The sequence below is a fragment of the Ulvibacter antarcticus genome, assembly GCF_003688405.1.
GTDB lineage: Bacteria > Bacteroidota > Bacteroidia > Flavobacteriales > Flavobacteriaceae > Ulvibacter > Ulvibacter antarcticus.
Genome location: NZ_REFC01000014.1, coordinates 1 through 57,671, shown reverse-complemented (window position 1 = coordinate 57,671; position 57,671 = coordinate 1). Strand labels below are relative to the sequence as shown.

At 37.4% G+C, this 57,671-nt stretch carries 54 protein-coding genes (1 of these 54 running past the window's edge); 23 read left to right on the top strand and 31 right to left on the bottom strand.

What is annotated here, in order from left to right; all coding sequences use genetic code 11:
* The 12 genes from pcaF to BXY75_RS11965 form a co-directional block, all read right to left on the bottom strand.
* Positions 1-827, bottom strand: partial view of a 3-oxoadipyl-CoA thiolase gene (gene pcaF, locus BXY75_RS12020; RefSeq protein ID WP_121908013.1) — the 5' portion only. 388 nt of this gene lie to the left of the window's left edge; 827 of the gene's 1,215 nt are visible here — the first part of the coding sequence; it begins with the start codon at positions 825-827; its stop codon lies off the left edge, out of view.
* A 101-nt stretch (positions 828-928) separates the two neighbouring features.
* A complete protein-coding gene (gene ypfJ, locus BXY75_RS12015) occupies positions 929-1,789 on the bottom strand; it encodes a KPN_02809 family neutral zinc metallopeptidase (RefSeq protein ID WP_121908012.1) in 861 nt (286 codons plus the stop codon).
* 88 nt (positions 1,790-1,877) lie between these two features.
* Positions 1,878-2,282 carry a PaaI family thioesterase gene (locus tag BXY75_RS12010; RefSeq protein ID WP_121908011.1) on the bottom strand — a complete coding sequence of 135 codons (405 nt, stop codon included), beginning with the start codon at positions 2,280-2,282 and terminating at the stop codon, positions 1,878-1,880.
* Positions 2,283-2,304: 22 nt separating this feature from the next.
* On the bottom strand, positions 2,305-2,682 hold the full coding sequence (locus BXY75_RS12005; protein ID WP_121908010.1) for a four helix bundle protein: 378 nt from the start codon (positions 2,680-2,682) through the stop codon (positions 2,305-2,307).
* 20 nt (positions 2,683-2,702) lie between these two features.
* Entirely contained in the window at positions 2,703-3,884 is a 1,182-nt protein-coding gene (locus BXY75_RS12000) for a 3-hydroxyacyl-CoA dehydrogenase NAD-binding domain-containing protein (RefSeq protein WP_121908009.1), read from the bottom strand.
* A 45-nt stretch (positions 3,885-3,929) separates the two neighbouring features.
* Positions 3,930-4,712 carry an enoyl-CoA hydratase-related protein gene (locus tag BXY75_RS11995; protein ID WP_121908008.1) on the bottom strand — a complete coding sequence of 261 codons (783 nt, stop codon included), beginning with the start codon at positions 4,710-4,712 and terminating at the stop codon, positions 3,930-3,932.
* A 151-nt stretch (positions 4,713-4,863) separates the two neighbouring features.
* The gene (gene paaD / locus BXY75_RS11990) at positions 4,864-5,364 is read right to left on the bottom strand and encodes a 1,2-phenylacetyl-CoA epoxidase subunit PaaD (protein ID WP_170152888.1); all 501 of its coding nucleotides are present in this window, start codon (positions 5,362-5,364) and stop codon (positions 4,864-4,866) included.
* Positions 5,365-5,409: 45 nt separating this feature from the next.
* On the bottom strand, positions 5,410-6,174 hold the full coding sequence (paaC, locus tag BXY75_RS11985) for a 1,2-phenylacetyl-CoA epoxidase subunit PaaC (protein WP_121908424.1): 765 nt from the start codon (positions 6,172-6,174) through the stop codon (positions 5,410-5,412).
* A gap of 140 nt (positions 6,175-6,314) precedes the next feature.
* The gene (gene paaB, locus BXY75_RS11980) at positions 6,315-6,599 is read right to left on the bottom strand and encodes a 1,2-phenylacetyl-CoA epoxidase subunit PaaB (RefSeq protein WP_121908006.1); all 285 of its coding nucleotides are present in this window, start codon (positions 6,597-6,599) and stop codon (positions 6,315-6,317) included.
* Positions 6,600-6,662: 63 nt separating this feature from the next.
* Complete coding sequence (gene paaA, locus BXY75_RS11975; RefSeq protein WP_121908005.1) at positions 6,663-7,619, bottom strand: 1,2-phenylacetyl-CoA epoxidase subunit PaaA; 957 nt, start codon at positions 7,617-7,619, stop codon at positions 6,663-6,665.
* Positions 7,620-7,702: 83 nt separating this feature from the next.
* Positions 7,703-8,776, bottom strand: a complete 1,074-nt coding sequence (locus BXY75_RS11970) for a 2Fe-2S iron-sulfur cluster-binding protein (protein ID WP_121908004.1) — start codon at positions 8,774-8,776, stop codon at positions 7,703-7,705.
* A 113-nt stretch (positions 8,777-8,889) separates the two neighbouring features.
* Positions 8,890-9,450 carry a TetR/AcrR family transcriptional regulator gene (locus BXY75_RS11965; RefSeq protein ID WP_121908003.1) on the bottom strand — a complete coding sequence of 187 codons (561 nt, stop codon included), beginning with the start codon at positions 9,448-9,450 and terminating at the stop codon, positions 8,890-8,892.
* 184 nt (positions 9,451-9,634) lie between these two features.
* Here BXY75_RS11965 and BXY75_RS11960 point away from each other — a divergent pair, with 184 nt between their 5' ends.
* The 3 genes from BXY75_RS11960 (at position 9,635) to BXY75_RS11950 (ending at position 12,244) form a co-directional block, all read left to right on the top strand.
* Positions 9,635-11,446 (top strand): aromatic amino acid hydroxylase, encoded by a 1,812-nt coding sequence (locus BXY75_RS11960; protein WP_121908002.1) that lies wholly within the window; start codon positions 9,635-9,637, stop codon positions 11,444-11,446.
* 27 nt (positions 11,447-11,473) lie between these two features.
* On the top strand, positions 11,474-11,797 hold the full coding sequence (locus tag BXY75_RS11955; protein ID WP_317125249.1) for a rhodanese-like domain-containing protein: 324 nt from the start codon (positions 11,474-11,476) through the stop codon (positions 11,795-11,797).
* A gap of 75 nt (positions 11,798-11,872) precedes the next feature.
* Positions 11,873-12,244: an endonuclease domain-containing protein gene (locus tag BXY75_RS11950; RefSeq protein WP_121908001.1), complete on the top strand. Its 372-nt coding sequence runs from the start codon at positions 11,873-11,875 to the stop codon at positions 12,242-12,244.
* A gap of 221 nt (positions 12,245-12,465) precedes the next feature.
* On the opposite strand, the gene BXY75_RS11945 is transcribed toward BXY75_RS11950, so the two are convergent.
* The 4 genes from BXY75_RS11945 to BXY75_RS11930 all read right to left on the bottom strand — a co-directional run bounded on the left by BXY75_RS11945 (position 12,466) and on the right by BXY75_RS11930 (position 17,854).
* A complete protein-coding gene (locus BXY75_RS11945; protein ID WP_121908000.1) occupies positions 12,466-13,080 on the bottom strand; it encodes a DUF4230 domain-containing protein in 615 nt (204 codons plus the stop codon).
* A 55-nt stretch (positions 13,081-13,135) separates the two neighbouring features.
* Positions 13,136-15,877: a carboxypeptidase-like regulatory domain-containing protein gene (locus tag BXY75_RS11940; RefSeq protein ID WP_121907999.1), complete on the bottom strand. Its 2,742-nt coding sequence runs from the start codon at positions 15,875-15,877 to the stop codon at positions 13,136-13,138.
* Positions 15,878-15,981: 104 nt separating this feature from the next.
* Entirely contained in the window at positions 15,982-16,866 is an 885-nt protein-coding gene (locus BXY75_RS11935; protein WP_121907998.1) for a GLPGLI family protein, read from the bottom strand.
* 115 nt (positions 16,867-16,981) lie between these two features.
* Positions 16,982-17,854 (bottom strand): GLPGLI family protein, encoded by an 873-nt coding sequence (locus tag BXY75_RS11930; protein ID WP_121907997.1) that lies wholly within the window; start codon positions 17,852-17,854, stop codon positions 16,982-16,984.
* Between the two features lie 160 nt (positions 17,855-18,014).
* Between BXY75_RS11930 and BXY75_RS11925 the strand changes: the two genes are divergently transcribed.
* The 3 genes from BXY75_RS11925 (at position 18,015) to ppk1 (ending at position 21,568) form a co-directional block, all read left to right on the top strand.
* On the top strand, positions 18,015-18,791 hold the full coding sequence (locus tag BXY75_RS11925) for a hypothetical protein (RefSeq protein WP_121907996.1): 777 nt from the start codon (positions 18,015-18,017) through the stop codon (positions 18,789-18,791).
* A 5-nt stretch (positions 18,792-18,796) separates the two neighbouring features.
* Positions 18,797-19,411 (top strand): deoxynucleoside kinase, encoded by a 615-nt coding sequence (locus BXY75_RS11920; RefSeq protein ID WP_121907995.1) that lies wholly within the window; start codon positions 18,797-18,799, stop codon positions 19,409-19,411.
* Positions 19,412-19,534: 123 nt separating this feature from the next.
* Positions 19,535-21,568, top strand: coding sequence for a polyphosphate kinase 1 (gene ppk1, locus BXY75_RS11915; protein ID WP_121907994.1), 2,034 nt, complete (start codon positions 19,535-19,537; stop codon positions 21,566-21,568).
* Here the strand turns inward: ppk1 and BXY75_RS11910 are convergent.
* From BXY75_RS11910 to BXY75_RS11885, 6 genes are all read right to left on the bottom strand, one after another.
* On the bottom strand, positions 21,558-22,562 hold the full coding sequence (locus BXY75_RS11910; RefSeq protein WP_121908422.1) for an App1 family protein: 1,005 nt from the start codon (positions 22,560-22,562) through the stop codon (positions 21,558-21,560). The genes ppk1 and BXY75_RS11910 overlap by 11 nt on opposite strands.
* Before the next feature lie 153 nt (positions 22,563-22,715).
* Positions 22,716-25,169: a sodium-translocating pyrophosphatase gene (locus BXY75_RS11905; RefSeq protein WP_121907993.1), complete on the bottom strand. Its 2,454-nt coding sequence runs from the start codon at positions 25,167-25,169 to the stop codon at positions 22,716-22,718.
* A gap of 129 nt (positions 25,170-25,298) precedes the next feature.
* Complete coding sequence (locus BXY75_RS11900; RefSeq protein ID WP_121907992.1) at positions 25,299-25,826, bottom strand: inorganic diphosphatase; 528 nt, start codon at positions 25,824-25,826, stop codon at positions 25,299-25,301.
* 323 nt (positions 25,827-26,149) lie between these two features.
* Entirely contained in the window at positions 26,150-27,961 is a 1,812-nt protein-coding gene (locus BXY75_RS11895; RefSeq protein WP_121907991.1) for a M23 family metallopeptidase, read from the bottom strand.
* A 183-nt stretch (positions 27,962-28,144) separates the two neighbouring features.
* The gene (locus tag BXY75_RS11890; RefSeq protein ID WP_121907990.1) at positions 28,145-30,637 is read right to left on the bottom strand and encodes a DUF5686 family protein; all 2,493 of its coding nucleotides are present in this window, start codon (positions 30,635-30,637) and stop codon (positions 28,145-28,147) included.
* 93 nt (positions 30,638-30,730) lie between these two features.
* Positions 30,731-31,708, bottom strand: coding sequence for a pyruvate dehydrogenase complex E1 component subunit beta (locus BXY75_RS11885; protein ID WP_121907989.1), 978 nt, complete (start codon positions 31,706-31,708; stop codon positions 30,731-30,733).
* Positions 31,709-32,192: 484 nt separating this feature from the next.
* Between BXY75_RS11885 and BXY75_RS11875 the strand changes: the two genes are divergently transcribed.
* The 6 genes from BXY75_RS11875 (at position 32,193) to BXY75_RS11850 (ending at position 38,104) form a co-directional block, all read left to right on the top strand.
* Positions 32,193-32,933, top strand: coding sequence for an electron transfer flavoprotein subunit beta/FixA family protein (locus tag BXY75_RS11875; RefSeq protein ID WP_121907987.1), 741 nt, complete (start codon positions 32,193-32,195; stop codon positions 32,931-32,933).
* 129 nt (positions 32,934-33,062) lie between these two features.
* A complete protein-coding gene (locus BXY75_RS11870) occupies positions 33,063-34,031 on the top strand; it encodes an electron transfer flavoprotein subunit alpha/FixB family protein (RefSeq protein WP_121907986.1) in 969 nt (322 codons plus the stop codon).
* A 233-nt stretch (positions 34,032-34,264) separates the two neighbouring features.
* Positions 34,265-34,891, top strand: a complete 627-nt coding sequence (locus BXY75_RS11865; protein WP_121907985.1) for a bifunctional nuclease family protein — start codon at positions 34,265-34,267, stop codon at positions 34,889-34,891.
* A gap of 63 nt (positions 34,892-34,954) precedes the next feature.
* Positions 34,955-36,667, top strand: a complete 1,713-nt coding sequence (locus BXY75_RS11860; protein ID WP_121907984.1) for a NupC/NupG family nucleoside CNT transporter — start codon at positions 34,955-34,957, stop codon at positions 36,665-36,667.
* 163 nt (positions 36,668-36,830) lie between these two features.
* Entirely contained in the window at positions 36,831-37,655 is an 825-nt protein-coding gene (locus tag BXY75_RS11855; RefSeq protein WP_121907983.1) for a thymidylate synthase, read from the top strand.
* Positions 37,656-37,672: 17 nt separating this feature from the next.
* Positions 37,673-38,104 (top strand): energy transducer TonB, encoded by a 432-nt coding sequence (locus BXY75_RS11850; RefSeq protein ID WP_121907982.1) that lies wholly within the window; start codon positions 37,673-37,675, stop codon positions 38,102-38,104.
* Between the two features lie 75 nt (positions 38,105-38,179).
* Here BXY75_RS11850 and BXY75_RS11845 read toward each other — a convergent pair whose 3' ends face one another.
* Positions 38,180-39,271 carry an aminotransferase class V-fold PLP-dependent enzyme gene (locus BXY75_RS11845; protein WP_245962967.1) on the bottom strand — a complete coding sequence of 364 codons (1,092 nt, stop codon included), beginning with the start codon at positions 39,269-39,271 and terminating at the stop codon, positions 38,180-38,182.
* Positions 39,272-39,347: 76 nt separating this feature from the next.
* On the opposite strand from BXY75_RS11845, the gene BXY75_RS11840 reads away from it, so the two are divergent.
* From BXY75_RS11840 to fabD, 4 genes are all read left to right on the top strand, one after another.
* The gene (locus tag BXY75_RS11840; RefSeq protein WP_121907980.1) at positions 39,348-39,770 is read left to right on the top strand and encodes a 2TM domain-containing protein; all 423 of its coding nucleotides are present in this window, start codon (positions 39,348-39,350) and stop codon (positions 39,768-39,770) included.
* The gene (locus BXY75_RS11835; protein ID WP_121907979.1) at positions 39,767-40,249 is read left to right on the top strand and encodes a dihydrofolate reductase; all 483 of its coding nucleotides are present in this window, start codon (positions 39,767-39,769) and stop codon (positions 40,247-40,249) included. The genes BXY75_RS11840 and BXY75_RS11835 overlap by 4 nt, the downstream gene beginning before the upstream one ends.
* Before the next feature lie 36 nt (positions 40,250-40,285).
* Positions 40,286-41,131 (top strand): fructosamine kinase family protein, encoded by an 846-nt coding sequence (locus BXY75_RS11830; RefSeq protein ID WP_121907978.1) that lies wholly within the window; start codon positions 40,286-40,288, stop codon positions 41,129-41,131.
* A gap of 80 nt (positions 41,132-41,211) precedes the next feature.
* Complete coding sequence (fabD, locus tag BXY75_RS11825; RefSeq protein WP_121907977.1) at positions 41,212-42,093, top strand: ACP S-malonyltransferase; 882 nt, start codon at positions 41,212-41,214, stop codon at positions 42,091-42,093.
* Positions 42,094-42,121: 28 nt separating this feature from the next.
* Here fabD and BXY75_RS17290 read toward each other — a convergent pair whose 3' ends face one another.
* The 3 genes from BXY75_RS17290 to BXY75_RS11810 form a co-directional block, all read right to left on the bottom strand.
* On the bottom strand, positions 42,122-42,313 hold the full coding sequence (locus tag BXY75_RS17290; protein WP_121908421.1) for a hypothetical protein: 192 nt from the start codon (positions 42,311-42,313) through the stop codon (positions 42,122-42,124).
* Between the two features lie 399 nt (positions 42,314-42,712).
* Positions 42,713-43,732, bottom strand: coding sequence for a UDP-glucose 4-epimerase GalE (galE, locus tag BXY75_RS11815; RefSeq protein WP_121907976.1), 1,020 nt, complete (start codon positions 43,730-43,732; stop codon positions 42,713-42,715).
* Positions 43,733-43,755: 23 nt separating this feature from the next.
* Positions 43,756-44,913, bottom strand: a complete 1,158-nt coding sequence (locus BXY75_RS11810; RefSeq protein ID WP_121907975.1) for a DegT/DnrJ/EryC1/StrS family aminotransferase — start codon at positions 44,911-44,913, stop codon at positions 43,756-43,758.
* 182 nt (positions 44,914-45,095) lie between these two features.
* On the opposite strand from BXY75_RS11810, the gene BXY75_RS11805 reads away from it, so the two are divergent.
* Positions 45,096-46,292, top strand: coding sequence for a 3-deoxy-D-manno-octulosonic acid transferase (locus BXY75_RS11805; protein WP_317125248.1), 1,197 nt, complete (start codon positions 45,096-45,098; stop codon positions 46,290-46,292).
* Here BXY75_RS11805 and BXY75_RS11800 read toward each other — a convergent pair.
* Positions 46,269-46,922, bottom strand: a complete 654-nt coding sequence (locus BXY75_RS11800; RefSeq protein ID WP_121907973.1) for a DUF2461 domain-containing protein — start codon at positions 46,920-46,922, stop codon at positions 46,269-46,271. The genes BXY75_RS11805 and BXY75_RS11800 overlap by 24 nt on opposite strands.
* Before the next feature lie 118 nt (positions 46,923-47,040).
* On the opposite strand from BXY75_RS11800, the gene BXY75_RS11795 reads away from it, so the two are divergent.
* From BXY75_RS11795 to BXY75_RS11785, 3 genes are read left to right on the top strand one after another with little or no spacing between them, the layout of a single operon-like run.
* On the top strand, positions 47,041-47,256 hold the full coding sequence (locus tag BXY75_RS11795) for a hypothetical protein (protein WP_121907972.1): 216 nt from the start codon (positions 47,041-47,043) through the stop codon (positions 47,254-47,256).
* A 26-nt stretch (positions 47,257-47,282) separates the two neighbouring features.
* On the top strand, positions 47,283-47,492 hold the full coding sequence (locus BXY75_RS11790; RefSeq protein WP_121907971.1) for a hypothetical protein: 210 nt from the start codon (positions 47,283-47,285) through the stop codon (positions 47,490-47,492).
* A gap of 54 nt (positions 47,493-47,546) precedes the next feature.
* Positions 47,547-47,783, top strand: coding sequence for a hypothetical protein (locus tag BXY75_RS11785; protein WP_121907970.1), 237 nt, complete (start codon positions 47,547-47,549; stop codon positions 47,781-47,783).
* A 48-nt stretch (positions 47,784-47,831) separates the two neighbouring features.
* Here the strand turns inward: BXY75_RS11785 and BXY75_RS11780 are convergent, their stop codons facing one another.
* Positions 47,832-48,602, bottom strand: a complete 771-nt coding sequence (locus BXY75_RS11780; protein ID WP_121907969.1) for a LexA family transcriptional regulator — start codon at positions 48,600-48,602, stop codon at positions 47,832-47,834.
* 102 nt (positions 48,603-48,704) lie between these two features.
* On the opposite strand from BXY75_RS11780, the gene BXY75_RS11775 reads away from it, so the two are divergent.
* From BXY75_RS11775 to BXY75_RS11765, 3 genes are all read left to right on the top strand, one after another.
* On the top strand, positions 48,705-49,988 hold the full coding sequence (locus BXY75_RS11775) for a putative DNA modification/repair radical SAM protein (protein WP_121907968.1): 1,284 nt from the start codon (positions 48,705-48,707) through the stop codon (positions 49,986-49,988).
* Complete coding sequence (locus BXY75_RS11770) at positions 49,985-50,752, top strand: TIGR03915 family putative DNA repair protein (protein WP_121907967.1); 768 nt, start codon at positions 49,985-49,987, stop codon at positions 50,750-50,752. The genes BXY75_RS11775 and BXY75_RS11770 overlap by 4 nt, the downstream gene beginning before the upstream one ends.
* A gap of 269 nt (positions 50,753-51,021) precedes the next feature.
* Entirely contained in the window at positions 51,022-51,258 is a 237-nt protein-coding gene (locus BXY75_RS11765; RefSeq protein WP_121907966.1) for a hypothetical protein, read from the top strand.
* A gap of 69 nt (positions 51,259-51,327) precedes the next feature.
* Here BXY75_RS11765 and BXY75_RS11760 read toward each other — a convergent pair whose 3' ends face one another.
* The 3 genes from BXY75_RS11760 to BXY75_RS11750 form a co-directional block, all read right to left on the bottom strand.
* Positions 51,328-53,286 (bottom strand): OmpA family protein, encoded by a 1,959-nt coding sequence (locus BXY75_RS11760; protein ID WP_121907965.1) that lies wholly within the window; start codon positions 53,284-53,286, stop codon positions 51,328-51,330.
* A gap of 20 nt (positions 53,287-53,306) precedes the next feature.
* On the bottom strand, positions 53,307-54,263 hold the full coding sequence (locus BXY75_RS11755) for a PorP/SprF family type IX secretion system membrane protein (RefSeq protein ID WP_121907964.1): 957 nt from the start codon (positions 54,261-54,263) through the stop codon (positions 53,307-53,309).
* Between the two features lie 54 nt (positions 54,264-54,317).
* The coding region (locus BXY75_RS11750) for a T9SS type B sorting domain-containing protein (RefSeq protein ID WP_147437275.1) at positions 54,318-57,671 on the bottom strand (3,354 nt) is incomplete at its 5' end.

The window sequence follows — 57,671 nt, the reverse complement described above, 5'->3', positions numbered from 1 at the left end:
TTGTATTTTTTTACAGCGGCTTCGGAAGCGATGATTGTAGCTGCGGCACCGTCATTTAATCCGGAACTGTTTCCGGCAGTGACACTTCCACCTTCTTTTTTGAAAGCACCTCTTAATTTTGCCAAGACTTCAATCGTTGTTTCCGGGCGAATGAACTCATCATCTTTAAAGATAATCGGGTCTTTTTTTCTCTGCGGAATTTCTACCGGAACTATCTCTTTTGCGAGTCTTCCATTTTTTTGTGCCTTAGTAGCTTTCATTTGACTATTGTAAGCAAAGGCATCTTGATCTTCACGAGAAATATTATACTTTTCCACAAGATTTTCAGCAGTATTCCCCATGCCTTCCGTGCCGTAAAGCTCTTGCATTTTCGGGTTTATAAATCGCCAGCCAAAACTCGAATCGTACATTTTGGAATCATTTCCGAAGGCAGAAGAAGCTTTCGCAATTACATATGGCCCACGAGTCATATTCTCTACACCACCGGAAATAAACAAATCTCCGTCCCCAGCTTTTATCGCCCGATTGGCGTGAATAATTGCTGACAGTCCGCTGCTACAAAGTCGGTTCACGGTTTCTCCAGGAACAGTAAATGGAAGTCCTGCCAACAAAAGTGACATACGAGCAACATTTCGGTTATCCTCTCCCGCTTGGTTGGCACATCCCATGATTACATCATCGTATGCTTCTTTTGGAATGTTCGGGTTTCTTTTTACAACTTCTGAAATCACTAAAGCCCCTAAATCGTCTGTTCGCAAGGCGCTAAGTGTTCCTTTGTAGTTTCCAATTGGAGTTCGCACTCCGTCTATAATGTATGCTTCTTTCAAAGTATAAATTTTAAATGATAAATGTAAAATGCAAAAGTGCAATTGAAATACACTTTTAAGTTTAATATTTTACATTTTTCGGTTTTACATTTTTAATTGTTCTAGTTTAAAATTGCTGAAAACGTATCTCCTAGTTGTATGTTACCAGATTTATATCCTTTCATAAACCACTCCATACGTTGCTGGGAAGTTCCGTGCGTAAAACTATCTGGCACGACGTCTCCCCGCGTTCTTTTTTGAATCGCATCATCCCCTACAGCATTTGCGGCACTTAACGCTTCCTGAATATCGCCTTCTTCCAAATAATCTTTGTTATAAAATGCCCAAAGTCCTGCATAAAAATCTGCCTGAAGTTCAAGTGCTACTGAAAGCTTGTTCGCTTCTGTTTCATTGGTTTGACGTTTCAATTGACTCACTTTTTGGTTAGTACCAAGTAAGGTTTGAACGTGATGTCCTATTTCATGAGCAGTTACATAGGCGATTGCGAAATCTCCTCCCTGAGCGCCAAAACGAGTTTTTAATTCATCAAAAAATGTCAAATCCATATATAGATTATGATCGCCCGGACAATAAAACGGACCGGAAGCTGAAGTGGCATTTCCACATGCGGAGCTTACGGCATCAGTAAATAAGACCATGGTAGGTTCTTCATATTGTCCCAAATTATTTTCTCTAAAGATCGTATTCCATACATCTTCAGTATCTGCTAGAACTGTCGAAACAAAACTTCCTACTTCTTTTTCTTGAGCGGTAAGCTCTCTTTGATCGACTTGTTGTGTTGATTGACTATTTCCTATTTGTTCGACTATAGGTGCAAGTTGTTGCCCCGTTTCACCGCCAAAAACCTGTAACAACAGTACTATTACTGCCACTGCTCCACCGCCTGCAACGAGCTTTCCTTTTGTGCCCATTCCTCTCCGGTCATCTAAATTATCACTTTGTCTTCTACCTTGCCATTTCATATTTTAAAAAATTATAGTTGATAATTATATTTTATGCTTAAAAGTAACCAACCCGCCTTGAAAATAGCAAGTGGCGCGTTTCACTTTTTTATTCCCAATCTTTCGAGGTTCTGTACACGACGCCTTTAAACAGCGCCACCAATTCGTCGCCTCTCTTTACTTCTACTACATTAAATCCGAGTTTGTTATTTACCTTCTCTATTACAGATTCGGCGATTAAATAATCACCTTCATTAAGCGCTTCAATATGGTTTATCGAAGTCTCAATAGAAACGGCATACTTACCATGGGTATTCGCTGAAAATCCAAAAGCCGTATCTGCCAAACTATAACTAATACCACCATGAGCTTTCCCCATACTATTCAACATCTCTTTTCGGACTGTCATAGCCACTTTACATCTGCCTAATTCACATTCCAGAATTTCAATACCCAGCCATTGACTAAAGGCGTCCTGACTTAGCATTTTATATGGAATAGCCTTTGAGTCCATAGGTCTTGGAGTTTTTGAGTTCCTACTTATTTAGTTTTGTTTTTAAGTACTTCTTATAAGAAGATATCATCTTGGATAACTCAGTTATATTTTCTCTGTTATGTTCATCCTGTTCAATTGAAATAAACCCTCTTAATCTCGCTTTTGTACTACAAACTACACATTCATGTGCACTATCCCAAGCAATTTGTAAATACCTATTAAAATTCGCGTCTGAAGATGCCGAACCTTCAGCAATATTATTCGCAATCGAGTCTGCGGCTCTAATAAATTGAGACGCCAATCGATAAGTTTCCTCTTTTGGAAAAATATTAATTTGGCCATTTACAGACTCACCAAAAGTTATCGCCTTCTGATATATCTTTAAATCTTCAAACTTGAAATAATATGTACTTTTCATTATTAATACTCACTAACTCACTAACTAAAAAACTTCTTATTTTCTTTCTTCATTTTTCGTAATAAAGGACTGCTTCGATATCTATCTTCATGATACATTTCATATAATTCATCCATTTTAGCAACACACCAATCGATTCCTTTTTCATCTGCCCAAGCCAATAATCCTTTGGGATAATTCACCCCTTTTGTCATTGCATTGTCAATATCCTCTGCAGATGCAATATTCCAAAATAATGCATCTGCCGCCTCATTGATAAGCATTATTAATACCCGGTCAAATATTGTTTGTGATAAAGTATCATTTTCAGGATTGGTTCTCGACTCCGCTCGAACTGACATTTGTCCCGATTCATCATATTCATAATACCCTTTTCCCGATTTTCTTCCTAAATAACCCGCCTCTGCAAACCGTTTCTGAGTGAATGCCGGCTTATATCTTGGATCGTAATAAAAGGCTTCAAATACAGTTTCGGTCACTGTGTAATTTACGTCATTTCCTATAAAATCCATTAGCTCGAAAGGTCCCATTCTAAATCCGCCTTTTGTTTTCAATGCCGAATCTATCGTGATAAAATCGGCAATTCCTTCTTCATAAATTCTAAGGGATTCTCCATAGAACGGTCGAGCAACTCTATTAACAATAAATCCGGGTGTGTCTTTGGCAATTGCTACTACTTTCCCCCAGTTTTTTATAGTTTCTTCGGAAGTCTTTAAGGTTGCTTTGGAAGTTTGTATCGCCGGAATAACCTCAACAAGTTTCATGAGGGGTGCCGGATTGAAAAAGTGAATTCCAACACAGCGACTTGGATCTTTTAGTGATGCTGCAATCGAAGCAATTGATAATGAAGATGTGTTGGAAGCAATGATGCATTTTTCAGAAACAAAGCTTTCAAGCTCCTGAAACACCTTCTTTTTAATCTCCAAATTTTCAATGATCGCTTCAATCGTAAGATCGGAATCTGCCAAATCTTTTAAGGTATTCACGTACTGAATGTTTTCCTCTATTCTGCTCTTTTCCGAAGCATCAATACGCCCTTTCTCCACCAACCGATTCATTATTTTTTCCAGACTTGCCTTAGCCTTACCCAAAGCTTCCGAATTTGTGTCGAATAATTTAACACTGCATCCGGCGGCGGCGGCCACTTGTGCAATGCCGCTTCCCATGGTTCCTCCTCCTATAATTCCTATATTTTTAATCATAATTTTTCCCTCACCTCAACCCTCTCCCCTAGGAGAGGGAGAAGTTTATTTTCCTTTAAAATTCGGTTTTCTCTTTTCCACAAAAGCATTTACACCTTCTGCATAATCTTCACTTTGAGCAGATTCTATTTGTAACTTAGATTCTAATTTGAGTTGCTCGTTGAGATCATTATTCATCGACTGATTCAACAATCGCTTTGTTAATCCGAGTGCTTTTGTCGGCATTTTTGATAGCGTTTCAGCAAGTACAAAATACTCGGCGCTAAAGTCTTCCGAAGAAAACACCTTATAAACCATCCCCATTTTTTCCGCATCATGAGCTGACACCTTATCACCTAACATCATTAATGCTGATGCTTTCTGAAAACCAATAAGACGTGGTAAAAAGAATGTTCCAGCACTATCAGGGATCAATCCAATTTTGCTGAAAGCTTGTATAAAACTGGCTCTTTCCGAAGCAACCACCACATCACAAGCTAATGCGATATTAGCACCAGCACCGGCAGCCACCCCGTTCACAGCTCCAATTATTGGTTTTTCTATAGATCGAATTCGCTTTACAATTGGATTGTAATGATCATCCAATATACTTTTGAATCCAGGATTAAGCTCCGGATTTGTAATCTCCTGAATATCTTGTCCCGCACAAAAGGCTTTCCCTTCTCCTGTAATTACGATAGCTCTTACTTCAGGGTTTTTTTCGCAGGCATCCAGTTCATCTTGAAGTAGAAATGCCATTTCCTTATTGAAGCTATTAAAAACTTCAGGGCGATTAAGCGTTAAGATTGCTATGTTATTTACAATTTTAGTGATTATGCTTTTATTCATTGTTTAATTTTGTTTTTATCTTCTTACTTCCATCTGTCCGCGTTAGGGATAGAGGCTTTGTTGAAGCTCTCCCGATTGCGATCGGGAAGCGACTGCCGAAAGCCCGACCCTCTGATGCCGCCTGCTGCGGATAAAGAGGGGAACGCCCAAATTATTTTAAACATTTAAAATAGTCGAAAGGTTCCAGGCAATCATCACACTTAAAAAGTGCTTTACAAGCTGTAGAACCAAACTGACTCACCAAATGTGTATTGGTACTGGCACATTGCGGACATTTTACAAGTTTTTTATCTCCTAACAACACATCTTTGTCATGCGTTTCTGAAAGCGGTCTCGCGATTCCATATGCCTCCATCTTTTGAAGCCCTTTCTCACTAATCCAATCGGTAGACCAGGCTGGTGCCAATACTAATTCTACCTCAATTTCTTTTCCAATTTCCGAAAAAGCCTTTTTTAGATCATCGCTAATTACATCCATGGCTGGGCAGCCAGAATATGTTGGCGTTAGTTTGATCTTAACTACACCATTTTCTTCAAAAGCTTCCCGAATCACTCCTAGATCTAATACAGACAATACAGGTATCTCAGGATCTGAAACGGACTCCAGGATCGGAATTAGATGTTTTTCGATATGTACTGTTTGAGTTAACAAGATGCTTGGTTTATTTCATGAGATTCCTGCCTTCGCAGGACTTTATTACCACGTCATATTTGGGAAGGTCTTCTGCATATATTGCAAATCGGCCAATATATATCCCATATGTTCTGTGTGAATTCCTTCTTTTCCTCCTTTAGCAAAATACTTACTTTCGGGAACGGTTAGTGTCGCTTCTTTTAGCACTTCGGAAACTTCTTTATAATATGCTTCTTTGAATTTTGAAACATCCACTCCAATACCAGCTTCAGCCATTTCTGTATCTGCGGCTGTCATCTGAAACATCTCGTTCGTATATCGCCAAAGATCATCAATGGCTTCCTGCATTTTTCCGTGACTTTCTTCTGTACCATCTCCAAGTCTTTTTATCCAGTCTGAAGAGAAACGTTTATGGTAACTCACTTCTTTAATTCCTTTGTTAGCAACAGCACGTAGCGTTTCATCCTTGCTTTTCTGAAGCTCTTTCATCATCATTAAATGATAAATATCAAACAAAAATTGTCTCGCCATAACATAACCAAAGTGGGTGTTAGGTTGCTCTACCAACAATATATTTTTGTATTCCCTTTCTAAACGTAAAAAGGCAATATCATCTTCCGATTTACCAGCTCCTTCAACTTTTGCTGCATATTGATAATAGCTTCGCGTTTGTCCCAACAAATCCAATGATATATTGGTAAGTGCAATATCTGTTTCCAAATTCGGACCATGACCGCAAAGTTCTCCTAATCGCTGTGCAAGGATTAGCGAGTTATCGGCGATGCCGAGGATGTAATTGTATAGATTTCCTCTCTGTCCTCCAGACATCTCTCCCATAGGGAGAGAATTATTATCATTTTTGGTGCTGTTCATTTGTAATTCTTTTGATGTAATTATCCTGAAATTATCACCTTAGTTTTTTGATCAAATTTCATTGAGTTATCATGAGATTCCTGCCTGCGCAGGAATTACATATGCTTCACCTCATCGGGTAAGTCATAGAATGTAGGATGACGGTAAATTTTATCCTGGGCAGGTTCAAATAATTCACCATTATGTTCTGGGTTTGAAGCAGTGATATTGCTACTTTCTACTACCCATATGCTTACTCCTTCATTACGGCGGGTATAAACATCACGTGCATTTTCCATAGCCATATCAGCATCTGCTGCATGTAGACTTCCAAAGTGACGGTGTTCGAGTCCGTTTTTTGATCGAACAAATATTTCCCAAAGTGGCCAGTTTTTTTTCATAATTATTATTCCCTCACCCTCTGTCCCTCTCCCAGAGGGAGAAGGAAGTAGCAAGGATTTTTTTTAGCTTACTTTTTTTAATTTCTTTTTTTCTTTCTTTTCGGCATGTGCCATTGCGGCATCTCGCACCCATTCTCCGTTATCCCATGCGTTTACACGCGCATTCATACGCTCTTTATTACAAGGACCATGACCTTTTACAACTTGCCAGAATTCATCCCAATCAATTTCGCCAAAATCATAATGACCCGTGGCTTCGTTGAATTTTAAATCAGGATCTGGAACTGTAAGTCCTAACAAATCGGCTTGCGGCACTGTTTGGTCTATAAACTGCTGACGCAATTCGTCGTTCGACTTTCGTTTTAACTTCCATTTCATCGATTGTTCGGTATGAACAGACTCTGCATCTGTAGGTCCTAACATCATTAAACTAGGCCACCACCAACGATTTAATGCATCCTGCGCCATTGCTATTTGCTCTTCAGATCCTTTAGAAAGGGTAAGCATTATTTCAAATCCTTGACGTTGGTGAAAACTTTCTTCCTTACAAACACGTACCATGGCACGTGCATAAGGTCCGAAAGAAGTATTACACAGAGGCACCTGATTGATAATTGCAGCACCATCAACCAACCAGCCTATGGCCCCCATATCTGCCCAAGTTACTGTTGGATAGTTAAAAATTGAAGAATACTTCGCCTTCCCAGTATGTAATTGCTCGTACAATTCATCACGAGTAATCCCTAAGGTTTCACAGGCTGAGTATAAATATAATCCGTGACCGGCCTCGTCCTGAACTTTTGCTAATAAGGCAGCTTTTCGTCTTAATGAAGGAGCTCGGGTAATCCAATTTCCTTCCGGCAGCATTCCTACAATTTCGGAATGTGCATGTTGCGACATTTGTCGGATGTGTGTTTTCCGATATTTTTCCGGCATCCAATCCTTAGGTTCAATCTTCTCATCCCGCGCTATACGTGCTTCGAAAATTTCTTCCAGATTCTTAATTTCTTTCTCGCTCATAATAATAAATTTTAAGATTAGGCAATAAAAGCCCTCTCAGTCATTCGGACATCTCTCCCAGAGGGAGAGAACTGTTTATGACACTATACGTCGAAGTCTACTTTTACTTTGTATGAAGTAGGTACTGATTGGCAGCTTAACACCAAATTCTGTGCTACTTCTTTTTCTTCCAAAGCATAATTTACCTTCATTTCTACACTGCCTTCCAAAACTCGACATTTACAAGTACTACAGACTCCTCCTTTACATGCAAATGGCAAATCGGCCCCTGCTCCTAATGCGGCATCCAGGATATTGTCGTAATCTTTAGTCATGGTAAACTGAAATTCCTTTCCACCATCAACTATAGTGACTTCTACTCCTTCTACGTTTTGTTGCGCAAGGCGTTCAGCTCTTTTTTTGTCTTCTTCGGAAAGCCCCGTTACAAATAATTCAAAATGAATTAAATGTTTCGGAAGCCCTGCCTTTATAAGGTAATCACTCACATAATTTACCATTTCTTCAGGACCACATAAAAACACTTCACTGGTATCCGGGACATCAATGAAGGTTTTGGATAATACTTTCATTTTTTCATCATCGAATCTACCGTTGAAGAGTTCGATATCTCGTCGCTCTTTCGTTAAGAAATAATAGATTTCAAAACGACCGAAGTAGGCGTTCCGAAGCTGCTCCAATTCCTCTTTAAAGATAATGGATTTCGCTGTCCTATTCACATAAAACAATTTGCAAGTTGCCTGTGGTTCCGAGGCTAAATGCGTTTTAACCATTGATAAAACAGGAGTAATTCCACTACCCGCGGCAAAAAACAAATAATTCTTGGCATTTTCTGGCTCCGTATCTACTCCAAAAGTACCACTTGGTGCCATTATCTCCAGTATATCACCTGTCTGTAAAGTATCATTTACATAGGTCGAAAACTTCCCTTCCGGAATTAGTTTTACTGCAACTTTCCAATCATCCTCCAAAGGACTCGAACACAAGCTATAGGATCTTCTTACATCTTCTCCATTTATATCTGCCTTAAGCGTTAGGTGCTGCCCTTGCCTGTATTTAAAATCTGACTTAAGCTCCTCTGGGATTTCAAAAGAAATTACCGAACAATCGCCAGTCTCCTTATAAATATCCTTAACTTTTATATTGTGAAATTTCGCCACTTTGTTTGTCGTTATTAGCTGCAAAACTAACGATTGTTAGTTGATTTTGCAAAAATTTATCTAATTGTCAATTGAGCCTTATAGTTTCTGAAATGAATTAGCATTTATATTTGCTATATCATCCCTTTTATAAGCACTTCCACCATGTCTTTTTTAAGCACATTCACATCCAGTTTTCCTCTTTTCTGAAACCATAGATGTAAGGTTCTTAAAGTTGAAAGTATAGAAAACAAGATAACCTCCGGATGTCTTGGCTTAAACTCTCCTACTTCAATACCTTCTTTTATGATACTTCGGAAATTTGCTTCATAATCCTCTCTCATCTTTACAAAAGCATCTAAATCTTGGTTTTCTAGATGCATCCAATCGTTGTTTAAAGCAGCTAGGCCTTCGGAATAATTTACAGTAACATCAATATGCAGTATTATTAAATCCTCAATCTTCTGAAGCGGACGAGTGGGCTTATCTAGCACAGAACTCATTCCAGATGTAAATTCATAAGCTACCTTTAGTATTAATGTTGAAAGAATTTCCTGCTTCCCTGTTATATGATTATATAAACTTGCCGCCTTAATTCCCATTGCCTGTGCAATATCTCGCATCGAGACAGCATTATACCCTTTCTCTTTAAATAGTTGGGATGCTACACTAACAATTTCTTCCTTTCGGGTCATAGTTTTCATGTAGATGCAAGATACTAAATCTTGATTGATAGTTGCGTTAGGGATAGAGGCAATCTACCCCGCCTGTGCGATGGATGTGAAATGACAGGCGTGTAGTGCTGAAAGCCCGACCCTCTTTTGCTTTTGTAAAAAGCGATAGAGGGTAACGCCCAAAAAAGTATTATTTTTGAAGTCTATGGAAGACAAGATTGTAACCAACGAATTACTGGACAGGTTACCTCCGCATTTAAAGCAGTACATAAAACCGCAAAATTACGAACAATATAGTCCGATAAACCAGGCAGTTTGGCGCTATGTGATGCGTAAAAATGTGGATTACCTGAGTCGGGTTGCTCATGAAAGCTATATGGAGGGGCTTCGGAAAACCGGGATTTCCATCGATGAAATTCCGTCGATGTATGGCATGAACCGAATCTTGAAAGAAATTGGTTGGGCAGCGGTTGCAGTTGACGGATTTATACCGCCTAATGCTTTTATGGAGTTTCAGGCGTATAAAGTTTTGGTGATTGCGAGCGATATTAGACAACTTGAAAATATTGAATACACGCCGGCACCGGATATCATTCATGAAGGCGCAGGACACGCACCCATCATCGCCAGTCCAGATTATGCTGAATATTTGAGACGTTTCGGAGAAGTGGGTGCCAAGGCAATTTCAAGTGCACACGATATTGAGATGTATGAGGCTGTTCGGGAACTTTCTATTTTGAAGGAGAGCCCTCCCCCTAGCCCCCTCCCAGAGGGAGAGGGGAAATTATCTGATTCACTGAAAGAATATTTAAAACGTATAGAAGATGCAGAAAATCGTGTCACTGATCTTCAGAACAAAAAAACAGAAGCTTCTGAAATATCTTTAATTAGAAATTTACATTGGTGGACTGTAGAATATGGAATGGTAGGTACAGTAAAAGAACCGAAAATCTATGGCGCAGGACTACTTTCTTCAATTGGCGAAAGTACCTGGTGCATGAAACCGGAGGTTAAAAAAATAGCATATTCTATCAATGCGGCTTATCAGGACTTTGATATTACAAAACCTCAGCCTCAACTTTATGTAACTCCAGATTTCGCCTACTTACAAGAGGTGCTTGAAGAATTCGCCAATACAATGGCAGTGCGAAAAGGTGGATGGCGCGGATTAAAAAAATTGATACAATCTAAGCAGTTAGGAACAATTGAATTAAGTACCGGACTTCAGATTAGTGGGCATTTTAAACGAATGATACAAAATGAGGACAACGAAGTTGTTTATTTCGAAACTGAAGGGGAAACAGCACTTTCTTATAGAGAAAAGGAAGTTATAGGTCATGGAGTAAGCCGTCATCAAAATGGATTCCGGTCGCCTTTGGGCAAACTGAAAGGTATAAATCTAGCAATTGAAAATATGGGTCCGAGAGACCTGCAAGCCTACGATTTTTACGATGGAAAGTCAATTGGTTTTGAATTTGAAAGTGGCATTACTGTAAAAGGATTGAACGTTACAGGAATGAGGAATCTTAGAGGAGAACTGATGCTAATTCAGTTTACGAATTGTACCGTGACCTATAAGGATGAAGTTTTGTTCACGCCGGAAATGGGTGATTTTGATATGGCCGTAGGAAAAGAAATTGTTTCGGCATTTGCTGGAGCAGCCGATTATCTTTCATTCGATCTCGTGAATCATGTAAGTAGTTCTAAGACATTACGGACAAAGCCTTCAGAAAAAGAAAATGAGCTGAATGAGATGTATCGAAAAGTGAGGGAGATTCGGGAAGAACCCTCACCTAACCTCTCCCAGAGGGAGAGGAATGCGCTTCTTGAGATTTATGAGTTGGTTGAAAGGAATCACACTAACGATTGGCTTTTGCCTTTGGAGATTTATGAGTTAACTAAGGCCGATGAAGTTTTAAAATATTTGATGGATTTAAAGATTCGTAGGCCTAAAGTGGCTCATTTAATAGATAACGGACTGTTGTTGATTGAAAAACAAAACACGCTAATTAAATAATTTACTTACTTAAAAAATATCCGCTTGATGGCGGCACACACTATGGGATTATTAGATTTTTTATTTGGAAATAAGAGTGCAAAAATTAAAGACTTTCAAGACAGGGGTGCAATAGTAGTGGATGTCCGCTCTAAAGGAGAATATGCCGGTGGTGCTATTCCCGGATCGAAGAACATTCCGTTGCCCACCATAAGCGCAAAGCTTAATGAGATAAAGAAATGGAATAAACCGGTAATTCTTTGTTGTGCCAGCGGAATGCGAAGTGGCAGTGCTACCGCAATCTTAAAAGGTAGTGGTATTGAAGCCATGAATGGCGGTGGATGGTTTAGTTTGAGCCAGAAACTTGGTTAGAATTTAAATAATTAGCTTTCCCCTCCTAGTTTAGGAGGGGTGCCGAAGGCGGGGTGGTAGAAGCACAAAACACTCATGAAAAAGAAGATCCATAATCGGAAACAGCTCGAATCTTTTAGAAAAGAATTACGCAACAACGCAACTACTTCTGAAAAGAAATTATGGAAAGCCTTGCAAAAATCTCAATTGGAAGGAAAAAAATTCCGAAGACAACAAAGTATCGGAAATTATATTGTTGATTTTTATTGTCCGACAGAGCGCCTTATCATAGAATTGGATGGAGAAGTTCATAATAATAGCGTGAATCAAGATTATGATTTTAAACGTACTACTTACTTAGAGTCGCTAAATCATACGGTACTACGTTTTCAAAATGAAGAAGTGAAAAACTCTATTGATTTAGTTTTAGAAAGAATAAAGTTTGAGTTTTCAGATAGTGATTCTTGACCACCCCGCCTTCTCAGACGAGATTCTCCTAGTTTAGGAGGGGGAAATCATTTGTGAAACGGTATTACCCTTTAAATAATTGTAATTTAAAATTCTACTCGAACTGGATAGAAAAAAGAGAATTAGATTTCATTTCGTGATTTTTAACCACCCCGCCTTCGGCACCCCTCCTTAAAAAAAGGAGGGGAAAGCTCTTTTCTTCCATTAAAATGGAAGTTGCTTTACATTTTTATTTTCTGAAGGTCGTTTTCTTCGGAAATGGATTCGCCTTGATATTGCAACTTCCAACCCATAGAATTGGTGAGGATGTAAATTTTTTGCAATTCTGAAATAAGACGGTTCTGTGCGTTTGAAGTTAATTCTGAAGCTTCAATCTTTTTTTGCAATGAAGCTTCAACTCGCTTTTTAATTTTATTATAATCGGATGCGTCAAACTGATTGAGATAATCCTGAGTCACATCATAGTATTCGATATTCGGGTTAATTGTTAATTCCGGTTCCGGGATTTTTAGGATAGTTACAGTTTTTGTTGCTTCATCAACCTCGATTTCTATCTTGCTTAGATCATATGCAATTGTTGCTTTAGCATTCACTACTACCAAAGCTTTTTTGCGGGCCGACAAAACGTCGAAATAGAATTTTTTTGAGTCTTCGTAGCTAAATACCTGAGCATAGGATCCTTCGGTCACCACTAATTTTCCAACGTTTTTTATTTCTTTCTGGATAAGTGCCGTGTTGGCTTCCAGCCGTTCCCTTTCGTCCTTGTTGTGTTCACAATATCGAAGTCCGAAAACCAGAACCAATGTAATCACAATTCCGAAGAGAATATTACGCATTTTATAGAAATTAGATTTAAGACACTAGATGTTAGACCTTAGAAAGATAAGCAATTTAAAGATCATACTTCACCACAAGCATCACGATTCTGGGGAGTACGAAATACTGTGAGGTGGTATTATATTGGTCATTAAAACTATCATTATTTATGGAAGAGGTGTCTAAAATATTCGTTGCTTGAACAGCAAACTCCCATGGACTTTCGCCCTTACGGTAAAATAGATCTGCATTCACGAAAGAGTAACTATTTTCAACTGTCTTGGCATTATTGGTGTACTTATAGTAATCCCATTCGGCTTGAAAATTAAAGTCTTTTAGAAAGCGAACATTTATACTAGCAAAGGGTCTGTTTGTAAAAAATGTCTGTGTTAATCCGCCATTATCATATTCACTGGCCAGATATCTGTATCCTAGCTCAAAATTAGGCCAGTCTTTAAAATTAGATATCACGCTGGCACGATAGTTTTGGGTTAAACTTTTACTTTCCAATATGGTTGAATTGACTGTATTAAAAGTATTCGTCGAAGCCAGATTTGCATTTAAGGTAAACTGTAATTTCTTTATTCTTTTACTGAAGCGACCGGATATTGAAAAAGTTTCATCTGGGAAATTACTATTGATGTTAAAAGGACTACTCACCTGACTTATCCCTTCAATTTGAGAAATAGTTTTAATTGCGTCTATCTTTCTGGCGTAGTTTATGTTTCCAAATATGTTGATATTATTAAATAGATTAAAACTGAAGTAGGAAAGGCTGTATGTCTGTGATAAGGAATTCTCCAACTCTCTATTACCTCGAAAAAGTCGGTTATAATCGTTAAATACATAGCCCCGGGCATAATCGTTAACATCAGTATATTCTGAAGATATTGCGTAATTAAATCGGATATTTTCGCTCTTTTTTAAATCCAGAATTATATTTACTTCCGGCAAAACTGCCCAATCATTCTGATTGGCACTGCTTCCTAATGGTTCATTTTTCAGGCTATAATTATGGAGCGTTACTCCAGGTGTAAGTGTAAATTTTCCCGTTTTTAGCTTGTAATGCAACCCGAAGAAGGCATCAGTTAAACTATACTGAACATCGTTGTTGAAATCCTGTTCATCGAATGAATTTTCATTTCCATTATCAAGAATTTGAAAAATTCCCGAATTAAATTTTTGGCTACTAAAAGTACTTCCGACGGTAAAATTAAGGTTACTTGTATTATTCAAAATATAGTAGTAATCAATTTTAGCATCCAATTTACTCGTCTTGATATTTTTATTTTGATTGATCGAATACCGCTCCGACTGCTCGAGAGGATCGTAAATATCTAATGTCGGATTGGTCTCATCTATTACGGTGGTAAATACTCCTCTAAACGGAACTATATCTTGTGCCGCACTGTAAAATGGATCTTCATCCTGATACAAGTATTGTGCTTGCCCCGCAAAAATATTCTTATCATTGAGCGTATAATAAGCATTCACATTCTGATTAATAGAAAAGGGGGTTATTTCTTTCTCTTCGGAAATGTTATTTTCAAAGGATTGAACGACAGACAAGGTAGTAGCATCCTCTGTCTGTTTTGAAAATTTCACCAAGGCATCGTAATCCATCTGAAAATCTTTACTTGGCTTATACACACTGCTTAGCTTGAACATTCCTAATTGGCTCCGTTGATCATTCGTGCTAGAGGTGTTTTCGGTAGCTCCGGTAGCAATAAATTGACGTATAGAATTATTGACAATTCCTGTTTTATTATCAGATAGTATGGCAAAGCCGCTCACATCAAGATTATCAGTAACTGCATAACTAAAATTCCCGGCTAAAAATTTCGTATCTAATTCACTAGCCTTATCGTTCTGCGCCACAGCAAATCCAAGATCGCTATCCTGTATATTAAAATTTGTACCTCCGCCTCGATTAAAATTTCTAAATCCGCCAGTAAAGCTGAAGTAATCCCTGAAAGTAAATGGCACTTCTCCTATGTTATTAAAATCGGTGATAAGGTTGATGCTGTATTTCGGACTGTAATAGAATAACTTGGGATGTACTAAATATTTCCCTTCCTCATCGGCAACGCCTCCTCCTGCGGTCATTTCCCCGAACCAGAAATTCTTTTTTCCTTCTTTTAGTTTGATGTTAACCGCGACATTATCGCCATCATATCCTAATCCGCGCATCTGATCTACTTCATTATAATTTCGAAGCACTTCTATCTTATCTACTGCATCGGCAGGAATATTTTTTGTTGCTAATTTTGAATCACCATCAAAGAAATCTTTTCCTTCGACCATGACTTTAGACACTTTTTTACCTTCAACCTCAATTTCCCCATCTTCATTTACTTCCACCCCAGGTAATTTTTTCATCACGTCCCCAAGCTTACGCTCATCTCCTGTAGTAAACGAATCGGCGTTGTAAATAATGGTATCTCCTCTAACAGTTACTGGCATTTCATAGACAATTTCCACTCCGTCTAGTTCGGCTGCCTGTGAATTTAACACGAAAGTAATTTCCATATCCTCTGCATCTTCTGGAACCACGATCGCCCTAGCTTTAGATTCATATCCTAAAAAACTAGCTTGTAAAGTGTAGCTATTATTCTTCGGAAGATTTAACTGGAAACGGCCTTCATGGTTTGTAATTGCATAAGACTCAATCGCACCGGAAGATGTCACAGTCGCAATAACATTAGCAAGTTCAAGAGGAATTCCAATACTGTCTTTTATGGCTCCTCTTAGCTTAATTGATTGGGCTGAAGCAAAATAAGTAGTGAGAAGTAAGACTGCAACAAGTAGTTTTTTCATAGTTATAAATCAGCAAAAAAGGCTCGAATTCCTTATGTTTAATAACGTTACTCTACGAGCTTTTGAAAGAATAGACTAATAATTTATATTTTATTATTAAGTGATTATTGACCTCCAAATCTTCTTCCGCCGCCGCGACCGCCTTTAAAATTTTCGCGCATCTCCTCAGTTTTTTCTTTTACTATTTTCGTGTATTCTTCACGAGTAACTTCCTTTCCTTTGGTCGGAGCTTCTATTTTTTCTGATTCTTTCGGATTCATAACAATTTTAGAACATAACAAGGTCGTTCTGTAAACATTTAACTCTAAAATCAATCCAGGCAATCCTGAATACTCTCCTGGACCTTGTCCAACAGGAATCTGCGGAGTATACCATGCGGTGACCACTACTTCTTTTGGGATCTCGATCTCATCCATAGGGTCTACAATATCTGTACTGTCTTTTTTTACTTCCGATTCCCCCTTATCGCCTGCGTTACGTTTACCTCCCCGTGGACGTGCCATGGAAAAATCATTCGGATTTACCATTTTTATGGCTGTAGCTTTGAACACTATATAGTTACCAATTGTTTTTGATTCTTTTCCTAATTCCCATTTCAGGGTTTGAATGGTATCTTTCACCAGAAACTGTTTTCCGAAGAATTCATTCTCCTCAACAAGTATATTAGTTTCTATATTTTTATACTGAGGTCCGGGTGTAAAACTACCCATCATCATTTTAAAACCTGGATTTCCTTGTCCAGTTTCTAATTTCTCTTCCTCTTTATAGATAGATTCCTTGTTTGAAAATGTAAGAATATATGTTTTCTCAAGCATACTTTTCATTCGCTCAGCAATCATATTTTTCATCTCTGGCGTGATTTCCCTACCTCCTCCAAAGGCATCCAGATCTACAGTAGTTTTAGACTCATAATAGGCCTTTCCACTTATATTTTGTGAATAAATAAGAGTTGTGAATAATAGTAGGAAAAGCAAAGTAAACAGTTTCATATTGCGAATTTTTTATTTAATCTAGCGAGAATTTGATAGTTCCAGACGCCATCTTTAGACAATAATAACACCAAATAGTTTAACGCGCCCACTACTTAACGTAACTCTAACGCTTTTATCCTCCGATTTTGATATTCGTACTGTTTCTTTTATTTTTTATCTGATTTTTATTCAAATAGAGTTCCATCATTTCCTCATCTTTCTTTCTCCAAATTTCCTTAAACTCTACTTCGGAAACGATTTTTCCTTTGGTAGGCACTTCAATTTTAACACCAACTTCGGGATTTAGAACGATCTTGGTGCACACTATCGACTTTTCTCCATCTTCAACTTCGAGCACCAAACCCGGCAATCCGAAGTAATCATCTGGACCATGTTTTACGGGTATTAAAGGAGTGTACCAGACCGTAATCGTATGAGTTTTTGTAATCACCTCAGTATCGGTGCTTTCCCAGTTAAAGGTTTCAAGGTTTATTTCTTCGGAAAAGATTGCTTTAAAACAGGGATATTCTCCAATCATTTTGCTCTTCTCTTCCAGCGCCCAGTTTCTACTAGTTAATTTATCTATAATAAGAAAAGGCTTATCCAAAATTTCAGACTCCTTCACGAATCTTTCCTCCTTTATATTATGATACAGAACTTCAGAAGAGGAGTCGAAATTAAAATTCATTCCCCCTGTAGCCGCTTTTGGTTTATTAAGCTTCGCAACTTCCTTGTATATGGATTCGTTCATATTAAATTTTAAAATATATTCTTTCTGAAGCTCCTGAGCCATCAGTTCTTCAATTTGATTCTGCCTTTCGGCACTAATATTTCCAATCGCCTTTGCTATTTCCTGATCAAATACATTCGTACTTGTTGAAGTAGAATCTAAATCTAATTTAACAATGTGGTCGGTCTTATAATATGCGGTTCCCTCAAAATTCTGAGCAAAAAGATTTACGAAGTGAAATAAAAAGAAAACACTAAAAATAATTGCTGATTTCATCAAGTTTACATTTAAAAGTTACACCTCACAAAGATGTAAAATTTTCACGATAATTCTGGTTAACAAGGCTTAACGAGCGAAATACAACTTATGATCTATCTAAAAAATGAATCGAAATCAGACTTACAATGCTAGCACGCTTTTTGTATATTGCAGGGGTATGATTCGCATCTTGATAGTACTATTTCTTTGCTCTTTCGAATTATTCGGACAGGCACTTACAGCTGTAGATTCCAAAGAATTCCAAGCTTCCCGCTACGTAGGAACTGATGCCTATAAAAACAATTATTGGGTGAAAGATCTTGCACTTCAGAAAAAAGGTCCGGAAGGAGATTTCGTATATAACGATTTTCAACTAGGACAGATTTCTTCGGTAGACATTATCAATCCGTTAAAATTGGTAGTTTTTTACGAAGACACCAACACAGTAGTGCTTTTAGACAATAAATTAAGCGAGATAGAGCGTGTAAATTTTAATAATCTTCCCGATTTCTTAAATCTGAGTACTGCTACAAATGCTGGCAGCAATAGATTATGGATCTTTAACGTAGATACTCAACAATTAGAATTATATAATTATCGCGACAAATTAAAAACTACCATTTCGCAGCCATTTGCCGGAAAATTAGTTTCACAAGCCAGTAATTTCAACTATTGCTATACACTTACAGAGCAAAAACTAAGGTCTTTTAATAGTTATGGAAGTCTTCTTTCTGAAACTGTTCTGGAAGGGTTTAATAAAATTCTTTTACACGATAAATTGTTGATAGGCCTCAAAAACAACCAACTCTTTCTGTTAACTGAAAATGCAATTGAACCAATTAAACTTCCAGTCTCCGAAAACACAATAAAAGACTTGTTCCTTACCAAGGAATTCCTGTATATTTATGACGGATTTTATTTACACACTTATACACTAACCCTCCCAAAGAAGTAAGATTTATGCACGTTGCTATTGCTGGAAATATTGGCTCAGGAAAAACTACTTTAACACGTTTATTGGCAAAGCATTATAAATGGCAACCTCATTTTGAAGATGTAGAAGACAACCCTTATCTGGACGATTTTTACAATCAGATGGAACGCTGGTCCTTTAATTTACAAATCTATTTTTTGAACAGTCGATTCCGTCAAATTCTCGAAATTCGCGAATCTGGCAAAAAAGTTATCCAGGACAGAACGATTTATGAGGATGCGTATATTTTTGCTCCCAACTTACATGCAATGGGTCTTATGACCAATCGGGATTTTGAAAATTACAAATCACTTTTTGATCTTATGGAAAGTGTCACAGAAGGTCCTGATCTTTTAATTTACTTACGAAGTTCTATTCCAAACCTTGTGAATCAAATTCACAAACGTGGAAGGGATTACGAAAATTCTATAAGCATTGATTATCTCAGCAGACTTAATGAACGTTATGAAGCCTGGGTGCATGACTACGATAAAGGAAATATTATCATTTTGGATGTAGATAACCTTGATTTTGTAGATAACCCTGAACATCTTGGGGAAGTGATTAATAGAATCGATGCCGAATTACACGGCTTGTTTTAGAAAAGCCCTACCTATTATTTATATTTTTATTACTTAAATCTTAACGTTTTCAAAACATACACTTTGTTAAGTTATATCGTTCTTTGCGCTACTAATAACTGATTAATTACCCTAAGAGGGCGAATGGCTTCATTATATAATTCAAAATACTATCATCGCGATTTATCATGGTTGCGATTTAATCACAGAGTCCTTCAGGAAGCTGCCGATGAGCGAAATCCGCTCTACGAACGTATAAAATTTCTCGCCATTTTTTCTTCAAATCTTGATGAGTTCTTCAGGGTTCGTGTATCTGATATCCGACAAATAAAGAATCTTGAAAAACCGCTTCGGAAGAAATTGATTTCCAAACCAAACAAGGTTTTGAAGGAGATTAAGAATCAGGTGGATATTCAGCAAAATACCTTCGGAAAGATTTTCAAAGAATCCATTATCCCGGAATTAAAAAGTGAAGGAATTCATTTGATCGATTACCAGATGTTTTCTGAAACACAAAAACTTGTCGCCAAAAATTACTTTAAAGAGGAAATTTCGGACAAGCTAACGGTAAAGACATTCCCACTTTCGGCACAGAATGAAGTATTTGTTGAAAACGAATCTTTATACCTTGCAGGACTTCAGGATGATTCTTTTCAAATTGTTGAAATACCTAATGAATTACCACGATTTTTTATTTTTCCGAAGCATAACGGAAAATACTACATCACATTTCTAGACGATATTTTAAAATACAATCTGAAACAAACTCCGCAGCGGGAGCTACCAACCACCTTTTATGCGTTGAAGATTTCCAGAGATGCAGAGTTATATATTGAAGATGAATTTTCCGGTAATTTAATGGAGAAAATAAAGGCTTCACTTCCAAAAAGAAATACAGGCCAAGCAACAAGGGTGTTAATGGATCAAACAATGCCATTACCATTGCAGCAGTTGTTAAACAAGGCATTGGATGTAAACTATACCGACGTTATTTTAGGCGGCACCTATCATAATTTTAAAGACTTTTTTGGATTTCCGAATCCTACAGATAAACAACTCAGCATAACTAAATTACCTCCACTCGCACATCCGTTAGAAAAAGAAACCGGATCTATATTCGACGCTATTGATCAAAAAGATCAACTACTTCATTATCCGTATCAGTCATTTGAATCGGTTATTCGTTTAATGGAAGAAGCTGCGACAGATCCTAAAGTCACGACTATTAAAATTACCCTATATCGTATTGCTGAAGAATCCAGACTCAATGAAGGAATTGCAAAAGCAGCCAAAAACGGTAAAAAAGTAATTGTTTTTATAGAAGCAAAAGCACGCTTCGATGAGCATAACAATCTTAAATGGGGGGATATATTTAAAAAGAACGGCGCAACAGTTATTTATAGTTATCCCGGGATTAAGGTCCATTCAAAGATACTTTACATCGAAAGAGAGATCGATGAAAAAACACATAGTTACGCCTACATTGCAACCGGCAACTTTAACGAGAAAACATCAACTTTGTACACAGATTTTGGATTAATGACGGCACATCCAAAACTTACTGATGAAATCAACAAGGTATTTCTCGTATTAGAAGGGATTATAATCTTTCCTAAGACTAAAAAACTTATTGTATCACCATTTTCCACCAGAAATGCCTTTGTTGACTTGGTGGAGAACGAAATCGATAAAGCCGAAAGTGGTATTGGCGGATCGATTATACTTAAAATGAACAGCCTGCAAGATAAGAACATGATAAAATTGCTGTATAAGGCTAGCAATGCGGGTGTGAAGATTCGTTTGTTAATTCGTGGTATATGTTCACTAATTCCAGGAATCAAGGGACAAAGTGAAAATATATACACAACAAGCGTAGTAGATCGTTTTTTAGAACATGGTCGTGTGTATATTTTTGGAAAAGGTGAAGATGAAAAAATTTATATTGGTTCAGCAGATTGGATGACGCGAAATTTAAGTCATCGAATAGAAGTAGTAACTCCAATTCTCGATAAGGATCATTGTGAAATGATTAGGTCTTTAATCAATTTACAGTTAGCCGACAATGTGAAGGCTAGGCTTGTTGATGCTGAACAATCAAACACCTACGTAGTTGATAAAAAGAAAAAGCTTCGTTCACAATACGCCACCTACGAGTTCTTTAAGAAACTTACTGAATAAACCCGTTTATTCTAGCATGCTCAATCGCAAGTTCTGAGCTTTCCACGAGTAATACTGGTGTCGTTTTGTAACTTTCAAAAAGGCCGCGAACTCGGAGCATCTTTTTCTTATGATTTACACTTCGTAAATAAATCGCCAAAATCCTGTCAGGAAAAGCTTCCGCTATCTCAATATAAATATCCGGATCATGTTCCCCACTGTCACCAATTAGTATAAATTCCATATTTGGATAGGTGTTTAGCAGATCGATTATTTCTTTTTGTTTCTGAGGTTTTTCTGAAGGATCTTTTTTTGAGAATGGCTTCGGAAAGTCACGTAGTAATATTGGACCTTTAGGAAAATCATTGGCTTTTAGAAAGAGTTCCAGATAGCGATATAGATTCCACGGACTATGACTCACATAAAACACAGGATTGGCTTCATCACCTGAAATGCCTCGATGCAAAAGATGGTAAAATTTGGAAGCACCTTCTAACGGACTGCGTTTACGAACGTTTTTGAAGAAGGTATTAAATACTAATTTTAGTTTGAGAAAAGAGGTGACACCTGTGTTTAAAATAGTATCATCAATATCGCTAATAACTCCGAACCTAGTCTTTTGAGAAGGGATTAACATCTCTCCCGGAAAACGATTATCGTTGTTAATGACACGACCAAGGTGTTTATCCTTGTAGGCTACTTCATACAAAAGCCAACCTTCTTCATTGGTCAATTGCTTCAGGTTTTCAAGATCTATTTTAAGCTTAAAGTACCCTTTTGAATCTGTTTCAGTGTAATAAAAAGTGTTATCCGGAAGTTTTACCGTGAGCCCACTATTTGCTATTTCATCTGTTTCAAATCGTTTCCAGGTATTCTTCAGAAGTGAAAAGAAACCACTTTTTTCAAGATCGATTTGCTCGTCCTCCAGGCCACGTCCACGGATGTAAAAATGTGAATCGTTCCCATAACTTTGAAAGCAAATAATCTGCAAAGGATCTTTTTTAAAAAATTTCATCATTTTAATATTAATTCCATTTCTGAAGCCAACTAAACCTTGAACCACAGTCAAGAACCAAGATACAGAAATAATAAAAAAACCCTACCGAAAGAGGCAGGGTTTAATTGTATTTTAACGAATTTAAGCTGTAAATTATTAATGCTTTTCCTATTACATCTCTACATCACTCAAAGCATCTAGCTGTGCTTGAACTTCCGTTTCTGTACCTGTGAATTGTTTAGTTTCGGTAGTAGTTTTTCCGTCTTTGGTAGTTTTAATTGTAACATCGGCAGTGGTAAGATCACCAGCAACAGACATTTTTACCATTACTTCTTTCGCCACTAATGCATTACCTTCTACCTGCATCGCTTCTTTATCTGTAAGAATAGTTTTATTACCATCTTCATCGATAAACATCATTTCTTCGGAAGCATTTTCAGAATGAGTCGTTGATCCATGACCTCCTAAGATAGGAGCAATAACTAATCCGATTAAACAGGTAAGTTTAATTAAGATATTCATAGATGGTCCTGATGTATCTTTAAATGGATCACCAACTGTATCTCCGGTAACCGCAGCCTTGTGTGCTTCTGAACCTTTATATGTCATCTCTCCATCAATTTCAACACCAGCTTCAAAAGATTTCTTAGCATTATCCCAAGCACCTCCTGCATTGTTTTGGAAGATTGCCCAAAGAACACCACTTACGGTAACTCCTGCCATATAACCTCCTAACATCTCAGCGATTGCCAAGTTATCCATTCCAAAAATCATTGGGACGAAGGCAATAACGAGTGGAAATCCAATAGTAAGTAAACCTGGAAGCATCATTTCTTTTAAAGAAGCTTCAGTTGAAATAGCAACACATTTATCATATTCCGGTTTCCCGGTACCTTCCATAATACCTGGAATTTCTCTAAACTGTCGTCTTACTTCCTGAACCATTTCCATTGCAGCTTTTCCAACTGCATTCATTGCTAAGGCAGAAAATACCACCGGTACCATCCCACCCACGAAAAGCATAGCTAATACCGGTGCTTTAAAGATATTAATACCGTCGATACCGGTAAAAGTTACATAAGCAGCGAATAAAGCTAATGAAGTCAATGCAGCAGAAGCAATTGCGAATCCTTTTCCTGTTGCTGCGGTAGTATTTCCAACCGAGTCTAATATATCTGTACGTTCTCTTACGATTGGTTCCTGCTCGCTCATTTCAGCAATTCCACCAGCATTATCACTAATTGGTCCAAATGCATCAATTGCCAATTGCATAGCAGTCGTTGCCATCATTGCTGAAGCCGCTAATGCAACTCCATAAAATCCTGCGAATGCATAAGATGCCCAAATAGCACCTGCAAATAAAAGTACAGAAGGAAAAGTTGAAATCATTCCCGTTGCTAAACCTGCAATAATATTGGTTCCTGCACCAGTGCTTGACTGTTGCACGATTTTAAGAATAGGTTTTTTACCTAAGCCTGTATAATATTCTGTCACAGATGAAATCACTGCTCCAACAACTAATCCTACTAAAGTAGCATAGAAAACTCTCATTGAAGATATTTCTTGTAATCCTTCACCAAAGAAATTCATTTGCATTGTTTCAGGTAACATCCAAGTTACTAATCCAAAACATGCTGCAGCAACTAAAATAATAGAAGTCCAGTTACCTTTATTTAACGCTCCCATTACCTGAGATTCTTTAGCGTCGTTGCTATTAATCTTTACAAGTAAGGTTCCTATAATTGAAATAATAATTCCGGCTCCGGCAATTGCCATTGGAAGTAAGATAGGTCCAATTCCACCAAAGGCTTCACCTATATTCCCACCCATATCTTTAATTACGTAATTACCCAATACCATTGCGGCCAATACAGTTGCAACATAAGATCCGAATAAATCGGCTCCCATTCCTGCAACATCTCCAACGTTGTCTCCAACATTATCTGCAATAGTTGCAGGGTTTCTTGGATCATCTTCAGGAATACCTGCTTCTACTTTACCTACTAAATCGGCTCCAACATCGGCTGCCTTAGTGTAAATACCACCACCAACACGGGCGAACAAAGCAATAGACTCTGCTCCAAGAGAGAATCCTGCTAAGGTTTCAAGAACAATGGTCATATCTGCGGTTGAAGTCCAAACTCCACCCATAAAGAAGTTGTAGAAAAATATAAAGAATGCTGTTAAACCTAATACAGCTAATCCAGCTACACCAAGCCCCATTACTGTACCTCCACCAAATGATACTTTTAGCGCATTTGGCAAACTTGTACGAGCAGCTTGTGTTGTTCTAACATTTGTTTTGGTTGCTATTTTCATCCCTATATTTCCGGCAAATGCAGAAAAGACAGCTCCAAAAATGAACGCAATTACAATAAGCCAATGCGTCGTTGGTACTACAAAGGATACGATCGCTAATAGTACACTCACAATTACAACAAAAATAGCTAGCAATCTGTACTCTGCATTTAAGAACGCTAGGGCACCTTCATAGATGTGATCAGAAATTTCTTTCATCTTTCCATCTCCGGCGTCTTGCTTCATTACCCATGATTTTTTAACTACCATGTAAAGTAATCCTATTAAAGCCATTGCGATTGGCATATAAATCATCATTGATTCCATATATATATTTTAGATTGATTTGTTATTTAGCTGGGCAAAAGTAGGTAAATCCTAGTAAATTAAAAAGCCCTTCCAAATCTACTTTGGAAGGGCTTTTAATAGGGCAATCTTATTAATTTATTTTTGAAACTATCGGATACTCACTTCTTTAAAAGGAACATCACTAGCTCTAAAGCGATCTAAACATTTAGCTACGATTTCTTTAGCCTCGGAAACATCGCCCCAACCACCAACATCAACTCTCTTTTCTTCAAGATCTTTATAAACCTGAAAGAAATGTTCGATCTCTTTAATAAGGTGAGGATTTAATTCTGAAAGATCCATTACAGTATTCGCAATAGGATCACTAACTGGTACACAGATCACTTTTTCGTCTGGTCCTTTTTCGTCTGCCATATGAAAAACACCGATAGGCTTTACTTCAATAACACATCCCGGAAAAGTTGGCTCAGTAACCAAAACAAGAACATCTAACGGATCTCCATCTAATGCCAATGTCTCCGGAATAAATCCGTAGTCTGCTGGATACATCATGGAAGAAAAAATCATACGATCATAGCGTAGTTTTTTTAATTCGAAATCGTATTCGTATTTGTTTCGACTTCCTTTCGGAATTTCAATTAATACATCGAAAGTATTTATTTTATCGGCTGTCATAATCTTTTTAATTTCTGAATAATATTCAATTTACAAAATGCTTCAGAACTATCTGAAACGTGATTTTGGGTGAATCTAGAAGCTTTTACCAACTTCAGAATTCATTCAAAAAGCAAGGCCAATCCAACCTCGTTTTAAGAGGGTGCAAAAGTACTGAAATTGTTTGGCTTCCGAAGCAAAAAAAATTGTAAAAATAAAAGTGCCACTAGTTACCTAAATTAAAGATAAAAAGAAGTCGCGTGACCTTTCCATTCAAAGTGGAGCAAAAAGAGTCGCTCACCTTAAGTACTTAGCAGTCAATGACGAAACTGTAATTATGAGACCTAATAACCTTTTTCGTAACGTTGAAGTTCCATTAAAATACCATAATCACTACCATCACCAGTTAAGAAATTGGTTTTCACAGTTTTCTCCGCTCCATCTTTAATACGATATACTTCAAAATGCAAGGCTGGGCCGCTGGTCCATCCGGTAGCACCGCTATAACCAATTAACTGACCTGCTTTTACGATTACTCCTTCCGCTACAACCGAACTTTCTTTTTGAATATGTCCATATTTAGCAAAACTTCCATCTGCATGGTGTACTATTATATAATTGTCGGATGCAGCACAATTTGAAGTAGCACACCCTTGTAAATTACTCTGAACAACTTTCTCCACAATTCCTTCTCTGGCGGCATAAATTCCAGTTCCATGTGGCATTGAAAAATCGAGAGCGAATTTGTTTTTATGAGATGTGGACCCTTGATAACCTTGAGAGATATTAAAGCCTTGCCCCTTGCTAAATGGCAGATGATATTTAAAGGCCGCATCAAATTTACCGGATGTGTCAAACGTAGCTATAGGAGTTTTTTCAATTTCCTGAGCTGGTTTTTCAACGGCAATTGGTTTGTCAAGTATTGTTGATTTACGGGTAACTTCCGGTGCTTTCGCAACTACAGGAGTCTTGACAACTACAGGTACTTTTTCCACTTCAGGCGTTTTCACTACAACTGGTGCTTTCACAACTACGGGAGCTTTTTCCACCTCAGGCGTTTTCACTATAATTGGTGCTTTCACAACTTCAGGTGTTATAACAACCTCAGCAGGCTTAACAAGCTCGGTTTTTTCAGTAACTGTAGGCTTGCTAACAGTTGGAGACAAAATCCTAATATCAGGTTGGTCTGTCATTGGAGTAGACGGCTGATCCTCCTTACGCGGAACTACGGTTACTTTAGAATTCACCCCTATTTTTTCAGTGACCTCATTCTGCTGTTTTTTCACTTCCAAATTCACTTTAGGAGTTTCGACTTTAGCAATTGCAACCGGTTCAGGTGTTGAAACAGGAATAGCTTCAGCAGCGATTGGTTTAGAAACAATAGTTGGTTGTTCAATAATTTCCGGCTTTTTCACGACTACCGGTACATCAACCTTGTCCACTTTAGGTATTACCGATTTAGTAACTTCAACGGGGACAGCAATTGCAACCGGTGGAGTATCGACTTTGACCACAGGAGTAATTATTTTCTTAGGTGTTTTAATGGTTTCAGAAGGTTTTTTAACTTTGGGCGTTGGCACCTTAGCTACCGGTTCCGATATCACTATGACTTCTTGTTTCTTGACTGGTGGAGTTACTTGAGGTTCTACTTCTTTTATTGGAGTAACAACGACTTGCTTAATTTCAGGTACTTTTACCTCAACCTTGGCGATTCTATCATCTGGTTTCTCAAATTTGGTTTCGCTATCAATTACAGGCTTAGACGTTGGATTTTCAATTAAAACATCAGTCTTGGGCTCCTTACTTTTTACCTCTTTAATATCAACCACAGCCTCTTGTGAAATAGACAATTCAATACCTTTTTCTGCTTTATAGGTATATTCAAAATCATAGCCTTTAAGCACACTAATTGCTATTAAATCTACTAGTTTATACTTGGTACTATTTGGTGGTACTGTTATTTTCTGAAAGTCTTCAGGTACTATTTTCAGATTTTGTAGTTCAAATTCGAGTTCGATAACGACGGGAAAAGATTCTTCATTATCCGCGTACAACGAATACCCTTCTGCTGTATATTCATAATACAACGTCACCTGAGGTGCTGCGACAAGTGATACTGTCAATAGACAGAAAAAGGAAAAAAATAATAATTTCATAGCTTATGTAATTTACAAGTAGTAACTGACTAAGGCTTAGTCGCATTTGGGGAAGACATAAAGATATAAAAAAAGATAGTAGAATTCAAATAGATTTCTACGGCCTAGTCAGTAACTTTTTTAAGCATAATAAAAAAACACAACTACCTTGCCAAATCAGTAATAATTTTAAAAATGTAGAAGTTAAAATTCGAAGCCAAAAACGCCTGTTACGCCAAAACGTCTGGCATTGGGATTATCGAGGTAGTTTCCTCTAAAATTAAAGTCCAAACGGAATATTTTAAAAATATTACCCACACCTACACTATATTCCCAATAGATATCTTCTGGTGCTTGATAAACAATATTAGAGGCATTTATATCAATGTTTCCTTGCGAGATTTCGCCGTAAACAGCTCTAAACCCTATTACTTCTCTTAAGTTTAACTTCCGAAGAAAAGGAATTCGAGAAAAAATGCGACCTCCAAAGTTATGCTGTAAATGAAGTGAAGCATAAGAATCGCTCACAAATTCATAATAATCCAACTGTGAAAAACTATTGTAAATACTAAAGTATGTTTGATTCCCAGGAATTGGATTCAACAAACTTAATGGTACATCTCCAAAAGTTTTACCTACCTCTACTGTAGAGTACAATCTACCTATACCGCCAATATTCCATGGCTGGGTATATAATGCCTGAAGTCGCTCGTAATCAAAATCTCCATCCATTATACTCTTTAAACCTTTGGTATAACCTAAAAAGAAATTAGGGTACTCTCCACTATTTATCAATGTTCTTTCAACTCCATATCCGGAAGTCTTTCTACCCGGCGTATAATTAAAACTTAATTCAATCTCCGGTTGTTTAATTTCACTTTTAACGACACCAGTATCTATACCATCTTCAAACACTTTATAATCTATGCTAAAGGTCTCTGTTGCCGATTTAAGAGTCCTGTAAGAACCTGTAAGTCTGATATTAAAATTTTTGCTCGGTTCTATACTAAAGCCCGCGGTACTTAGATTGATCCGTGTAAGCCGATCATTTGCTCCCACCGATATCAAGGAAGACGACGCAAGACTACGACCCAATACATCCGTACTATTGGTTAGACTAGCTCCTGTCTGTTCTACATCCCTTCGATTACCTCCATAAACGGTTAGTCTTGAAGTTCGATCTAATAAGTATTTTCCTGAAATTCCATATTTAAAACGCCGATCTTTAAACCCGTAGGCACCAAAGCCTTCCAGTCGCCATCGATCGTTCTGACTAAAGTAAGTTCGTCCACCCAAGCGGATTCGCATGCCTTCAGCTTCATTAAACCCAAATATTGAAAATACGGGTCCTATGTCAAAATTATCTACCTCATAATAACCCGAAGCTAATACCGAACCCAAATTATATAAGGTTTTAAACCTTCTCACCGTTTTTAGAGTGTCAAGCATTTTATACACTCCTTTCTCATCCTTACTTAATTGCTCAAGCCGCTTGTTTTCCCAAAAATCATCCGGGCGATTATAAACTTCGTATTGATAAGGATCTACTTGACCTTTATAGAATTTTTTATCCTTCGGAATGTCAAACACATAATCATTATATAAAGTGGTCCTCTTTCCATAAATTCCCTGTGCCTCTTCTTTTTTTCTGAAGCTAAAGTCGCTCATAAAATAATCACGAGTAATAAGAAAAATAGAATCATTTAAAACGTCGAATTCCTGTTCGATATACACCTCACGCACCCAGTTTAGATTGGCGCTCTTAGACGCCTGAAGGTTAATTTCCTTGATGGCCCAGGTAGAATCATTTACCCAAAAGTCACCTTTAAATGTAAGTTCATTCTTTCTTCTTGGATAATACACAATGTTATAGCACCACTTATTATCCCTGAAGGCACTATCTAGAAGAACATAATTATACACATCAACTCCCGTACGGGATAAGGGACTGGTAAAGGCTTTATCAAAAAATTTAAGGTAATTATCGTACACATCGTATTCGCTGTAAAGATCTTTTAGAAAAGCAATGAGGGTATTATTATTACTAAAACCTGAATTTTTATTCCCTTCCAAAACTTCTTTTTCTTCATTAAGTAGATTGTCCCCATATATTTTAGACGACGCCTCATTAATAAAAATAGGTAAATAGGTATTTCCGGTAATATTGGAAGTATCTGTCTGATCAAAAATAAACTCCATCCCCTTGAAAATTTTACTTTTTGTCAAGGAACTATCTATGGTATTAAGATCGAATTCTAGTTTTTCGTATTTATCGTAGCTGTATTGCTTAAACTTCTTAACTCCGTTCTCACGTCTGTTTTCCCATATTTTTCGAAGAATATCGATAGCAGGATTGTTCTTTTTAGACTGTTTTCCACTATAAATCACCACTTCACTCAAAGCATCAGCCTCTTCCTCGAGGACTATTTCAATCTTATAAGTACTTTTTTGTGTTAATTCCAGCTCTTGGGTTTTATAACCAATAAAGGAAAAAGTTACCGTACTATAACTTGCATCGCTCTCTAAATAAAATCTACCTTCCTCATTACTTATTGTTCCCTCATACGAATCTTTGAAGATAACATTTGCGAATGCTACAGGTTCACCAAACGCATCCTTAACTTCACCACTGACTTTAGTTTGAGCTATCGTGTTATAAGTCAGTAAAATAAAGAGAAAGAGTAGGGATTGCTTCATAATTATTATAAACGCTAATTCGGGGGTTTTGTTTTTGCACACAAAAGGTGTGTTCAATAGAAAAAAATCTTAGACAGGAAAAAGTACAATAACTTACTTGTACATCACTTTTTTCACAGCCTTCACTACATCTTCACTATTCGGCAACCATTCTGCCAAAAGACCCGGCGAATATGGAGTAGGCGTATCTGCCGTGTTTATTTTTACTATCGGCGCATCTAGATAATCGAATATCTGACTTTGAACTTGATACGTAATTTCTGTAGCAACATTACCAAAGGGCCATGCTTCTTCTAATATTACGAGTCGGTTGGTTTTCTTTACCGATTCAAGTATAGTATTGGTATCCATTGGACGAACAGTTCTAAGGTCGATGATTTCACAATCTATTCCTTCTTCCGCTAATGTTTCGGCTGCTTTGTAAGCTTCTTTTATTATTTTTCCGAAGGAAACAATAGTAACATCATTTCCTTTTCTTTTAATTTCTGCTACTCCCAAGGGAATTAAATACTCTCCTTCCGGTACTTCACCTTTATCTCCATACATCTGCTCACTTTCCATAAAAATTACTGGATCGTTATCTCTGATCGCACTTTTAAGCAACCCTTTAGCGTCGGCCGGATTACTTGGCACAACTACTTTAAGCCCGGGGCAATTTGCAAACCAACTCTCAAAAGCCTGAGAATGTGTGGCCCCTAATTGACCAGCAGAAGCAGTTGGACCTCTAAATACAATTGGACAATTGAACTGTCCGCCAGACATCTGTCGTATTTTTGCCGCATTATTTATGATTTGATCGATTCCGACCAACGAGAAATTAAAGGTCATATACTCAACAATTGGTCGATTTCCATTCATGGCAGAACCGATAGCAATTCCTGAGAATCCAAGTTCAGCAATAGGTGTGTCGATAACACGTTTGGCACCAAATTCGTCCAGCATCCCTTTACTGGCTTTATAAGCTCCGTTGTATTCGGCAACTTCTTCACCCATTAAATATATACTTTCGTCACGACGCATTTCTTCGCTCATCGCTTCGCAAATGGCTTCTCTAAATTGTAAGGTCTTCATATCTGTGTCCACCTATGGCGGATAGCTTTTAGTTATGATTTATTTTTATGGCTTCTGATATCCGAAAAATTCGCAGAGACAGAACAACAAAAATAATATTATTTATTTGTTTCAGCCGAAGAAATTACAAATTGATGCAATGTTCTTCATAATATATTGCCGTCAGTTAGTTCTTTCTGAAGCTTTTTATTTGCTATAAAGTCCATTTTAACCACTTGCAAGGTGAATACACGGAAGAGGGAAAGTGAAATAAAATCAGAATCGCAAGCTTCAGTAAGAGCTGTTATAACATTCAGCGAAATTGAAATTCTTTCAGAAAAGAACAAAATTTTTTATTATGCACGCATAGTAAAATTCAGAATATATTAGTATCTTCGCACACTGTTAAACAGTAACTTTTTAAGTGAATGTTTAGCGATAAAACCGAAGCAGATGTCAGACTCGGTTTTTCTAAAAATTTCATAAATAAAAAAATACTTCAAATATGAAAATATTAGTGTGTATAAGTCACGTACCGGACACAACTTCAAAGATTAACTTTACCGATGGGGATACCAAATTCGACACCAATGGCGTGCAATTTGTAATCAATCCCAACGATGAATTTGGATTGACCAGAGCTATGTGGTTTAAGGAAAAACAAGGTGCCACAGTGCATGTAATAAATGTAGGAGGGCCGGAAACAGAGCCAACATTGCGTAAAGCATTGGCAATTGGTGCAGACGAAGCTATTCGTGTTAATACACCAGCAACCGACGGATTTTCTGTCGCCAAACAATTGGCAAATGTTGCTAAGGAAGGCGCATACGATTTAATCATTGGCGGACGTGAATCGATCGATTACAATGGAGGAATGGTTCCCGGAATGTTAGCGAAGCTAATTGGTGCAAATTTTGTAAATACTTGTATTAGTCTGGAAGTAAATGGAAATGAAGCTACTGCGATTCGTGAGATTGACGGTGGTAAAGAAACTTTAAAAACATCACTTCCATTGGTAGTTGGTGGTCAAAAAGGATTGGTAGAAGAAAGTGATTTACGCATCCCAAATATGCGTGGAATTATGCAAGCAAGAAGCAAACCATTGACAGTTAAAGAACCCGCTGATGCGACATCAGAGACGGTAGCTGTGAGCTTCGAAAAACCAGCACCTAAAGGAGCGGTAAAACTGGTAGATAATGTAGATGACTTAATCAATCTTTTACACAACGAAGCTAAAGTGATATAAATAATTATTAACCATCTCTCCCCTCTCCCTCGAAGGAGAGGGGTTGAGGGTGAGGATGTTTTAGCCGAATCATAAACGCATAATACCCTCGTTTTTCCTCTAAACGGAGAGCCTAATAAATAATACAATATGAGTGTTTTAGTATATACAGAATCAGAAGAAGGGAAGTTTAAGAAGATAGCTTTAGAAGCAGTTTCTTATGCAAAAGGGATTGCAGACGCGATGGGAACATCGGTAACCGCAGTTGCCATCAATGGTGGAAATGCAAGTGAATTGGCAACCTATGGTGCTGCTAAGATTCTTGAAGTTTCAAATGACTCTTTAACGAATTTCAATGCCGAAGCTTACGCAGATGTAGTGGCTCAGGCAGCAAAGAAAGAAGATGCAAAAGTGGTGATTTTAACAGCCAGTGCTAATAGTAAATTTATGGCACCTTTGGTTGCCGTTAATCTGGAAGCCGGATACGTTCCAAACGTCACAGGTTTACCAGTAAGCACTTCGCCTTTTAAGGTAAAGCATAGTGTTTTCACAAATAAAGCATTCTCTTTTACAGAGATTACGACAGACATAAAACTAGTCGGTTTGGCTAAAAATGCATACGGACTTAAAGAAGCTTCGGCTGCAGGTGCAAGCGAAAATTTTGCACCTAATCTTGATGCACATGATTTCGATATGAAAATTGTATCTGTTGATAAGGCGACCGATAAAGTCACAATTGCAGATGCAGAAATTGTAGTTTCTGGTGGAAGAGGATTAAAAGGTCCGGAAAACTGGGGAATGATCGAAGAGCTTGCAGGAATACTTGGAGCTGCAACGGCTTGTTCTAAACCCGTTAGTGATATGGGGTGGAGACCTCATAGTGAGCATGTTGGACAAACTGGAAAGCCAGTAGCTGCTACTTTGTACATCGCGATCGGTATTTCAGGAGCGATACAACATCTAGCCGGAATTAACTCATCGAAGGTAAAAGTTGTAATTAATAATGATCCCGAGGCGCCTTTCTTTAAAGCAGCAGACTACGGTATCGTTGGAGATGCGTTTGAAGTGATCCCGCAACTCAATGAAAAATTAAAAGAGTTTAAGGCTCAGAACGCATAATTTTTGTTACTTTGTGCCTAAATACAAGGGCTGTTTAAAGTAGGACACGTCCTACTTTAAACAGCTTTTTTTATTTAAAATTTTGTAATTTTAATGGTTTATGTGAGTATTTTTCATCACATTTTTATTAAAAGAAAAACGCTTTAACCAATTATGCAATTCACATTTAAGTTTTTAGGCTTTCATTTTGAAGGGAAATTTAGGGGAATATTTGCGCAACGAAAAGATCATAGATGAGTCTCGTTAGATTAAATATAAAAGGAATTTCTTATAGTCAAACTCAAAATGGAGCTTATGCTTTAATATTGAGTGAGGTTGGTGGTGAAAGAAAACTTCCAATCGTTATTGGTGCATTTGAAGCACAATCTATAGCAATAGCCCTCGAGAAAGAAATCAAACCTCCCCGACCACTTACTCACGATCTTTTCAAAAACTTCTCAGACCGTTTTGAGATCGTTGTAAAGCAAGTAATTATACATAAGTTAGTTGATGGAGTTTTCTATTCCAGCATTATCTGTGAGCGCGACAAAATAGAGGAAATTATCGATGCCAGAACCAGCGATGCTATTGCATTGGCACTTCGTTTTAAAGCACCCATTTTCACTTATAAAAACATTCTCGATAAAGCTGGTATTTACCTAAAAACATCTCCAAAGAAGAAATCTCAGAATATTTCTGAAAAAGAAGATGCTGTGATCGACGAACTTATTTTAGGGACAGACAAAGAATCTGTAAAATCCACAGGGGTAGATTATAGCAAGCACAATCTAAAAGAACTTAATCAAATGCTCGATCAGGCAGTAGCAAATGAAGATTACGAAACAGCTGCCAGAATAAGAGATGAAATTTCAAAAAGATAGATTCAAAATATTCCGGTTATCGTTAATGGTTCTCGGTTTTTTAAAAAATTGACCCTTTATATTATGAAGAGAATTTTATTAGTTGCCTTTTGTTTTATTTTCTTCGGAAGTTTTGGGCAAACACTAGATAAGAATTGGAATTTTTCGAAGGTCGAAAATCAAAATGGTGAGGCTTTGTTCCCTGTTAATTCTGAAACCGATCATTTTAATCTGAAAGATGGCGCCTTCGAATATACTCTTGAAGCAAAGAATAATTTAAAAGCCTCAGGAGATTATATCTATCAGAACAACCTTCTAGTACTTTTCTTCAATAAACCCACAGATACCATTCGGAGATACCGTGTTACCGAAGTGACAGATAGCAGCTTGGTGTTTTCAGAAAATAATGTAAAGTATCTTTTTAAAGCAGCAAATACTTCCGAAGCTCTTCCAATAACCACAACTCCTGAGAACGCTGATATAATACCTGTTCAAGGATTTTCAATAAATAGCTTGTGGCGTGGAGTATTAGGGATGATCACGCTTATATTTATTGCTTTCTTATTTAGTAATAACCGAAAGGCCATTAATTGGAAAACGGTTGGAATCGGACTCACATTTCAACTCATCATTGCCATTGGAGTTTTAAAAGTGCCGCTAATAAAAAGTATTTTTGAAGGCATTGGGAAAGTATTTATCAATATTCTCGATTTTACCCGTGCAGGAAGTAAGTTTTTATTCGAAGGTTTAGTAGTCGATATGGATACCTTCGGGTTCATTTTTGCCTTTCAGGTGTTACCTACAATTATCTTCTTTTCGGCATTAACTTCGGTATTGTTTTATCTGGGCATCATTCAGAAAGTGGTAAAAGCGATGGGATGGCTCTTAACGAAAACTCTAAAAATTTCGGGTGCTGAAAGTCTAAGTGTAGCAGGAAACATTTTTTTAGGTCAAACTGAAGCCCCACTATTGATAAAGGCTTATCTCGAAAAAATGAACAAGTCCGAAATGTTACTTGTTATGATTGGTGGGATGGCAACTGTGGCAGGTGCTGTACTTGCTGCCTATATTGGTTTCCTGGGAGGAGAAGATCCTGAATTAAGACTTATTTTTGCAAAACACCTTCTGGCCGCATCTGTAATGGCGGCACCCGGAGCGATTGTAATCTCCAAAATTCTATATCCGCAAACCGAAGAAGTGAATACCGATGTACGGGTTTCTACCGAAAAAATTGGCTCGAATATACTCGATGCTATCGCGAATGGAACTACAGAGGGATTACGTCTGGCTGTGAATGTGGGAGCCATGTTATTGGTATTTGTGGCTTTTATTGCTATGATAAATGGCATTTTAGGATATATTGGTGGCGTAACCCCTATTAATGGTTGGGTGGCAGACAATTCATCGTATCCTGCGTTATCACTTGAAGCAGTGCTGGGAACAATTTTTGCACCTTTAATGTGGTTGGTCGGTGTTGCTACTGAAGATATGATGTTGATGGGGCAATTACTAGGAATAAAACTAGCGGCAAGTGAGTTTGTAGGCTATATTCAATTAGCAGAACTAAAAGATGTTGGCAATCTTCTTCACTTGAAATATGAAAAATCAATCATTATGGCAACGTATATGCTTTGTGGATTTGCTAATTTTGCCTCTATCGGAATTCAAATAGGAGGAATAGGATCGCTAGCTCCCGGACAGCGTAAAACACTTTCAAAATTTGGTATGCGTGCCTTATTAGGTGGAACAATCGCATCTTTAATCTCTGCTGCCATTGCTGGAATGATTATTGGATAGGAATGTTGGATAGTTGGATTAAAAAATAACTTTGCAACTCTGAAACTTTGATTCTCTGTAGCAAAAATTAAGGTCGTTAATAACTATTGATAACTGAAAGGCAATCATTTCAACAAATATGCGTTCACTTTTTTACATTTAGACCGAAAATTATTAAGTATTTATGAAGCAATATCACGACCTAATAAAACATGTTGTAGAATACGGAACTGAAAAACACGACCGTACTGGAACCGGTACTAAAAGCGTTTTTGGCTACCAAATGAGATTCGATCTAAGTGAGGGATTCCCTATGGTAACCACTAAAAAATTGCATCTGAAGTCCATTATTTATGAACTATTGTGGTTTTTAAATGGTGATACAAACATTAATTACCTTCAGGAGAACGGGGTGAGGATTTGGAACGAATGGGCCGATGAAAAAGGAAATCTAGGTCCGGTATATGGGCATCAGTGGAGAAATTGGAATAGCGAAGAGATTGATCAAATTTCAGAAATAATACAAACCTTAAAAACAAATCCCGATAGTCGTCGGATGTTGGTTAGCGCCTGGAATCCAAGTGTAATGCCAGATACGAGTAAGCCATTTGCAGAAAATGTTGCCAATGGAAAAGCTGCACTCCCTCCCTGCCATGCATTTTTTCAGTTTTATGTAGCCAATGGAAAATTATCATGCCAATTGTATCAAAGAAGTGCCGACATATTCCTTGGCGTACCTTTCAATATTGCATCCTATGCATTATTTACAATGATGATGGCACAAGTTTGCGGACTGGAAGCCGGTGACTTTATCCACACTTTTGGTGATGCGCATATATACAATAACCATCTGGAACAAATTGAACTTCAATTGTCCAGAGAACCAAAGTCTTTACCTAAGATGTTGCTAAATCCGGAAGTAAAGGATATATTTGATTTCAAATTTGAAGACTTTACCTTAGTCGATTATCATCCACATCCTCACATTAAAGGAGCTGTGGCAATTTAAATTTTTAAAACCTACTTATGAAAAACCTATTTATCATCGCTTGCCTATTTGTTTCAACATCATTCTTAGCTCAATCGGAATGGGGTGATGTAAACAAAAACAAACTTACAATGAAAGAGATCGCACCGGTATGGCCAGGTTGTGAAGCTGATAATTCTGCCAAGAGAGATGCTTGTTTCGATCAAAAACTTACTCAGCATATCATCAAAAACTTTAAATACCCTGCTACTGAATACAAAAACAATGTACAAGGCAAGGTGGTTGTTGAATTTATAATTAATGAGAAAGGAATGGTAGATGTTAAAAATGTAACTGGTGGTAATGCTGGTTTACAAGCTGAAGCCAAACGAAATATCATGGCAATTCCAAAAATGAAACCTGGTCTGTTGGGTGGAAAACCAAGAGCTATCAAATACACGGTGCCTTTTAATTTCAAGACCGGAAAATAAACTAAGATTTATCAAAAGAGGAAATTTTTATCCTTTTACAATAAATGAGCTACTATTATTCGATAGTGGCTTTTTTTATTTAAAGACTTTAATCAATTTCTCCAAATCCTCCTCGGTATTGTAGAAATGAAATCCGACTCTGATTCCTTTACCGCGTTGAGAACAAATTATCTTGTTCTCTTTTAATTTCTGAAAAATCGCATCACCTCCTTTTAGGCTGAAAATATTTGAATGCTGCTCACGATTAAGGGTAGTCTCATCTAACAAATCTAATTCAGCAAATCGCAATTTTGCAAGTGTGCTCAATGAAGCTATCCTTTCTGAAATTACATCCATCCCAATATTTTCCATATTCAAAATCGATTGTTCCAGACTTCCATAATTTAAAGTGTCCTGATGACCAGGTTCGAAGTGCTTTACATAAGCAAAATCATTTCGTTTACTAAAAATAGCATCAGCCGAGTTAAACCCAATGGTTTCTGGTAATATCTTTCTTTGTGCATCCTCTTTTATCATAAGCAGGCCATTTCCATAGCCCGAAAGCATCCATTTATAAGTACTTGCGGCCACAACATCTAACGGACTTTCAGAAAAACTAAACTCGCTTGTGCCTAAAAACTGAGTACCATCTCCAATTAATAATAAATCCGGATGATATGCTTTGAGTCGTTTTAAAAAATCAAAATCAATCTTAATACCTGTGAGATACTGAACTATGCTAAAAGCAAATACATCGGGTTGATGTTCACGAACCGCTTCTTCAATATTTTGCTCAAGATTTGTATCAACCTCAGCGTAGCACACATCAAAATCGCGATTCTCTACAGGCCAATTAATTGATGGATAATCGGTTTTTAACAATAGTACTTTTTTGTTCTTCGGAAGACCATTTAATAGGGTGTTAAATCCAAAAGAGAAATTTGGAATCAGCGCGATTTCCATTTCCGAAGCACTAAAAAAACGTGCCACTGTACTACGAATTCTTTCAATATGTGGTTTATGAAGATCCCTAAATACACTTCCTCCTTTTAGCAAACGATCATCCTGCTCTCTACGCCATTCGGTAAGGGTTTTGGATAGAAGACCACAAGAGGCTGTGTTGAGATAAGTATATTCTTGTAATACGGGAAATTCTTTCTTTAAATCGGTCATAAAAATGGAAAGCAATAAATGAATTTTAGGTAAATTTACAATAAAGGACACTTCAGCAAGTCGCGACGAAGTAACGTAAAAATACGCAACTATGTTTTCAAAATCTAAAAATCAAGAAAGAATCGATCCCCAGCAAAGAGAGCAGTATGAGTATGCCCGTGCACGCATTGGACAAAAGAAAAAACTGATGCGCCATTTTATTATCTTTCTCGCAGGATCTGTATTTTTAATCATCATCAATCCTGTTTTGGGATATGGTAATGAATTTTTTATTAAAGACTGGTTTGTATGGGCTATTTTAATCTGGGCCTTTTTGTTTCTGATTCATCTTTTTAATGTCTTTGTGATGAACCGTTTTATGGGTAGAGAATGGGAATCCCGCCAACTAGAGCTATTAAAAGCGAAACAGGAAAAACGCATTTCAGAATTAGACAAGCAAGTAACCAAAGAAGTAATAACTGAAGAAGTAAAAAAAAAGATAGAGAACGACAGCATACCCCCAAAAAGAATATGATTACAATGATAGCCGCCGCCGGCGAGAACAACGAACTTGGCAAAGATAATGATCTCGTATGGCATCTTCCAGATGATTTCAAACGCTTTAAACAACTTACAACCGGTCATTTTATCATAATGGGGAGAAAAACCTTCGAATCCTTCCCTAAGCCATTACCCAACAGAGTGCATTTGGTGATCACCAGAGACAAAACCTATAAAAAAGAGGGCGCTGTTATAGTTCATAGTTTGGACGAAGCTATTATAAAAGCAGCCGGAGACACACAAGCTTTTATAATTGGTGGCGGTGAAATCTACAAACTTGCCATAGAAGTAAGTGATAAAATTGAATTGACAAGAGTACATCACAGTTTCGATGCCGATACATTTTTTCCTGAAATTCCTTCGGAAGAATGGCAATTGGTGAATGAAACCTTTCACGAAAAAGATGAAAGACATAAGTATGCGTTTACTTATCAGACTTGGGTACGACGATAAAATCAATAATTTCTAATTGTTATCTAAGTGGTTATAATGGATCGCATTGTTCAACATATAGCAACAAAATATAAGCTAGATATAAAATCTGTAACACCCTTATCAGGCGGTGATATCAATAAAGTTTTTAAGCTGAAATGCGCTTCGGAAGACGTTGTTATTAAACTCAGTAACAAGTCGGAGTTCCATGCTATGTTTGAAACTGAAGCCAAAGGCTTAGAACTTTTGCAATCTACCAGAAGTTTTCGAATACCTAAGGTGATTGGAACAGGTGATTTTGTAGATGAAACATATCTCCTTTTAGAATATATTCCCCATGGAACCCCTTCACCTGATTTCGATTTAAAATTTGCCAACAATTTAGTTATGCTTCATCAAAATACGCAGCGACATTTTGGACTCCCATATTCCAATTACATAGGAAGTTTACCGCAATACAACGGCGAAGAATCAACAGCTACAGGGTTTTATATTGATCAACGATTACAACCTCAACTTGAAATCGCGTATGATTTAGGCTTTCAATTTCCAAATATTGATCTTTTCTTCGGAAATATTACTGATGAAATTCCAGAGGAGCCTCCGGCTTTAATTCATGGTGATCTATGGAGTGGTAATTTTTTGATCGCTTCGGAAGGGTCTCCGGTATTGATTGACCCAGCAGTATCGTTTGCGATTCGCGAGATGGACCTAGGAATGATGAAGCTATTCGGTGGTTTTTCCGAAGCCATTTATTCAGAATATAACAACATATTTCCATTAGTTGAAAATTGGGAAAATCGGATTCAAATCTGGCAATTGTATTACTTGCTGGTGCATTTAAATCTGTTTGGGAGTGGCTATTATTCACAAGTAAAAAGCATTATAAAAAGATATTCATAGAATAAATTATATTTTTGTCATTAACTAATCAATAAGACCCAAAGAAAGAAATATCTTCCCGGTTTTTTAAACTAGAATTCATGAAAGCATATATATTTCCAGGACAAGGAGCTCAATTCACAGGAATGGGGCTCGACCTTTACGATAATTCTCAAAAAGCAAGAGCTCTTTTTAATCAGGCGAATGAAATTTTAGGGTTTGACATCACTAAAATTATGTTCGAAGGAACAGCAGAGGAATTAAAAGAAACTAAGGTTACACAGCCAGCTATTTTTCTACATTCTACTATTTTTGCTGAAGTAATGGGTGATTCATTTCAACCAGATATGGTGGCAGGTCATTCACTTGGTGAAATCTCGGCACTTGTTGCAAATAGAACTCTTGCATTTAGCGACGGACTTCAATTGGTTTATAAAAGAGCACTGGCTATGCAAAAAGCCTGCGAACTTACGCCATCCACAATGGCAGCTGTATTAGGTCTGGATGATAATATCGTTGAAGAAATTTGTGCAAAAACACCAGGAATCGTAGTTGCCGCCAATTACAACTGTCCAGGTCAATTGGTGATCTCAGGTGATATTCAAGCTGTAAGTACCGCATGCGAATCATTGAAAGAAGCTGGCGCGAGAAGAGCATTGATGCTACCCGTGGGAGGTGCTTTTCATAGTCCGTTAATGGAACCAGCCCGAGAGGAATTAGCCGCTGCCATAGAACAAACAATCTTTACTGCTCCCGCATGCCCTATCTATCAAAATGTAGGTGCGATTGCGGTGACCAATGCAGAGATAATAAAAAAGAATCTTATTGATCAGCTTACTGCGCCTGTAAAATGGACACAGAGTATACAAAATATGATTAAGGACGGCGCCACTCATTTTACCGAGGTAGGACCCGGGAATGTACTTCAAGGATTGGTGAAGAAAATCGATCAAAGTGCCGAGACATCTAAAGCAGAATTATAAAAAAAAGCCCTCTGATGAGGGCTTTTTTTTATGCATTTAGAACACAGTGTTCACAGTCTTTCGTTTCCCCGTAATACGTTTCCCTATATTTATGAAGCGTTTTAAATGGAATGCTTAAAAATGTCTTTTTAATATAAACCACTTTCGTAGTGAGCATTCCCATATTTTCGGTAAATCTCTTTTCCTTTTTCGTTTTTCTCTTTACTGATATCAATCTCATGTCCTTTTCTTTCAGGTGCAAAGGTTGAAAAAGAAGGGTGCAAATACAAAAGCTGGGAGTTAAACCTTCGTTAAACCATGTTAACATAAGGAACCAAATAAAAAAAATCTCCGTGGGACGGAGATTTTTTCTGAGGAATTCCACCCCGCAGGGTGGGGTATATATAAATTAGGGTTGTGTTAGTTAGTATTCAATAACAATTCCTAAATTTCATTTATGATGAAATCTCTGAAAAAAACAACGCAAGTAATTATAGCTCTCACAATAACAGCACTTTAAACAACTTAGTTTATTGTTTTATCTATAAATAGCAAATTGTATACAAAGTAAAAAGTGTGTAATAAATACACATAATTGTATAATTATTACACACTTTTTGGATACCTATGACTTATATCCCTAGATTTTTCGGACTTTTTTTTCCCATTTCCATGCGGACGCCAAGGCATCTTCCATGGTTTTCTCCGATTTCCAGCCAAGTTCTTTGTTCGCTTTCTCCGTATCCGCGAATACAGCTTCCACATCACCTGGACGCCGATCCACTATTTTATAATTTAAGGATTGATTGGTCACTTTTTCAAAAGCATTAATCACTTCCATCACAGAGCTTCCTCGACCTGTTCCAACATTGAATATTTCAAAAGCATCTGTATTTTGATCATTAAGCAATCGCTTCAGAGCAATTACATGAGCCTTTGCAAGGTCAACTACATGAATATAATCACGTACACAGGTTCCATCATCTGTATTGTAATCATTTCCGAAGACCATTAACTGCTCCCTTAAATTTGCTGCAGTTTGCGTAATAAATGGCACCAAATTTTGAGGAACACCTACGGGCAATTCACCAATTTGAGTAGAATGGTGTGCACCTATTGGATTAAAATAACGTAAAGCGATTGATTTCATTTCGGTAACAGCACAGGTGTCGGCAATTATTTCTTCACTTATCTGCTTGGTATTACCATAAGGCGAAGTGGCTACCTTTACCGGTGCGTTCTCGGTAATAGGTAATGAATCCGGCTCCCCGTAAACAGTGCAAGAAGAACTAAAAATAAAATTGTTAATATGATGTGCTTTGCTTTCCTGAAGCAAATATATAAGCGTATGTAGGTTGTTCTCGTAATACAATAATGGGTTTTCAACACTTTCGCCGACTGCTTTACTCGCAGCAAAATGAATAATTCCATCTATTGAAGTATGCTTTTTAAAAAACTTGGAAACATCCGCTTTATTTCTAAGGTCAAGTTTTGCGAAAGTTGGAGACACTCCTGTTATCGTTATTATACCATCAAGTACTTCCAGTGTAGAATTGGAAAGGTTATCGATAATTATCACCTCGAATCCAGCGTTTTGAAGTTCTACAACAGTATGAGAACCAATATAACCCAAGCCGCCCGTTACAAGTATTTTTTTCATGTTTTTCAAATTACTTTGACACCCTATTTGGTTACAAAATCGATAATCGTTTTTGTAATAAACTCAATCTGTTCAGTATCGAGTTCTGTATGCATAGGTAGTGAAATCACTTCTTTTACTAATTGGTTGGCTACTGGAAAGTCCGACTCCTTGTAACGAGAATCGGCATACGCCTTTTGACTGTGTAAAGGAATGGGATAATAAACTCCACAAGGGATATTATGTTCGCTTAAATGTTTAACCAGTGCATCCCTGTTAGCTGTTAAAATGCGCAGCGTATATTGATGAAAAACATGACAGTCGCAGGTGTCACAAATGCTATTTCCAGCATCGCAAAAACCGGTAGGTGTCACTATGCTTTCAATTCCTTTGAAAGCCTCTGTATATTGTCTAGCTGCATTTCTTCTGGATTCGTTATAAGTATCCAAATTTGGTAATTTCGCTCGTAACACGGCTGCTTGAATAGAATCTAATCTGGAATTTACACCAACCACATCGTGATGATAACGTTCGTACATTCCGTGGTTTACAATACCTCTAATGGAATGTGCCAGAGCGTCGTCATTCGTGAAAATAGCTCCTCCATCACCATAACAACCTAGGTTTTTTGAAGGGAAAAATGATGTTGACGCTATGTGTCCAATAGTTCCGCTCTTTTTCTTGCTACCATCTTTTGAAGTATAATCGGCTCCTATTCCTTGTGCATTGTCTTCTATTACGAACAAATTATGTTGTTCGGCGATTTCCATAATTTCATCCATATTGGCCGATAAGCCAAATAAATGAACTGGTACAATCGCCTTCGTTTTTGGCGTTATGGCCCTTTTAATTGCTTCAATATCGATATTGAAATTTACGGGATCCACATCAACCAAAACAGGAGTTAGCTGTAATAAAGCAATCACTTCAACCGTTGCGGCGAAAGTGAAATCGGCTGTGATCACCTCATCTCCGGGCTTTAAACCGAGGCCCATCATTGCAATTTGCAACGCATCGGTACCATTAGCACATGGAATGACATGTTTCACACCTAAATAATCCTCTAGTTCTTTTTGGAAATTATGCACTTCAGGACCATTGATGAAAGCAGTGCTTTCAATAACTTCACTGATCGATCGATCTACTCGCTCTTTTATGCTTTGATATTGACCTTTTAGGTCAACCATTTGTATTTTTCGCATAGGTTTTCTGAAAAAATTCGTTACAATGCCGTAAAATTACGAAAATAGAAAACGGTAGCCAATGTAATTAATCAAAGAAGCGTATTTTAGCTTTTCAGTTATAGCTCATGCGAATTTTATACAATTATTTAACCAAAATAAGTTACATTTTTCTTTACGGTGCCGGGTTAATTAGCCCGAAGATGAGACTTTTTATGCAAGGAAGAAAGGGCGTTTTCGAAACACTTCTCAAGCAAATCGACGAAAATGACAAGACTATCTGGTTTCATTGTGCTTCATTGGGAGAATTTGAACAAGGGGTCCCTATTATTGAAGCCGTTAAGGTTTTACTGCCGAAGTACAAGATCGTAATCTCATTTTTTTCACCCTCAGGTTTTGAAGTGAAAAAAAACACCTCTCTTGCTGATGTAGTAGTCTACTTACCTCTAGACACTCGTTCAAATGCGAAAAAATTTATAGAAGCTGTTCATCCTTCACTTGCTGTATTTGTGAAATATGAATTCTGGCCAAACTACCTTTTTGAACTCGAAAAAGCTAATATTCCAACATTGTTAGTATCGGGATTATTCAGACCTGAGCAGGTGTTTTTTAAATCCTACGGTAGCTTTATGCGAAAAGCACTAGGGAGTTTCGACCATATTTTTATTCAGAATGAGAGCTCAAAAGATTTGTTAGCGAAGCTCGATATTACTAAAACTACTATGAGTGGAGACACTAGATTTGATAGGGTTTCTCATCAGATCGAGCAGGATAATACTATTGAATGGCTGCAAATTTTTAAAGGCGATACTCTCTGTATTGTCTGCGGGAGTACCTGGCCAAAGGATGAGGCGGTGTTATTGGATTATATAAACGCTTCGGAAGGAGTTAAATTCGTGATCGCGCCACACAAGATTGATGAGAGAAAAATCGAAGCTTTCCGAAGTAAGATCAATAAAAACGTCATTCTTTATTCCGAATTAAAGTCGGAAGGAGCTCTTTCGGAAGCATCCGTTTTAGAGTCGGCAGCTGTATTTATTATTGACATTATTGGCTTACTCACTAAGATTTACAGTTATGCAGATATTGCCTATGTAGGTGGGGCCATGGGGAAAACGGGCTTGCATAATATCCTTGAACCGGCCACCTTCGGAATACCGGTAATTATTGGAAAGAATTTTGATGATTTTCCTGAAGCCAAACGATTGCAGCAACTAGCAGGGCTTTTTTCTGTTTCTAATTCTGAAGAATGCACTCAAGTTCTAAGCAAACTTGTAAAGGATAATTCCTTCCGAAGTAAAACAGGAATGATAGCCGGTCATTTTATTAATAACAATACAGGAGCTACCAAAAAGGTACTAGCACATATTGAAAATTTACACCGAGACGGCCTTATTTAAATATCTTCGGAAAGGCAACATTTCTTTATAAACCTCTATTACTCTATCGTCGAAATTAGAGTTAGCCACTTCTTTTTCAGAAAAAGAACAACTCACAGCAAACGACTTCCGTCTCAATAGCTCAATATGTTTATGATCTTGAGCGTATCCTCTTGGAGCTGTTTTCAACACAACACCCTCGATCATATCACCAAACATCTTCTTGAAACTTTTTTTATTCAATATCTTAAAAAAATCATCCCCGTTATAATCGATCGCTTCACGAATACTTTTAAGCTTTTTGGAAGATGGATGCCAATAACCTCCACCAATGTAAGCGCCATTTAAACCTATTTCTATATAAAAATCCCCTTCTTTACTTTGTTGATCCAAACCAGCACCAAAATGATCTTTATAAATAGGTTTAGTGGGATGGAACATGAGATTGTTATTGATGCGGTTGATTGCCTTCTTTCCCGGAGTATCGAAATAATTAGGATCGATCGCTGCCAATTTATCGTTCATAGCTTCTAGCCATTCAATATAAAAATCTCTAACATCATAATACTCCTTTCTATGAAGATCCATCCATTCTTTATTGTTATTCAATTGAAGTGTAGCAAGGAAATCACGTAATTGATGGAAGGACATAAAAAGAAATTTCAGGTTTTGTATTGGCAAATATATAAGTAAACTTTAATAAAATTTTATCATCTCTAAATGTTAAAATTTGTAGATTTGCTCAAATAATTAACATTTTCAATCAAATATGAAAAACACAATAATCATTCTTACTTTAGTATTTTCAACCTTTTTTGTTAGTTCTTGTAGAGAAACCAAAACGGAAACTAAAACAGTAATAAAAGAAGTGCAAGTTGAAACTAAAGAAAAAGGAAGCATTCTTGAAAGAACCGCGAAGGAAATTGACAAGGAAGTCAACGAAGAAGTGGACAAGGCTATAGATAAAATAGGGAATGACGATTAATTATAAACACTAACACTATATATATCATGAAGAAATTAATTTTAAGTTTAGCATTGGTTTTTGCTTTTGGAACAACTTTAACTTCCTGTAGAGACACGAAAAAAGAAGAAGTAGAAATCAATATCGACGACAATGACGATGTACAAGATGTTATTGACGACGTTGAAGACGCTGTTAACGAAGGCGTTGATGAAATAAAGGAGAACACAGGTACAGGTGGAACTGATGACAACTAATGTTGCAACCATCAATATCCTTTTACTATAATTAATATTAAATCAACAATCGATATGAAAAAAATAGCATTTATTGCTTTAACCGCATTATTTTTAGGAACATCATTAACTTCTTGTAGAGAGCAAAAATCTGAGAAAGAAACGCTCATTGAAGAAATGAAAGCAGATGGAGCCGACATTAAAATAAAAGATGGCGGTGATAAAATAAAAATGGAAACTGATGATAAGGAAGTCAAAATAAAGACTGACGACGACGGAAACGTTAAGATCAAAGTCGACGATAACGATTAATCAGTCATCCAATCAAACAAAAAGCGACTCTAAGAAGAGTCGCTTTTTTTATGTGTTTAGGTTATTAATTTGACCTTTTAATTCTTCCATGGATTGTTGCAGCTGTCGTAAAAGACCACTTTCTGTAGGTTCATCGATTCCGAAAGTGAGTTTGCTATTAACCATCCACAGTTCCTGAATATCGTTGATATCTACATTTATTGGCAGGTAATCTTCATTTAAGGAAATAAGTCGAACTTTATCCGGTGCGTTAGGCACTTTTTGCAATTTCTTTACAAGTACCGAATCATGTAATACAACAATGTATATTTTACTATCGCTGGCTTCAGAAATAGAAGGTACTGCTCTACCAAGTACCCACTCATTAGGACGAATATTAGGAAGCATACTATCCCCTTCCACTTGAAAACCTCTATAAGTTGCATTTCTATACTCTGGCAGAGGAATATTAAATGCGGGCAGGCTTTCATACCAATCAACATCCTGTATATTATGTGGATATCCGGCAGCAGCTTTTTGGTTTACTAGTAGAATAGTCTCTTTATCTTCTTTGTCAATACTAATCACTTTTGGACTTACATCTCCGCCATTGACATTTACAAATTGTGTGAAACTTTTTCCGAAGAGCCACAACGGATTAATATTGAATTGACGTAGTAATTCCATTACTACTTTTCCAGACAGCTTGGTCTTTCCTCGTTCAATATCGGCCGTACCGCTTTTTATTCCCAAAATTTCTGCAAATGATTGTTGCGTATGATGCAATTCTTCACGTAGTTTTTTAAAACGTCTAGCCTCAATTGATAACTTTGTGTCCATACTCAAAAATACAATTTTTTGGAATAGTTCCTAATTTTTTATGGATTATTTCCGTTTTAATTGGAAATAATCCATAATTTTGTATTTATTCCAATATACGCTATGAATTTTGAACGAATAAAAGAAAAATTAAACATCCTTGCTGATGCTGCAAAATACGATGTTTCCTGCTCCTCCAGTGGCAGTAAAAGAGCTAATAAAAATAAAGGTCTTGGAGATAGTAGTGGTATGGGTATTTGCCATACTTATTCCGAAGATGGACGTTGTGTTTCCCTTTTAAAAATACTACTTACAAACCATTGTATTTTTGATTGTGCTTACTGTGTTACGCGAAAAAGTAATGATATTAAAAGAGCTGCCTTTAAAGTTCAGGAAGTAGTTGATCTTACCATAAATTTCTATCGAAGAAATTACATTGAAGGGCTCTTTTTAAGCAGCGGTATTTTTAAAAATGCAGATTATACCATGGAGCGCTTGATTTCAGTGGCTAAGAAGCTCAGGGAAGAAGAAAATTTTAACGGCTACATTCATCTGAAATCGATTCCCGGGGCTAGTGATGAACTCATGCGCGAAGCCGGTTTGTACGCCGATAGACTGAGTGTGAATATTGAAATACCTTCAGAAAAAGGGCTAAAACTCTTGGCGCCAGAGAAAAACAGAAAGGATTTTATCCAGCCTATGGAAAAGGTGAAAAATGAAATTCTTCAGTATAAAAGTGAAAAGAAACTTATAAAAAGTACACCACTCTATGCACCCGCCGGCCAAAGCACTCAAATGATCGTTGGCGCAAGTGGTGAAACCGATGCAGAAATCATGTATACGTCTGCCTATTTTTATAAAAATTTTAATCTAAAGCGGGTCTACTATTCCGGCTATATTCCTATTAGTTATGATACACGCTTACCCAGCATCGGCACAGAAGTTCCGCTTCTCAGAGAAAATCGGTTGTATCAAACCGACTGGTTACTTCGCTTTTATGGTTTTGATGTACGAGAATTGCTGAATAAAGAATATCCAAATTTAGATTCAGATATAGATCCGAAACTAAGTTGGGCGTTGCGAAATTTGGAACAATTTCCCATCGACATTAATAAAGCCGATAAAAGAATGTTAGCCAGAATTCCCGGTATTGGCATGAAATCGGTGTATAAAATAATACAGGCCCGACGTTTCAGAAACTTGACACTAGAACACTTAAAAGCTATTGGAATCGCCCTTAACCGAGCGAAATATTTCATAGTTTGTAACTCCCGTGATTTTGAAATCAAGGATCGAACTGCCGCGCAAATAAAGGGGCTTATTTTACAAGAATCGAATAGTAAGTTTAGAGGTGCGTACAGTCAACAACTCAATTTGTTTGAAACCAACAAGCTGACATCTGCATGAAGAAAATTTTAGTTTATGATGGAAGTTTCGATGGATTTTTGACTGCCGTTTTTACTATATATGAAGAGAAAATTCCGCTAGCGAGCATTCAGACCAAAAGGATAGCTTCGGAAAATTTTTTCGATACGCTCGAAACCGTTTTTACAGATAGAATCAAGGCAGAACGTGTATGGAAGGGAATTTGCCGTTATTTCTCTTCGGAAGGAAGACAGCAACTCTACAAAGCTTTTTTAAGTGAAATAACAGGAGTAGAAGACACAATGCTTTATGTAATTCGGAAGGCTTTTTCAGCGAAACAAAAAATAGAAAGCAATTTTACTGATCCACATATACTGAAGATTTCAAAAATTGCGAAAAGCGTAAGTCGTGAAAAGCACCGTATGGATGCCTTTGTTAGATTCAGACTTACCAAGGATGGAGTCTATTTAAGCACTATCGAACCCGATTTCAACGTGCTGCCTTTAAACGCCAAGCATTTTAAAAACAGGTATGCAGATCAAAAATGGATAATTTATGATTTGAAAAGAAATTACGGATTGTATTATGACCTGGAAAATGTAAATACGATCGAGATTGAGCTTACTGATGATGTAAATCTAAATAGTAATAAGCAGGTTTTCTTTACTTCAGAAGAAATCGAATACGAAGAATTATGGAAGAATTATTTCAAGAGTACTAATATTGTTTCTCGAAAAAACACAAAACTTCATTTACGTCACGTTCCGAAGCGCTATTGGAAATATTTAAGCGAAAAAGCGTACTAAGAAAAACCCCAATCAGCATTCTTATTTATAATATTATTATTCTAAGTCATTGACATTAAAGGACAAAAAACTTGAAATGACAACGACACTAATTAGAATGCACTCTAAAAAACACCAGAAGCGAATTAAAATTTCCGCGAAGACTCTCGATGTAACTTTGTAAGAATAAACAAGGGTATTATTTGTAACAAAAAATAAGAACCATAGATTATCATATCGTTAAAAAGAGTACTTTTGCGCGAAATATTAATCACTAATTTACATCAACAATGAAAAAATTAATTTTATCCCTTGCATCATTATGCTTAGTGCTTTCGATCTATTCTTGTAGAGAAACTACTGAAGAAAAAGCAGCTGATGCTTTAGAGAATGCAGTAGAAGACACTCAATCAAACTTAGAAAAGGCTGGTGATGCAATTGAAGAAGCAGTCGAAGATACAGGAGACGCTATTGAAGAAGGCGTACAGGAAGTTAAAGACGAAGTTGAAGGAAACGACGACAACTAATATTTTTCAAGCACAATAAAAAACCCCTTACTTAACTGTAAGGGGTTTTTTTATTATTTAAATGTAGGCCTAATTTGCAACTACTATAAATTCTGATCTACGATTTTCTTCATGTACGTAATCGGCACATTGTACACCATTTGAACATTGATTAACCAGAGCAGTTTCACCATAACCATTACCTGTAACACGGGATCTGTTTATTCCACCTGTTTCAACAATATAATTCATAGTCGCATGTGCTCTTCTTTCAGAAAGAATTTTATTATACGAATCTTTTCCGCGACTGTCTGTATGTGACCTTACGTCAATTTTCATGGTCGGATACTCTTTTAGAACCGCAATTACTTTTTGTAATTCTAAGGCAGCATCTTTTCGAATATTGTAGCGATCCAGATCAAAATAAATTGGATTGAGATTCAATATTTTTGCAAGATCACTTCCAACTTTGATTGGGCTAACAGTAAGATCCTGGCCTTTCTTAAGTTGTAATTTTCTTTCCAGTTTTATATTATTCTCTGAGCTACTGGCCAGCGTTTTTTCTTCAGTCGAATATCCATCCTTCGTTGACCGTACAGAGTAGGCTTTACTGCAGTCCAATTCGAAGCTAAATGCTCCACTGGCTGTTGAAACCGTTTCAGAAAGCATCATATTATCTTCATCCAGAAGCAATACTTTAGCATTTTCTATTGGCTGCTTACTTTTATTATCTATTACAACACCTTCAAGCTGCTGTGCACATTCGATTTCCAAAGGAGCTAATCTCTTAAAAGAATAAATATCATCATCACCTAATCCTCCCTTGCGATTGGAAGCAAAATAACCGCTTCCATCATTACTATCTATGATTAAAGAAAAATCATCTATATAACTGTTAATTGGTTTTCCGAGGTTATAAACTTCTTTGCCAGAGGCATTCTCATCCAAATCCATTACGAACACATCTAATCCTCCAAGACCAACATGGCCATCTGAAGAAAAATACAATTTATTGTCGGCACTCACAAATGGAAAAGTCTCACGTTCTTTCGTATTAACAGCATCTCCCAGGCTCATTGGTTCACTAAAACCTTCAGTTAGGATTTGCACTTTATACAGGTCTGACCCTCCTTTTCCACCTGGCATATCACTTGCAAAATACAAGGTTTTACCGTCTGGGCTTAAGGCAGGATGAGCAACAGAATACTGATTATTATTAAAAGGTAATTCTTCAATCTCCCAGTTTCCATTCTCTTTTTTTACACCTCTATAAAGCTTTAATCTATTGGTTCCGTTGGCGTCTTTTCTATACTTTCCTTTGGTATAATTATTTCGAGTGAAGTAAATAGTATCTCCACTTTTGGTAAATACCGCAGTCGATTCGTGGAATTTCGTATTGATTTTTCCACTTAATTCGTCAATATTTTTTTTTCCTTCGGAAGACTTATTGGAAATAATATATAGGTCTAGAAAAGGTTGTTCATTCCAGTCGTGCGTTCGTTGTCCGGCCGAATTTTCTCTTCCGTTTGAAGCAAACACTAGCTTATCCATATAATAAGATGGCGCAAAATCTGAAAGTTTAGAGTTGAAGTCGACTTTACTGACTTCAAATCTCTCTAACTCTGCTATCTTGTCTAAATATGCTCTTTCCTGTGCAAAGAAAACAGTTCGATTATCACTACCATTGATAGCGTAAAACTGTTCCATAATTTCGTTGGACGTTTCATAACGTTTCACACTCTTTAGGGATTGAGCATATCTGTATAAGTATTCGGAACTCATGTCAGATTTATAATTCTCATATAGGGCTCCATACCATTTAGCAGCACTTTCGTAATTTGCGGTGAAATAGTAAGAATCGGCTAATTTTTGAAGGATATCGGCAGAATGAAATCCGTTGTCGATAACTTTTAAGTACGCTTGTTGCGCATCTACAAAGGCATACTGTTCGTATTTTTTATTTCCTTTTTTAACCTTTCCTTCTTGTGCAAAAATTGTTGTTGTTCCAAGAAGAGCAAAAGCCAAAATTAAATTGAATGTAAATTTCATGTTTAAGTAGGTTTATTCGATTAGAAGAATCTAGGGGATACCATGTTTTCATTTTGTTTGAAGATCTCGTATCTCAAAAACACTTCAAAGGAACCGTTGTTATATCTGGATAATTCGGTTGTCTCACGATCGTAAGCGATTCCTAGCATTAACTGATCAGACAATTGAAATCCTGCCATTGCACTTATAGCTGCACTCCATCTGTAAGCGGCTCCTAATGTGAATTTTTTATTTATTAGGAAGTTAGCAGAAATGTCAACTTGCAAAGGAGCACCCTGAACTAATTTAGTTATAAAGGCGGGCTTAAATTTTAAATCTTCATTAATGTCGAAAGCATAACCCGACATAAGATAAAAGTTAATTTTTTCCTTGGCTGTTGCGCTCGAAGTACTATTAGGATCTACAGACGATTCATCAAAATGCTCTGTTTCCAAAATGTTCGGAGCACTTAATCCCAAGTAGAATTTATCGGTAAAATAATAGGCTCCTGCACCAAATTGTGGCGAGAACTTGTTGTCAATAAACACTTCAGCATCGGGATCTCCCTGGTTGTACGCGCCTTCGTATGCACGTTTACTATCGACATCAAGAAGGTGAGCTCCACCTTTTAAACCTAAGTTTAATCTTCCTTTTTCTGAAAGATGTAACGTATAGCTAAAATCAAGATCGAGATAGGTTTCCTGTGTAATAAAGATTTCATCACGCGTTGCGTTAAGTCCGAGTGACACATTTTTAGCAATTGGGGAATGCAAGGAAGCTGTATATGTTTTTGGCGTTCCTTTTATGTTATTCCCGAACCATTGATTTCTATAAAGTCCAAGAAAACTAAAAACATCTCGCGACCCTGCATATGCCGGATTAACACTTAGAGTGTTATACATATACTGCGTGTATTGCGCATCCTGCTGTGCGTTGGCGGTATAAGAGTATAACGCGAGGAGCAATAATACTAAAACAGTTAGTTTACTATTTTTCATACGTTTATTATTAAACCTGCCGAATCGGAAATCCGACAGGTATATATTTATTTATTAGTTTCTATTGATGTATAATGGACCAGCCATTTGCTTTTCGTTACCAGCGTCATTCACGTAATTCAATACGTAATAATAGGTTCCAACCGGTAGTTTTTCGGTTTCAGAAATGGTAACTCTCCCGTTAGATACTCCTCTGAAATAATTATCAGAAGTACCATAACTTCGGGCATCGAATACAAGAACTCCCCATCTATTATAGATCTTAACTCTGTTATCAGGGTACTTATCAAGTCCTCTAATAACAAACACATCGTTTAATCCATCACCGTTTGGTGTCATGATATCGTATATCTCCAATCCGTCATCGGCTGTAGTATCAACATTGTTACATTCCAGATAATCAGGAATACCGTTGTTATTTACATCTCCGGTTTCCTCACCGTTTGGAATACCATCCCCGTCAGGGATACCATCACCATCGGTGTCTTCACAATCACAATCTGCCAGTTCCCAAGCTACTGTTGGCACTGAAGTTTGACTCTCCAGAAGGTAATCACAAACTGCATTAGGATCTGTTCCGTCGATAACTTCAACTCCGTTAGGAACACCATCACCATCGCAGTCAATATCATTCCATTGACTTGAAGGATCCAGCGTTTGATCTTCAATATTGAAGTCACAAAGATCTAAAGGATTCGTTCCATTCGGTCCGGCAGTACCATCACCATCAGGATCAACTTCATTACCATTTGTAACACCATCACCGTCACAGTCTAAATTATTCCATTCTTCACTTGTTGTTAATGGATTGTTCTGACTTGTTGGTACATAATTACATGGATCGAAAATATCTGTTCCATCAATGATTTCAACACCGTTAGGTACTCCATCACCGTCACAATCAAGGTCTCCCCAATCATTATTTACTGGCAGGGTTTGGCTGTCAAGAACGAAATCACAAGGGTCTGCTGGATCTGTTCCATCAATCACTTCCTGTTCGTTTGTCACACCATCACCATCACAATCGGCGTTATCCCAATCGGTAGAAGGTGGTAAAGTCTGACTTCCAACTACAAGATCACAAGAATCATTTGGATCTGTACCATCGGCAATTTCATCACCATTGGATACTCCATCACCATCACAATCAAGATCATTCCATTCAGAACTAGTTGTTGTTGTTTGACTACCTGTTAGGTAATCACATGGATCTTGTGGATCTGTCCCATCAATAACTTCTTGTCCGTTGGTAACACCATCACCATCACAATCTGCATTCGCCCAGTCACCTCCTGTAGGTAGTGTCTGACTTGTTGCTTCATAATCACAAGGATCTTGTGGATCTGTACCATCTATTACTTCTTGTCCGTTGGTTACTCCATCACCGTCACAATCTAAATTGTTCCATTCAGATGAAGGCGTTACCGTTTGACTCAATGTGAAGTAATCACAAGGATCGGTAGGATCTGTTCCGTTTCCAATTTCCACTCCATTCACAACACCATCTCCGTCACAATCTAATGTGTTCCATTCATTTGAAGGTGTTACTGTTTGGCTTCCGAAGATAAAGTCACAAATATCTAATGGATTCGTGCCATCAATTATTTCCTGACCGTTAGTAACTCCATCGCCGTCACAGTCTGCATTATTCCAATCATTAGAAGGAGGTAATGTTTGACTTCCAACTTCAAGATCACAAGGATCTAGTGGGTTCGTACCATCAATAACCTCTTGTCCATTAGTCACTCCATCACCGTCACAATCTGCATCAGCCCAAACTGGGTTATTAGGATCTTCATCACCAGCTGTACCATCATCAGTACAAGGATCTTGAGGATCTGGATCGGTTCCATTTGGCGTTCCGTCTCCATCACAATCAAGAGCATTCCATGTTGCACTTGTAGTTCCAGTTTGACTTGTAACTAAATATTCACAAGGATCATTAGGATCTGTTCCATCTATAATTTCCTGTTCGTTTGTTACTCCATCACCGTCACAATCATTTGTAGGGAAGTCTAAACAATCTCCTACAACTACTATGATCGTTGCAGTATCACAGTTCGTTGGATTTGCGATTTCACAAATAGTATATGTCAGCGTATAAGTTCCAGCTGTTGAACCTGCTGGTACTATTACATTTCCGTCGGAATCAATTGTTACTCCAGTCAGACCTCCATTATTATCTAAAGTGATCGTGATTTCAGTATCCAATACTGGAACACCGTTCAAGGTATCGTTCAAAGTAATATCGCCTGCAACACCTCCCGTAGTTCCATTTATTGGAGTACCACTGAAGTCATCGTTTACAGCATCAATCACCAGGATTGGATCTTCAACTACAACAATAATCGTTGCAGTATCACAGTTCGTTGGAACAGCAATCTCACATATTGTGTAAGTAAGCGTATAAGTTCCTGCTGTCGCGCCTGCAGGAACAATAACATTTCCGTCGGAATCAATTGTTACTCCAGTCAGACCTCCATTATTATCTAAAGTGATCGTGATTTCAGTATCCAATACTGGAACACCGTTCAAGGTATCGTTCAAAGTAATATCGCCTGCAACACCTCCCGTAGTTCCATTTATTGGAGTACCACTGAAGTCATCGTTTACAGCATCAATCACCAGAATTGGATCTTCAACTACAACAATAATCGTTGCAGTATCACAGTTTGTTGGAACAGCAATCTCACATATTGTGTAAGTAAGCGTATACGTTCCTGCTGTCGCGCCTGCAGGAACAATAACATTTCCGTCGGAATCGATTGTTACTCCTGTAAGACCTCCATCAATATCTAAAGTGATCGTGATTTCTGTATCCAAGACAGGAACACCATTCAAGGTATCGTTTAAGGTAATATCACCTGCAACTCCACCTGTGGTTCCATTAACAGGAGACCCACTAAAGTCATCATCCACAGCATCTATCGGATCAGGATTCCCAACAACAACTGTTACTGTTGCAGTATCACAGTTCGTTGGAACTGCAATCTCACAAATCGTGTAGGTTACTGTGTATGTTCCAGGTCCTGTTCCAGGAGCTACATCTACCGTTCCATTGGCATTGACTGTCAAGGGTCCGTTCGTGTTTGGTGTGATCGTTATATCATTTGGATCAACCGCTACTCCGTTTAAAGTGTCATTATCTAATAGGCCAGTGTAAGTGATTCCATCAACTCCTTCTTGAGCAGTTGCAGTGTAATCATCATCTACTGCATCCATCGTTCCGTCTACTACTACCGTTACCGTAGCATCATTACAGTTCGTTGGAACAGCAATTTCACAAATAGTATACACTACTGTATAGGTTCCAGAGTCGGTTCCTGCTGCAACTGTTACCGTTCCATCAGCATTCACTGTCAATGGTCCAGTAGTTACTGGTGTTAAACTAACATCGTTTGGATCTAA

What these genes read in the sequence shown, in the direction of transcription:
- ypfJ (WP_121908012.1), bottom strand. Translation starts at nt 1,789, where the DNA reads ATGAAATGGCAAGGTAGAAGACAAAGTGATAATTTAGATGACCGGAGA.
- BXY75_RS12010 (WP_121908011.1), bottom strand. Translation starts at nt 2,282, where the DNA reads ATGGACTCAAAGGCTATTCCATATAAAATGCTAAGTCAGGACGCCTTT.
- BXY75_RS12005 (WP_121908010.1), bottom strand. Translation starts at nt 2,682, where the DNA reads ATGAAAAGTACATATTATTTCAAGTTTGAAGATTTAAAGATATATCAG.
- BXY75_RS12000 (WP_121908009.1), bottom strand. Translation starts at nt 3,884, where the DNA reads ATGATTAAAAATATAGGAATTATAGGAGGAGGAACCATGGGAAGCGGC.
- BXY75_RS11995 (WP_121908008.1), bottom strand. Translation starts at nt 4,712, where the DNA reads ATGAATAAAAGCATAATCACTAAAATTGTAAATAACATAGCAATCTTA.
- paaC (WP_121908424.1), bottom strand. Translation starts at nt 6,174, where the DNA reads ATGTCTGGAGGACAGAGAGGAAATCTATACAATTACATCCTCGGCATC.
- paaB (WP_121908006.1), bottom strand. Translation starts at nt 6,599, where the DNA reads ATGAAAAAAAACTGGCCACTTTGGGAAATATTTGTTCGATCAAAAAAC.
- paaA (WP_121908005.1), bottom strand. Translation starts at nt 7,619, where the DNA reads ATGAGCGAGAAAGAAATTAAGAATCTGGAAGAAATTTTCGAAGCACGT.
- BXY75_RS11965 (WP_121908003.1), bottom strand. Translation starts at nt 9,450, where the DNA reads ATGACCCGAAAGGAAGAAATTGTTAGTGTAGCATCCCAACTATTTAAA.
- BXY75_RS11960 (WP_121908002.1), top strand. Translation starts at nt 9,635, where the DNA reads ATGGAAGACAAGATTGTAACCAACGAATTACTGGACAGGTTACCTCCG.
- BXY75_RS11955 (WP_317125249.1), top strand. Translation starts at nt 11,474, where the DNA reads ATGGCGGCACACACTATGGGATTATTAGATTTTTTATTTGGAAATAAG.
- BXY75_RS11950 (WP_121908001.1), top strand. Translation starts at nt 11,873, where the DNA reads ATGAAAAAGAAGATCCATAATCGGAAACAGCTCGAATCTTTTAGAAAA.
- BXY75_RS11945 (WP_121908000.1), bottom strand. Translation starts at nt 13,080, where the DNA reads ATGCGTAATATTCTCTTCGGAATTGTGATTACATTGGTTCTGGTTTTC.
- BXY75_RS11940 (WP_121907999.1), bottom strand. Translation starts at nt 15,877, where the DNA reads ATGAAAAAACTACTTGTTGCAGTCTTACTTCTCACTACTTATTTTGCT.
- BXY75_RS11935 (WP_121907998.1), bottom strand. Translation starts at nt 16,866, where the DNA reads ATGAAACTGTTTACTTTGCTTTTCCTACTATTATTCACAACTCTTATT.
- BXY75_RS11930 (WP_121907997.1), bottom strand. Translation starts at nt 17,854, where the DNA reads ATGAAATCAGCAATTATTTTTAGTGTTTTCTTTTTATTTCACTTCGTA.
- BXY75_RS11925 (WP_121907996.1), top strand. Translation starts at nt 18,015, where the DNA reads ATGATTCGCATCTTGATAGTACTATTTCTTTGCTCTTTCGAATTATTC.
- BXY75_RS11920 (WP_121907995.1), top strand. Translation starts at nt 18,797, where the DNA reads ATGCACGTTGCTATTGCTGGAAATATTGGCTCAGGAAAAACTACTTTA.
- ppk1 (WP_121907994.1), top strand. Translation starts at nt 19,535, where the DNA reads ATGGCTTCATTATATAATTCAAAATACTATCATCGCGATTTATCATGG.
- BXY75_RS11910 (WP_121908422.1), bottom strand. Translation starts at nt 22,562, where the DNA reads ATGAAATTTTTTAAAAAAGATCCTTTGCAGATTATTTGCTTTCAAAGT.
- BXY75_RS11905 (WP_121907993.1), bottom strand. Translation starts at nt 25,169, where the DNA reads ATGGAATCAATGATGATTTATATGCCAATCGCAATGGCTTTAATAGGA.
- BXY75_RS11900 (WP_121907992.1), bottom strand. Translation starts at nt 25,826, where the DNA reads ATGACAGCCGATAAAATAAATACTTTCGATGTATTAATTGAAATTCCG.
- BXY75_RS11895 (WP_121907991.1), bottom strand. Translation starts at nt 27,961, where the DNA reads ATGAAATTATTATTTTTTTCCTTTTTCTGTCTATTGACAGTATCACTT.
- BXY75_RS11890 (WP_121907990.1), bottom strand. Translation starts at nt 30,637, where the DNA reads ATGAAGCAATCCCTACTCTTTCTCTTTATTTTACTGACTTATAACACG.
- BXY75_RS11885 (WP_121907989.1), bottom strand. Translation starts at nt 31,708, where the DNA reads ATGAAGACCTTACAATTTAGAGAAGCCATTTGCGAAGCGATGAGCGAA.
- BXY75_RS11875 (WP_121907987.1), top strand. Translation starts at nt 32,193, where the DNA reads ATGAAAATATTAGTGTGTATAAGTCACGTACCGGACACAACTTCAAAG.
- BXY75_RS11870 (WP_121907986.1), top strand. Translation starts at nt 33,063, where the DNA reads ATGAGTGTTTTAGTATATACAGAATCAGAAGAAGGGAAGTTTAAGAAG.
- BXY75_RS11865 (WP_121907985.1), top strand. Translation starts at nt 34,265, where the DNA reads ATGAGTCTCGTTAGATTAAATATAAAAGGAATTTCTTATAGTCAAACT.
- BXY75_RS11860 (WP_121907984.1), top strand. Translation starts at nt 34,955, where the DNA reads ATGAAGAGAATTTTATTAGTTGCCTTTTGTTTTATTTTCTTCGGAAGT.
- BXY75_RS11855 (WP_121907983.1), top strand. Translation starts at nt 36,831, where the DNA reads ATGAAGCAATATCACGACCTAATAAAACATGTTGTAGAATACGGAACT.
- BXY75_RS11850 (WP_121907982.1), top strand. Translation starts at nt 37,673, where the DNA reads ATGAAAAACCTATTTATCATCGCTTGCCTATTTGTTTCAACATCATTC.
- BXY75_RS11840 (WP_121907980.1), top strand. Translation starts at nt 39,348, where the DNA reads ATGTTTTCAAAATCTAAAAATCAAGAAAGAATCGATCCCCAGCAAAGA.
- BXY75_RS11835 (WP_121907979.1), top strand. Translation starts at nt 39,767, where the DNA reads ATGATTACAATGATAGCCGCCGCCGGCGAGAACAACGAACTTGGCAAA.
- BXY75_RS11830 (WP_121907978.1), top strand. Translation starts at nt 40,286, where the DNA reads ATGGATCGCATTGTTCAACATATAGCAACAAAATATAAGCTAGATATA.
- fabD (WP_121907977.1), top strand. Translation starts at nt 41,212, where the DNA reads ATGAAAGCATATATATTTCCAGGACAAGGAGCTCAATTCACAGGAATG.
- BXY75_RS17290 (WP_121908421.1), bottom strand. Translation starts at nt 42,313, where the DNA reads ATGAGATTGATATCAGTAAAGAGAAAAACGAAAAAGGAAAAGAGATTT.
- galE (WP_121907976.1), bottom strand. Translation starts at nt 43,732, where the DNA reads ATGAAAAAAATACTTGTAACGGGCGGCTTGGGTTATATTGGTTCTCAT.
- BXY75_RS11810 (WP_121907975.1), bottom strand. Translation starts at nt 44,913, where the DNA reads ATGCGAAAAATACAAATGGTTGACCTAAAAGGTCAATATCAAAGCATA.
- BXY75_RS11805 (WP_317125248.1), top strand. Translation starts at nt 45,096, where the DNA reads ATGAGACTTTTTATGCAAGGAAGAAAGGGCGTTTTCGAAACACTTCTC.
- BXY75_RS11800 (WP_121907973.1), bottom strand. Translation starts at nt 46,922, where the DNA reads ATGTCCTTCCATCAATTACGTGATTTCCTTGCTACACTTCAATTGAAT.
- BXY75_RS11795 (WP_121907972.1), top strand. Translation starts at nt 47,041, where the DNA reads ATGAAAAACACAATAATCATTCTTACTTTAGTATTTTCAACCTTTTTT.
- BXY75_RS11790 (WP_121907971.1), top strand. Translation starts at nt 47,283, where the DNA reads ATGAAGAAATTAATTTTAAGTTTAGCATTGGTTTTTGCTTTTGGAACA.
- BXY75_RS11785 (WP_121907970.1), top strand. Translation starts at nt 47,547, where the DNA reads ATGAAAAAAATAGCATTTATTGCTTTAACCGCATTATTTTTAGGAACA.
- BXY75_RS11780 (WP_121907969.1), bottom strand. Translation starts at nt 48,602, where the DNA reads ATGGACACAAAGTTATCAATTGAGGCTAGACGTTTTAAAAAACTACGT.
- BXY75_RS11775 (WP_121907968.1), top strand. Translation starts at nt 48,705, where the DNA reads ATGAATTTTGAACGAATAAAAGAAAAATTAAACATCCTTGCTGATGCT.
- BXY75_RS11770 (WP_121907967.1), top strand. Translation starts at nt 49,985, where the DNA reads ATGAAGAAAATTTTAGTTTATGATGGAAGTTTCGATGGATTTTTGACT.
- BXY75_RS11765 (WP_121907966.1), top strand. Translation starts at nt 51,022, where the DNA reads ATGAAAAAATTAATTTTATCCCTTGCATCATTATGCTTAGTGCTTTCG.
- BXY75_RS11760 (WP_121907965.1), bottom strand. Translation starts at nt 53,286, where the DNA reads ATGAAATTTACATTCAATTTAATTTTGGCTTTTGCTCTTCTTGGAACA.
- BXY75_RS11755 (WP_121907964.1), bottom strand. Translation starts at nt 54,263, where the DNA reads ATGAAAAATAGTAAACTAACTGTTTTAGTATTATTGCTCCTCGCGTTA.